This is a genomic window from Nonomuraea sp. C10 (assembly GCF_008017515.1).
Classification (GTDB): domain Bacteria; phylum Actinomycetota; class Actinomycetes; order Streptosporangiales; family Streptosporangiaceae; genus Nonomuraea; species Nonomuraea ferruginea.
The window spans coordinates 2418212-2473502 of sequence record NZ_VPFF01000003.1 but is presented as its reverse complement, the minus strand read 5'-3'; the positions used below and the strand labels follow the sequence as shown (position 1 = coordinate 2473502).

Below are 55291 nucleotides of genomic sequence, written 5' to 3'. Positions count from 1 at the left end.
CATCGATTACCTCAACCAGTACCACGGAGACAAGCTGCCTGGTCGGCCGTTGGGCGCCGACTCCACGTTGCGCGACATCGCCGCGTATGCCCCGCTCGTGCTGGAAAAGATCACCTCGAACTTGCTCGGGTACATCGAGCGTGTGCGCGAAGAGGTTCAAACCTGATGGCCTCCGGGTTCGCCTCGGTCAACCTGCGGGAGCCGAGCCTGCAACAAGGATGGAACGGCTCAATGCTCGACGCGCAGCTCGAAGTCCGGCGCGAACAGGGCAGGGTCGAAAAGCTCGCCGGCAGGAACCCCTGCCTTGTAGGCGTCTTCAAGGATCCGGCGGATGCGCCCTCCTGCCTGCGCCATGTCCGGTGTGGCGTTCTCGGCCCGAGTGAACCCCGCAGCCTGGCGACTGTCGGTCCACACATGCCCGAGCAGTTGACCGCGCTGATCGTGGACCGCAGCCTCCCGCACCGGGCCGGTGGCCTTGAAATCGTAGGAGTCGTTCACGGAGGCGAACATGGGAATGACATCGTGAAATCGGGGATTCTGATTGTCAGTCATCGACAGGTCCCTTCCACCCGGCGTCAGCGTCCACGGACGGCTTCATCTCCAAGCCTTGTTGTCCGGCCCACGCGGCTACCTGTCGGATCTTGTCGGCCGGGATCGGCGACAACCAGGCCCCACGCAGCAGCTCCCACAACTCGTCGCCGATGGAGCCCAACGAGGTCTCGGACGCGTACATGGCCGCCTTCAGCGCCCGGACGTCCTCGGGGACCATTCCTTCGAGACCGCCCACGGCTCAGCCAGGACTGTCGGCAGGGGTACGGGCGAGCAGCACTCGAAGTTCGTTCACCGTCTCCGTGCAGGCGCTGAGCAGGACCTGGCGCTGACCGGTGAGCTCCTGGCCGAAGCGCTGCGCGGCCGGCCCGGTCCAGATGTTCTGCGCCATCAGGGCCAACGCCCGATCGAGACTGGTCCTGGCCTCGTCGGTGAGTTGCTCCGCTCGGCGTAACGCCTGTTCCACTTGCTCCCGGGTCATGCGCGACTCCCTCGGGCGCGACGATGGGCACGAGATCGAGGTGTGACGCCATTGGACTGCGGTGCACAAGTCAGAGCAACCGAATCGCTGGATCTGGTTCGTACCCTCATAGATCTGCGTGATTTCCGACGTCCCGCCCGTCCACCTCAGGAAACGCGACCCGAAGCCCTCACCTGACGGGACCGAACCTTTCGACGCGTCACCGGCGTCCCTAACGGTCGAGAGGAGTCATTTTGGATCGCAATGACAGCTTCCGCGAGTTCGTCGCCGCCCATCAGCAGGCGCTGATGCGCACCGCGTACCTGCTCACGGGAGACGCCCACCAGGCCGAGGACCTGCTGCAGAGCGCCCTGTTGAAGGTGTTCGGCCGCTGGTTCAGGCTGTCGCGCGTCGAGTATCCCGAGGCGTACGCGCGCAAGGTGCTGCTGAATCAGTACATCTCGTGGCGACGGCGCCGGGTCAGAGCCGAGCTTCCGACCGCCGACCCGCCCGACCGGCTGTACTCGAGCGAGGACTCCACCATCGTGCGGCTCGTCATGCGCCGGGCTCTCATGCGGCTGCCGCCCCGGCAGCGGGCGGTGATCGTGCTGCGTTACTACGAGGACCGGACGGAACGCGAGACGGCCGAGCTGCTGAACTGCTCGGTCGGCACGGTGAAGAGCCAGGCCCACTACGCGCTGGCCCGTTTACGCGAGCTGGCGCCCGAACTGGCGCCGAAACTCTCAGACCTGGAAGCAGAGGAGGCCCGCCGATGACCTGGCTACGGGACGTGCTCGTCGATCTGGCCGACGACTCTCCGCAGGTGGACCTGGCCGAACGTACGATCGCGGCACATCACCGCAGACGGCGTACGGTGGTCTCGCTTCTCGCGGCGGGCATGGTCGTGGTCGTCGCTCTTGGTGCGACGGCCGCCGTCCGGCTGTTGCCCGACAGGCGGCAGGAGGCCGCTTCCACAGGTGACCTGCCGGCGCGCGGGGTGGGGCCGCTGAGCCACGCGTACAAGACCTTCTGCGAGCCGGCCCGCGGGGAGGCGCCGAAGGGCTGCAAAGACGGAGGCTGGCGGGTGGTCACCCGGAGCGGCGAGACCTACCACGTGCCGGACGCGCTGCGCAGCCTCGCTCCCGGCCGCACCGGCCTGCGCGACAGCCCGCTGGCGATCAGCCGCGACGGCCGCAAGATCGCCTACTACAGCGCCGATGAAGGCACCTTCCAGGTCCGCGACCTGGCCTCGGGCCGGAAGACGACGGCCGCGCAGAAGGTGCCCAAGAGCCTGCTGGGCAGCGTCTCGCGACTGATGCTGTCGGACGACGGGCGGTTCGTCGCCTTCAGCAAGGTTCCGGACTTCAAGGATCCCGCGCTGCTCATCGACATGCGTGGCGGGGCCGTCCGCGAGTTGCCCAACCGCTGGGTCCCCATCGGTCTGTCCCCGGACGGCGCGACCATCACCCTCGCGGAGTACTCGCCGCGATCACGGCTGCGGACGATCTCCAACCTGTGGCCCAGTTCTTCCAAGGGCGACACCACGTCGGTCATCCTGCCGGTGGACTACCACTTCAGCCCTCTCGCCCCCGATGGCAGAACCGTCGCGGTGATCGAGAACCTCAGCACCGCCGAGCGGCCGTGCCGCCGCGGCGACCTGGCCCTCATGGACACGCTCACCGGCGAGAAGCGGAAGCCGACCGTCATCAGCGGCCTGCCCGCCGATGTCTCCCAGATCTCGCTGCGCACCTGGCTCAGCGCCGAGGAGGTCACCGCTCTCACCATGTCCGTGCGGTGCAGGCCGGCGTCCGACGTGCCGGACGACGAGCCCGCGGTGATCGACCAGCCGTACCGGACCATGACCGCGTACGCGGTGAACGTCAGGACCGGCAAGGCCAGGAAGCTCGCCACGTACAGAGCGCAGGGCTTCTTCGAGATCGTCCTGCCCGGCCCCCCCGGGGCGCTATGACCTCAGGTGTCAGTGATCAGCTGAACCGGGATCCCGGGACGACGAACCCCGCCCGCCCAGCGAGGCAGGCGGGGTTCGTGCACGTCAACGACTACTTGAGGAGCTGCCGCGCCATCACCATGCGCTGGATCTGGTTCGTACCCTCATAGATCTGCGTGATCTTGGCATCGCGCATCATGCGCTCCACCGGGAAGTCCTTCGTGTACCCGTACCCGCCCAGCATCTGCACCGCGTCCACGGTGATCTCCATGGCCGCGTCCGAAGCGGCGCACTTGGCCGCGCTCGACAGGAACGTGAGGTCCTTCTGCGGCTCACCCTTCATGGCCCGCTCCGACTTGGCCGCCGCGTGATAGGTGAGCTGCCGCGCCGCCTCCAGCTTCATCGCCATGTCCGCGAGCATGAACTGCACGCCCTGGAAGTCGGCGACGGCCTTGCCGAACTGCTTGCGCTCCTTGACGTACCCGACCGCGTAGTCCAGCGCCCCCTGCGCGATGCCGAGGGCCTGCGCGGCGATGGTCACCCGGGTGTGGTCCAGGGTGGCCAGGGCGGTCTTGAACCCGGTCCCGGGCGCGCCGATCATCCGCGACTCGGGGATGCGGACGTCCTCCAGGATCACCTGACGCGTCGGGGACGCCTTGATGCCGAGCTTGCGCTCCTTGGGCCCGAACGAGACGCCCTCGTCCGACTTCTCCACCACGAAGGCGGAGATGCCGCGCGCCCCGGCCGACGGGTCCGTGACGGCCATGACCGTGTAGTACTCGGACACGCCCGCGTTGGTGATCCACATCTTGGTGCCGTTGAGCACGTAGTGGTCGCCGTCGAGGACGGCGCGGGTCTTCATGGCGGCGGCGTCGGAGCCCGCCTCCGGCTCGGAGAGCGCGTACGAGAACATGGCGTCGCCGCGGGCCACGGCGGGCAGGTACTGCTGCTTGAGCTCCTCGGAGGCCGACAGCATGATCGGCACGGTGCCGAGCTTGTTCACGGCGGGGATCAGCGAGGAGGAGGCGCAGGCGCGGGCGACCTCCTCGATGACGATGACGGCGGCCAGCGCGTCGCCGCCGGCTCCCCCGTACTCCTCCGGGACGTGGATGGCGTGCAGGTCGGATGCGACCAGGGCCTTGTAGACGTCCCAGGGGAACTCCTCGGCCTCGTCCGCCTCCGCGGCGCGGGGGGCGATCTTCTCGTCGGCGAGGGCCCTGACCGTCTCCCGGAGCATGTCGTGCTCTTCGGCGGGCGCGTACAGAGGAAAGCTCATGCACAGATAGTAGGACGTCCGAGCATCTTGCTACCAACCGGTACGGTTTGTGCTTGAGAAGAGGTGGCACGAAGAAGGGTGGGCGCGGGCCTGTAGCATTCCTCCGCAATGGAAAGGAGCTCACTCGTGCCATATCGCCTGACGGTGATCGGGACCGGCTACCTGGGCATCACGCATGCGGCCTGCATGGCGGATCTCGGCTATGAGGTGCTCGGCCTTGACATCGACGCCGACAAGGTCCGCTGCCTCAACAACGGCGAGCTCCCCATCCACGAGCCTGGGCTCGAACCCGTGCTCCGCCGCGGCCTCGAGTCCGGCCGCCTGCGCTTCACCACCTCCTACGAGGAGGCCGGCGCGTTCGGCGACGTCCACTTCGTCTGCGTGGGCACACCGCAGAAGAAGGGCGAGTACGCCGCCGACGTGTCCTACATCGACGCCGCGATCGACTCGCTGGCCCCCTTTCTCGACCGCGCGTCCCTGGTCGTCGGCAAGTCGACGGTCCCGGTCGGCACCGCGTCCCGGCTGGCCGACCGGCTGGCCGCGCTGGCTCCGGCGGGCGAGCAGGCCGAGCTGGCGTGGAACCCCGAGTTCCTGCGCGAGGGCTTCGCCGTGCAGGACACGCTCCACCCCGACCGCATCGTGCTGGGCGTGCGCTCCGAGCGGGCCGAGAAGGTGCTGCGTGAGGTCTACGAGCCGCTCGGCGACGTGCCGATGGTGGTGACCGACTTCCCGACGGCCGAGCTGGTCAAGACCGCCGCCAACTCCTTCCTGGCCACCAAGATCTCCTTCATCAACGCGATGGCCGAGGTGTGCGAGGCCGCTCACGCCGACGTGCAGCAGCTCTCGCTCGCGCTCTCGTACGACGACCGGATCGGCGGGCGTTACCTGAACCCGGGGCTCGGGTTCGGCGGCGGCTGCCTGCCGAAGGACATCAGGGCGTTCATGGCGCGGGCCGGCGAGCTCGGCGCCGACCAGGCGCTGACGTTCCTGCGCGAGGTGGACGCGATCAACATGCGCCGCCGCGCCCGCATGGTCGACCTGGCCCGCGAGCTGGCCGGGGGTTCCTTCCACGGCTGCACGGTGGGCGTGCTCGGCGCCGCCTTCAAGCCCAACTCCGACGACATACGCGACTCCCCCGCCCTAGACGTGGCGGTGACGATCGGGCGGCAGGGCGGGCGGGTCACGATCTACGACCCGATCGCGCTCGACAACGTCCGCAAGGCACACCCCCAGCTCGCCTACGGCGAGTCTGCCCTCGACGCGGTACGGGGCGCGCACGTCGTGCTGCTGCTGACGGAGTGGCAGGAGTTCCTGGACCTGGACCCGGAGGCGCTGGGCGAGGTCGTGGCCACCCGCAAGATCGTCGACGGGCGCAACGCGCTCAACGCCGAGGCGTGGCGCTCCGCCGGGTGGCACTACCGGGCGCTGGGCCGCCCCTGACGCACCCACTGGGTGTGCACCGGCCGGTAGCCCTGGCGCGCCCAGAACGGGCCTGACAGCGGGTTCGCCACCGCGTGGTGCAGCAGCGTCGTGGCCACGCCCCACGCGTCCAGCCGGGCGTGCGCGGCGGCGGCCAGCGCCGCGCCGACACCCCGGCCCCGTACGGCGGGGTCGGCGTACATGACGCCCAGGTAGGCGGCCGGCATCCGGGTCACCATGGAGGCGATCCACCGCGACCGGGGCGGCGGGTCGACGATGACGACGCCGGTCACCGCGCCGTCGTGCTCGGCCACCCAGGCCCACGAGCGGGGCAGCGTGCCGGTGAGATGCTCCCTGATCCTGGCGGGCGTCGACGGCCGCGGCGTGACCCAGCCGAACTGCGCGTCGTACGCCACCAGCGCCTCGTACAAACGCGCGATCCCGTCCAGGTCGTCAGCGGTGGCGGGCCGTACGCGCGGGTCCGTGGCCTGCCCGGCCGGGAGCCTGCGGGGGCGGGCGGCGACGGTGACCGTCGGGGCGAAGCCGCGGACGGCCAGGGCGCGGACGGCGGCGGTGTCGCGGCTGGGCCACAGCACCGCGAGCGGGCCGGGCTCCCGCCGGGGCGCGGCCGTCCACGCGTCCAGCAGCGCGCCGAGCGCCGCCTCCGGGTCGGGGCCGCCGACGCGGGCGTGCAGCCGGTGGACGACGAGCGGGCCCCAGGTGGCGTTGAGTGTGTCAAGGCCGGAACGGTCCATCGAGGCCAGGCCGACGGCGCCGGGCACCTCGACGAGTTGCTCCCCGAGGCCGGGCTTGGGCAGCCGGTCCTGACCGCCGGCCAGCGGGTCGGCGGCGCGTACCCGGGCGGCGTGGCCCGCGAGCACGTCCAGCACGGCCCTCTCCCGGGGCGGGCGGATCAAACGGCCGGCTTCAGCGCCGCCGCCTCGGCGCGCAGCCGTTCGCCCTTGGCGTGCGCCTGCTCCTTGAGCCGCTCCTGGAACTCGACCATGCGGGCGCGCAGGGTGGCGTCCGTGGCGGCGAGGATGCGTACGGCGAGCAGGCCGGCGTTGCGGGCGCCGCCGACCGCGACGGTCGCGACGGGCACCCCGGCCGGCATCTGGACGATCGACAGCAGGGAGTCCATGCCGTCGAGGTACTTCAGCGGCACCGGCACCCCGATCACCGGCAGCGGCGTGACGGAGGCGAGCATGCCGGGCAGGTGGGCGGCGCCGCCCGCGCCCGCGATGATGACCTCGACGCCGCGGCCGGCCGCCTGCCTGCCGTACTCGATCATCTCGGCGGGCATCCGGTGGGCGGAGACGACGTCGGCCTCGAACGGGATCCCGAACTCGGCGACCGCCTCGGCGGCGGCCTTCATCACCGGCCAGTCGGAGTCGCTGCCCATGACGATGCCGATGCTCACGTGTACTCCCCGGTCATCAGGTAGACGGCGGCGTGGCGGGCGCGGGCCCTGACCTCGTCGAGGTCGTCACCGACGGCGGTGACATGGCCGATCTTACGGCCGGGGCGCACCTGCTTGCCGTAGAAGTGCACCTTGACGGCCGGATCGTGGGCCATGACGTGCTCGTACCGCTTGAACAGGTCGGGGTCGTCGCCGCCGAGCAGGTTGGCCATGACGACCACCGGAGCGGTCATGGCGGGCGTGCCGAGCGGCAGGTCGAGCACGGCCCGCAGGTGCTGCTCGAACTGGGAGGTGCGGGAGCCCTCGATGGTCCAGTGGCCGCTGTTGTGCGGGCGCATGGCCAGCTCGTTGACGAGCAGCCCCTGCCGGGTCTGGAACATCTCGACGGCCAGCAGGCCGGTGACGCCCAGCTCGTCGGCGATCCGCAGGGCGACGCGCTGCGCCTCGGCGGCCTCCTCGGGGTCGAGCCCGGGGGCGGGGGCGAGCACCTCTACGCAGATGCCGTCGCGCTGCACGGTCTCCACGACCGGGTAGCTGACGCCCTGGCCGTGCGGGGAACGGGCGACGAGCACGGCGAGCTCGCGCTCGAACGGCACGAACGCCTCCGCGAGCAGCGGGCCGCCGGCGGCGGCGAACGCCTCGGCCGCGGCCTCCTCCGAGTCGCACACCCACACGCCGCGGCCGTCGTAGCCGCCGGTGACCGCCTTGAGCACCACCGGCCAGCCGTGCCCGGCGGCGAACGCGGCCGCCTCGCCGGGGCCGGAGACGCGGGCCCAGGCCGGGCACGGGGCGCCGATCGCGGTCAGCCGCTCACGCATGACGGCCTTGTCCTGGGCGTGGACGAGGGCGTCGGCGCCGGGGTGGACGGCGTGGCCGTCGTCGATGAGCGCCCGGATGTGCTCGCCGGGGACGTGCTCGTGGTCGAACGTGATCGCGTGACAGCCTTCGGCGAACGCGCGCAGGTCGTCGAGGGAGCGGTAGTCGCCGACGCGGGTGTCGACGATGACCCGGGCGGCGCTCTCGTCAGAGGACCCGGCCAGCACGCGCAGTTCGACGCCGAGAGCGATGGCGGGGGGCTGCGACATCCGGGCGAGCTGTCCGGCGCCGACGATGCCGACGACGGGGCCGATGGGACTGTATGCGTTCACGTGAGGTGAGCATACCGGCCGCATTCGGAGCGCTCACAGGTAGAGCGCCCTCGGTACGAACCGCGTTATAACGGGCAGTCTTCAGGAAAGAAGATGCTGACACGCCACGGTAAGGTACCCCGGTACGCTGAAGTGGTCATGGCGTGACGAGGCGGAAGGGCCGAGCAGACACGTGCGGTTCGTCAAGAGCTTGTACCAGCGGTTCGCCGCCCTTCTGCATGAGCTGACGAAGTTCGGCATCGTCGGAGGGCTCGCCTTCCTGATCGACCTGGGCGCGCTCAACTTCTTCCACCTGGTCGTCGGCATCGGGCCGATGACCTCGAAGGTCTTCGCCACGACGATCTCGACCACCTTCGCGTACGCGGGCAACCGCTTCTGGACGTTCCGCCACCGCGAGCAGAGCGGGCTGGGGCGCGAATACTTCCTGTTCTTCCTGATGAACGGCATCGCGCTGCTGTTCGGCGTGCTGGTGATCGGGTTCACCACCTACACGCTCAAGTTCGACGACCCGGTCAGCCTCAACATCGCCAACATCGTCGGCGTCGGCCTCGGCACCCTCTTCCGCTACTGGTCCTACAAGAAGTGGGTGTTCCTGGAGGCGACCACGCCGATCCCGGCCGAGCTGCCCGCGATCGAGCTCAGGCAGGACCGCTGACCACGCGGTTCCTGCCCGGGGCGTCGGCCGGGCGCAGGAAGACGGCGAACGTCGCCGGCCTCCTCCGTACGAGCTCCAGCCGTCCGCCGTCGGCGGCGGCCAGCGCGCGGGCGAGCGTCAGCCCGAGACCGGTGCCGCCGCCCCCGCTCACGTTCCTGTCGAAGATCTTGGGTGCGATCTCGTCGTCGATGCCCGGCCCCTCGTCGGTCACCTCGGTCACCACGTAGTTGTCGCCGCTCGTCGTGGTGACGGTGACGGTGCCGCCGCCGTGGCGCAGGGAGTTCTCCAGCAGCGTGGCGATGACCTGGCCGAAGCCGCCGGTGGTGGCCAGCGCCTTGAGGTCGCGGGTGCCTTCGAGCACGAGCCTGCGTCCCACGCCGCGGAAGACGGGGTCCCACTCCGTCACCTGCTGGACCAGCACCTGGTCGATGGAGGTCGGCTCGGCCTGGGAGTGACGCTGGCGGCGGGCCGCGGCGAGCAGCTCGTCGATCACCGCCGTGAGCCGCTCGGCCTGCACGATGGCCGCCTCGCCCTCCTCGCGCACGACCTCCGGGTGGTTGGAGGCGGCGACGATCTCCTCCAGGCGCATGGTGAGGCCGGTCAGCGGGGTGCGCAACTGGTGTGAGGCGTCGGTGGCGAACTCGCGCTCACGGGTGAGCAGGTCGGAGATGCGGGTGGCGCTGCGGTCGAGTACCTGGGCCACCCTGTCGAGTTCGGGGATGCCGTAGCGGTGCTTGCTCGGCCGGGCGTCCCCGGAGCCGAGCCGCTCGGCGATCATGGCGAGGTCGCGCAGGGGCAGCGTGAGCCGGCGTGTCTGCACGATGGCCAGGCCGACGGCGACGGCGAGAGCCGCGACGGCCAGGGCGACGATCAGCAGCAGGCGCGCGTACACGTCCTGCTCGACCTGTGCCCTGTCGCGGCTCACCCGGACGAAGATGCCGCTGTCGGACTCCGCGTCCTCGGTCATCTGCTGACCGGACGGCGGTGGCGTGCCGACGACGGTGGCCTTTGGGGGGTTCCCGCGTTCGAATATCTGGATGTAGCGATCCGGATATTTCTGCTCCAGTTGCTGCGGGTCGAGCGGCGTCTCCTGGATCCGGGCGTACTCGACCTCGCCCACCAGGCGTGTCGCCTCCGCTCTGAGCTGCTGGGCGGCATCATCGACGATCAGCCGGCTGACGACGACGCCCAGGGGCACTCCGAGCAGAAGGACGGCGATGCCCGCGACGAGGAGGGTTGAAGTGAGCAGGCGTCGGCGCATGCCTACTCGCGTTCGAAGCGGAAGCCGACTCCCCGGACGGTGGTGATGTAACGAGGCTTCGCCGCGTCGTCTCCCAGCTTGCGGCGCAGCCAGGAGATGTGCATGTCGAGCGTCTTGGTCGAGCCCCACCAGTTGGTGTCCCACACCTCGCGCATGATCTGTTCGCGGGTGACGACCTTGCCCGCGTCGCGCACCAGCACGCGCAGCAGGTCGAACTCCTTGGTGGTGAGGTGGAGCTCCTTGTCGCCCATCCAGGCGCGGCGTGAGTCGGCGTCGATGCGGACGCCCTGGACCACCGGGGTCTCGGACGTGCCGCGCCGCAGCAGTGCCCGCACCCGGGCGAGCAGTTCGGCGAGCCGGAACGGTTTGGTGACGTAGTCGTCGGCGCCGGCGTCGAGGCCGACCACCGTGTCCACTTCGTCAACGCGTGCGGTGAGGATCAGCACCGGAGTGCCGTGCCCCTCCGCACGTATGCGGCGCGCCACCTCCAGGCCGTCCATCTCCGGAAGGCCCAGGTCCAGGACGATGAGGTCGATGCCACCCGACAGTGCCCTCTCCAGGGCCTGCGGGCCGTCGGGGCTCACCTCAACCTGGTAGCCCTCGCGGCGCAGGGCGCGCGCGAGCGGCTCGGAAATCGAGGTGTCATCCTCGGCGAGAAGTACGCAGGTCATGAGGCGATCGTAGGTCCTTAGGCGATCGTTTCCCGGGCACAGCGCGCGGTTTGACTCGTAGTTGACCTATCTATTGACCTGGGCAAACGCGACTAAATGTCGGTTAGTCGTGATTAAATTACCGCGATACTCGGGGCTAAACCCTTACGTCCCCCAGAAACGCGCGCACCCGCCGGGAAAACCGGCGGGCGGGGGTCGCATGACGGAAGTTCGGGCGCGGGCGGCGGGCTCAGTCGTCGCTGGACGGCGGCTCGGCGTAGCGGGCGAGGTAGAGCTGCTCACCGAGCGTCTGGATGAGTTCGAGCTCGGTCTCCAGGTAGTCGATGTGCTCCTCCTCGTCCTCGAGGATCTCCTCGAAGATGCGGGCGGAGGTGATGTCGCCCTTCTCGCGCATCAGCGCGATGGCGGGCCGCAGCCGTTCCACGACGCCCAGCTCGACGTCCAGGTCGGCCCGGAGCTGCTCGGGCACCGTCTGCCCGATGTGGAGCGTGCCCAGCCGCTGGTAGTTGGGCAGTCCCTCCAGGAACAGGATGCGATCGGTGAGCCGCTCGGCGTGTCGCATCTCGTCGAACGACTCCGCGCGGGTGTGCTCGGCGAGTTTCGTGTAGCCCCAGTTCTCCTGCATCTTGGCGTGCAGGAAGTACTGGTTGATCGCCGTGAGCTCCGCGGTCAACTGCTCGTTGAGCAGCTCGATGATCTGCCTGTCACCCTGCATGAAACAAGCCCCTTGTGCTATGCGGTCGTGAGTTCCTCCGACCTTTTCAGCATCGCACAGATCTTTCGTACACACCGGGCGCAGTCGCCCCCGGCGCCCGTGGTGTCGCGTACCTGCTTCGCGCTCTTGGCGCCCGCGGCGATGCAGTCGTGAACCTCGTTCTCGGTCACGGCACGACAGACACACACGTACATCCGGGGCAGCCTCTCAGGGGAACAACTCAGGTAAGGCACACCTAAGGTAGCCCACTGAGGTAAGGCTTGCCTATGTGAGGTCCGCCATAAGGCGGATTCAGTGACCTCGGGTGATCCACTCCTCCAGGTGCGGCGCCTCCGCGCCGATCGAGGTCGAGTCGCCGTGACCGGTGTGCACGACGGTCTCGGGAGGCAGCGTGAGCAGCCGCTCGCGGATCGACTCGATGATCGTGTCGAAGGACGAGTAGGACCGCCCGGTCGCCCCCGGCCCGCCCTTGAACAACGTGTCGCCGCTGAACAGCGCGCCCACCTCGGGCGCGTACAGGCAGACCGCGCCGGGCGCGTGGCCGGGGGTGTGCAGGACCTGCAGCTCGATCCCGCCGGCCTCGAACTTGTCGCCGTCGGCGAGCGGTTCGTACGCGACCTCGTCCCCGTAGACCTGCTCCCAGAGCACCTGGTCGGCGGGGTGCAGCCGGATCGGCGCGCCGGTGCGGCGGGCCAGGTCGGCGGCGGCGTTGATGTGGTCGTTGTGCGCGTGGGTGCAGACGATGGCCCGCACGCTGCGCCCGCCGACCCGCTGGGCGATGGCCTCGGCGTCGTGGGCGGCGTCGATGACGACGACCTCACGGGCGTCGCCGACCAGCCAGACGTTGTTGTCGACGTCCCAGGTGCCGCCGTCGAGCGAGAAGGTGCCGGAGGTGATGACCTTGTCGAGCATTTAGAGGATCACCACCGACCGCAGCACGTCGCCGCGCTCCATCTTGTGGAAGGCCTCTTCGACCTGGTCGAGCGCGATCGTCTCGGTGACGAACTTGTCGAGCGGCAGCCGGTGCTGCAGGAACAGGTCGATGAGCATCGGGAAGTCGCGGGTCGGCAGGCAGTCGCCGTACCACGACGACTTCAGCGCGCCGCCCCTGCCGAACACGTCCAGCAGCGGCAGGTCGATGCGCATCTCGGGGGTGGGCACGCCGACCAGCACCACGGTGCCGGCCAGGTCGCGGGCGTAGAAGGCCTGCTCGTACGTCTCGGGCCTGCCGACCGCCTCGACCACCACGTCGGCGCCGAAGCCGCCGGTGAGGTCGCGGATCGCCTCGACCGGGTCGCTCTCGCGGGAGTTGACAGTGTCGGTGGCGCCGAAGCCGCGCGCCCACTCCAGCTTGCGCTCGTCGACGTCCACCGCGATGATCTTGGATGCGCCGGCCAGGGAGGCGCCGAGGATGGCCGCGTCGCCGACGCCGCCGCAGCCGATGACCGCGACCGTGTCGCCGCGGGTGACGCCGCCGGTGTTGATGGCGGCGCCGAGGCCGGCCATCACGCCGCAGCCCAGCAGCCCGGCCACGGACGCGGGCGCCTCGGCCGAGACCTTCGTGCACTGCCCGGCGGCGACCAGCGTCTTGCCGAGGAAGGCGCCGATGCCGAGCGCGGGCGACAGCTCGGTGCCGTCGGTCAGGGTCATCTTCTGGGTGGCGTTGTGGGTGTTGAAGCAGTACCACGGCCGGCCGCGCAGGCACGCCCGGCACTGGCCGCAGACGGCCCGCCAGTTGAGGATGACGAAGTCGCCGGGCTCCAGGCCGGTGACGCCCTCGCCGACCGCCTCCACGACGCCGGCCGCCTCGTGCCCGAGCAGGAACGGGTAGTCGTCGCTGATGCCGCCCTCGCGATAGTGGAGGTCGGTGTGGCAGACCCCGCACGCCTGCACGGTCACCACCGCCTCGCCCGGGCCCGGGTCGGGGACGAGCACCGTTTCAAGTGAGACTTCCTGGCCCTTACCTCGGGCGATGACACCCTGAACTTCGTACGGCATGCCAGCCATCTTGTGTCCAGGAGGGTGATCTCCGCAAGGCATGGGGCCGCACCACGCCGAGACCTCTCGCCGGCCGCTGCCCGAGCCGCTGCACAGGCTACCGGCCGTCGATCTCGCCGTCGGAGGCGTCCTCCAGGAGCCGGAACAGCTCGGTGCGGACCTCCTGGATCCGCGGGATGTCGCGCAGCACGATCTCACCCCGCTCGCCGGCGGACTCGACGGTGAGGGTGCCGCAGCCAAGCAGCCGCTCGAAGAGCGTCTGGTCGGAGCTGACGGTGTTGACCTTCGCCATCGGGATCTCGTCGGTCGACTTGTTGAGCACGCCGGTGCTGATCGAGAACCGGTGGGTGGTGAGGACGTAACCGGTGTTCTTCCACTGCAGGTACGGGACGAACGACCAGATCGTCATGAGGATCAGCCCGATGACGACGACCGCGATGCGGGCGTAGGAGGCGTACTCCCAGGTGTCCGGGACGAAGTAGATCGCCGCGCCGGAGGCCGCGGCGATCAGGAGGAGCGCGATGAAGGGGACGACCAGCCGCTTCCAGTGCGGGTTGAAGGACCGGACGCGGCGCTCACCTTGTGTCAGGTGGTGGTCGGGAATGGTCATGGGCAAATGGTGCCACCTCGGCCGATCGGCGGCTACGTCGTGGCCCGAACATGCACGACGTCGCCCGCGCTCAGCGCGTAGGCCCGGTCCTCGGCGCTCACCTGAAGGTGGCCCGACCGGTCGACGCCGGTGGCGCGGCCGGTGAGCACGCTGCCGCCGGGCAGCTCCACCCGCACGTCGCGGCCGACGGTGGCGGAGCGGGCCAGGTAGGCGGCGCGCAGCCCGCAGGCGTCGGCGTCGCCGCCCGCCTCGTCCCACTCGCGGTAGTGGGTCTCGACCTCCCGCAGCACGGCCCGCAGCAGCGGGTCGCGGTCGACGCAGGCGGCCTTCTCCACGGCCAGCGAGGTCGCGGTGGCGACGGGCAGCTCGTCCTCGCTCAGCAGCACGTTCAGCCCGATGCCGATCACCACCCCGCCCTCGACCCGCTCGGCGAGCACCCCGGCCAGCTTCCGCTCGCCGATCAGCAGGTCGTTGGGCCACTTCAGGCGCACGTCCACCTCGGCCAGGCGGCGCACCGCGGACGCGGCGGCCACGCCGAACAGCAGCGGCAGCCATCCGTACGCGGTGACCGGCGCCTCGGGCCTGAGCAGGACCGAGAACGTCAGCCCCGCGTACGCCGGAGCGGTCCAGGGGCGGCCCAGCCTGCCGCGGCCCGCCACCTGCTCCTCGGCGGCCAGCACCGCGCCCTCGGGCGCGCCGTCCCTGGCGGCCTTGGCGAGGTCGGCGTTGGTGGAGCCGGTGCTGTCGACGACCCTGACGCCCGTCCACAGCGAGCCGGGGCGGACCAGGGCGCGGTTGAGCGCCGCCTCGGACAGGGGTGGCCGGTCGAGGTCGTGGTAGCGAGACATCCTCCCATCCTGTCGCATCCGCCTGCCGGACTCCGGAAGGGCCGGGCGGAACCACGGATCGGCCAGGAGCAAGATGGACGCATGAGCAAGCGACTGGATCCGCGCAACTGGGCCTCGTGGCGGCCGTTCGGCCTCGGGCTGCGCAAGCCGAACAACTACCTGGAGCTGATCAAGGCCTTCCGGTCGGTCAAGGGCAACAGGCGCTACGCGTGGCGGATCCTCACCCGGGGGACGTGCGACGGGTGCGCGCTCGGCACCAAGGGCATGCGCGACTGGACCATGCGGGAGGTCCACCTGTGCAACATCAGGCTGCGGCTGCTGCCGCTCAACACGATGCCCGCGCTCGACGTGTCGGCGCTGGCGGACGCCGACCGGCTCGCCGGGAGGAGGAGCGCCGAGCTGCGGGAGCTGGGGCGGCTGCCGTACCCGATGCTGCGGCGCGCCGGCGAGCCCGGCTTCACCCGCGTGTCGTGGGACGAGGCGCTGCGGGTGGCGTCCGGCGGGCTGCGCGACGCGCGCTTCGGCGCCTACCTGACCAGCCGCGGCATGCCGAACGAGAACTACTACGCGGCCCAGAAGGCGGTGCGGGCGCTCGGCACCAACAACGTCGACAACGCCGCCCGCATCTGCCACTCGCCGTCGACGGTGGCGCTCAAGGACACCATCGGGGCGGCGGCCACGACCTGCTCGTATCAGGACTGGATCGGCTCCGACCTGATCGTGTTCATCGGGTCGAACCCGTCGAACAACCAGCCGGTGGCGATGAAGTATCTCTACCACGCCAAGAAGGCCGGCACCCGGATCGCGATGGTCAACGCCTACCGCGAGCCCGGCATGGAACGCTACTGGGTGCCGTCCAACGCCGAGTCGGCCCTGTTCGGCACGAAGATCACCGATGAGTTCTTCGGGGTTCACCAGGGCGGCGACATCGGCTTCCTCAACGGGGTGCTCAAGCATCTGATCGAGAACGACTGGATCGACGAGAAGTTCGTCGCCGGGCACACCACCGGCTTCGAGGAGGCCCGCCGGGCCGTGTCGGAGCAGTCGTGGGAGGTGCTGGAGGCGCTGTCGGGGTCGACCAGGGACGAGATGCTGCGGCTGGCCAGGATGCTGGGCGAGGCCCGCTCGGCCGTGCTGGTGTGGTCGATGGGCATCACCCAGCACACCCACGGCGAGGACAACGTACGCGCGATCGTCAACCTGGCGCTGGCCAGAGGCTTCGTGGGGCGCGACGGGTGCGGGCTGATGCCGATCCGCGGCCACAGCGGCGTGCAGGGCGGGGCGGAGATGGGGGCGTACGCGACCGGGCTGCCGGGCGGGCTGCCCGTCACGCCGGAGAACGCGGCGAAGTTCTCCGGGATGTGGGGGTTCGAGGTGCCTTCTTCGCCGGGGCTGACGGCGACCGACATGATCGACGCGGCGCACGCGCGGGAGCTGGACGCGCTGGTCTCCTCCGGCGGCAACTTCCTGGAGGTGCTGCCCGACCCCGGCTACTGCCGGGAGGCGCTGTCCCGGCTCAAGCTGCGGGTGCACATCGACATCGTGCTGTCGTCGCAGATGCTCGTGCCTGCCGAGGGCGACGTGCTGCTGCTGCCCGCGCAGACGCGCTACGAGATGGCGGGCGGGGTGACCGAGACGTCGACCGAGCGGCGGGTGATCTTCTCGCCGGAGGTGGAGGGGCCGCGGATCGGCGAGGCGTGGCCGGAGTGGAAGATCTTCACGGAGCTGGCCGCCACCACACGTCCCGAAATTTCGAGACTCGTGAGGTTCACCGGCACGCCCGCGATCCGCGAGGAGATCGAGCGCGCGGTGCCCTTCTACGAAGGCATCGCCGGGCTGCGGCGGTTCGGCGACAGCGTCCAGTACGGCGGCCGCCACCTCTGCCCCGGCGGCCGCTTCCCCACCCCCGACGGGCGGGGCGGGTTCTCGGCGGTCGATCCACCGGCGCTGGAGCGGCCCGACGGCGCGTTCTCCGTCGCCACCCGGCGCGGCAAGCAGTTCAACAGCATGGTTCACGAGCGCATGGACGGCTTCAACGGCGCGATGCGCGAGGCCGTGCTGATGAGCCCGTACGACGCCGACCGGCTCGGCCTGCCCGACGGCGCCCCGGTCGAGCTGCGCGCGGGCGAGCGCTCGTACCGGGGCAAGGTGCTGCGCGCCCCGCTCGTGCCCGGCAACCTGCAGGTCCACTGGCCGGAGGGCAACGTGCTGCTGGACGAGACGCGCCGGTCACCGCAGGCGCGGATCCCCGACTACAACGCCGTCGTCACCGTGCGGGCGCTTTGACATCCTCCCTCGCCTGAAAAGCGGGGGATTCCAACGCCAACTACCCCACGAGGAGGAGGTCGCGTTGAGGTTCGCGGTTTACAGGCCCGCCCAACGGCGGGCCTCCCTGCGCAGCAACCGCATGCCCTGCGGCCGTATCCCTGATGTTCCTGGCCGCGTTCACGTCGGCGTGCGCCTGATGCCCGCAGGCCACGCAGCGGAATCGAGATTGGCTCTGTCTCGATCCGGCGGCGCGGTGCCCGCAGGCGTTGCAGGTCTGCGACGTGTAACGCGGGTTGATCTTCTGGACGCGGCCGGGAGCCTTGTGCTCCAGGCGTTCCACGAGCAGGCCCCACCCGCTGGCGAGGATGCCCCGGTTCAGGCCCGCCTTCTGGCGGACGTTGCGGCCCGGCGCGTCGAGCGTCCCTTTAGCCGTCCGGGTCATGCCGGAGATCTTGAGGTCTTCGACGGCGATCATGTCGAAGCGGCGGGCCAGACCGGTCGAGGTCTTCTCGATCCAGTCCTTGCGCCGGTCGCTCTCGCGCGCCTTCAGCTTCGCGATCGCCGCCTTGACCCTGCCGCGCCGGTTCGACCCGCGCTTGGCCCGCGCCAACTTCCGCAGCAGACGCGCCAACCGCGTCTTCTCGATGTCACGCAAGGCAGGCGCGTTCAGCGTCTCGCCGGTGGACAGCGCCGCCGAGACGGCAACTCCCCGGTCCACGCCGACGACGACGCCCGTACCGGGCGCGGGGATCGGCTCCGGGATCGCGGCGAACGCCACATGCCAGCGGCCCGCCGCATCGCGGGTCACCCGGAACGACTTGACGCCTCCGGGGATAGGGCGGGACCAGCGGAACCGCACCCAGCCCACCTTGGGGATCTTGACCTCGCCCACCTGCCGGGACAGGCGGCGGACGTCACCGGCCTTGGCGGCGACGATCCGGAAGCCTTCGCCCCGCCCTCGCTTGCGCCAGGTCGGACGCCGGTGGGTCTTGCCGAAATAGTGGGCCATGGCCTGGGCAAAGTCCTTGAGCGCTTGCTGCTGGACGATGATCGACCCCGTCCGCAGCCACGCGAACTCCGCGCGGGCCTCGGTCAGCTGACGGCACTGCTCGGCGAATCCGGGCGCGCTCTTGCGTCCTGGCTTCCAGTGAGCGTGCTGCTCAACGGCACATGTATCGGGCATGCCCGCAGTGCTCCAGCAAGACCTGCTCTTGGGCGGGCGAGGGCTGGAGCCGGTAGCGGGACACGCCGATCAGACTACCGACCGCCACCGACAGAATCCGGGAGACAGAAGTGTCCGGCCGTACCGCGTTTCCTCCCCGCCCTGAAGGACGGGGCATCCACGCTGCAGGTGCTTGGTGAGCAGGCCCGGCCCCACCACCCGGGCCCGGATCCGCGAGCTGAACGGGCGCACGGCCCGCGAGCGCCGCGACAACCTGGCCACCGAGGAGCCGCTGGAGATCCGGCTCGTCGGGCTCGGCGGGGCGCGCAAGACGGTGGCGATCACCATGCGCACGCCGGGGCACGACTTCGAGCTGGCCGCCGGGTTCCTGCACGGCGAGGGCCTGGCCGGGCCCGGGGAGATCGCGTCCATCGCGTACTGCACCGACGAGGACCTGCCGCCGGAGGAGCGCTACAACACCGTCACCGTGCGGCTGCGCGGGCCGATCCCCGACCTGCCCGCGCTGGAGCGTCACTTCGTGACCTCCAGCGCGTGCGGCGTGTGCGGCTCGGCGAGCCTGGACCGGCTGCACGAGCGGTGCGCCCCGCTCCCGCCGGGCGGGCCGCCCATCGACCCCGAGGTCCTGTACGGGCTGCCGGACGCGTTGCGCGCGGGCCAGGGCGTGTTCGGCAAGACCGGCGGGCTGCACGCGGCCGGCCTGTTCACCGCCGACGGCGCCCTTCTGGCGGTACGGGAGGACGTCGGCCGGCACAACGCCGTCGACAAGCTCGTCGGCTGGTCGGCCATGAACGACCGGCTGCCGCTGGCCGGGCACGTGCTCATGGTGAGCGGCCGGGCCGGCTACGAGATCATGCAGAAGGCGCTGGCGGCCGGGGTGCCGGTGGTGTGCGCGGTGTCGGCGCCCTCGTCGCTGGCGGTCGACCTGGCCACGGAGTTCGGGCTGACGCTGGTGGGCTTCCTGCGGGGGGAGCGGTGCAACGTCTATGCCGGCCATGAGCGGATTTTTATGGAATGAAGCATTCCGTTCTGCTATAGTTGGGGAACAGAACAAGCCGTTCCGTTCTCTTCCGAGGAGCCTCCCGTGATCCGTCCCTTCCGCATCGAGATCCCCCAGGCCGACCTCGACGACCTGCGGGCCCGCCTGGCCCTGACCCGCTTCGCCGACGAGATCCCCGGCGCCGACCAGGGCGTCCCGGTCTCGCGGGTCCAGCGGCTGGTCTCGTACTGGCGCGACGGTTTCGACTGGCGGGCCGTCGAGGCCCGCCTCAACGCCCACCCGCAGTTCGTCACCGAGATCGACGGGCAGGACATCCACTTCGTCCACGTCCGCTCCGACAACCCGGACGCGCTGCCGCTGATCCTCACCCACGGCTGGCCGGGCAGCTTCGCCGAGTATCTCGACGCCGTCGAGCCCCTGTCTCGCCACTTCCACCTGGTCGTCCCGTCGCTGCCCGGCTACGGCTTCTCCGGCCCGACCAGGCAGCTGGGCTGGAACAACGTGCGCATCGCCCGCGCCTGGGCCGAGCTGATGTCCCGCCTCGGCTACACCCGCTACGGCGCGGTGGGCAACGACGCCGGCTCGATGATCTCCCCCGAGATCGGCCGGGTGGACCCCGGCCACTGTGTCGGCGTCCACGTGACCCAGCTCTTCTCCTTCCCGTCGGGCGACCCGGCCGAGTTCGCCGGCCTCTCGGAGGAGGACCAGCAGGGCCTGGCCGTCCTCGACTGGTTCTGGAAGGAGAAGGGCGCCTTCAACGTCCTGCACTCGCAGCAGCCGCAGACCCTGGCCCACGCCCTCATGGACTCCCCCTCCGGTCTGGTCGGCTGGCTGGCCCAGCTCTTCGACGAGGACCTGGACGACGACTTCGTGCTGACCCACGCCGCCATCCACTGGTTCACCGGCACCGCCGCGTCGGCGCTCCGGCTCTACTGGGAGAACGCCCGCGCCGAGCAGCCCAAGGAGCCCACGACGGTGCCGATCGCGCTGGCGATGGGCGAGGGCGACTTCAAGTCGATCCGGCCGTTCGCGGACCGCGACCACGCCCGCATCGTCTCCTGGAAGACGCTGCCGGCCCCGGCCCGCGGCCACTACACGGCCCACACCGCCACGGACGCCCTCACCTCGGACGTCCGCGACTTCTTCCTCAGCCTGACCTGACCCCCGGCATCAGCCCGTGTTCTGCAGACCTGCCGCCACCCCGTTGACGGACAGCAGGAGGAGCGTGGACAGGCGGTCGCGTTCGTGGTCGGACGGGTCGCCGGTGCGCAGCACCGTCAGGGCACGCAGTTGCAGGTGTGACAGGGCGTCGACGTACGGGTCGCGGAGCTGGACGGCGCGCGAGAGGACCTTGCGGTTCTCCAGGAGGCGCTTGTGGCCGGTGACCTTCAGCACCAGCCTGCGGGTGCGGTCGTACTCCTCCAGGACCTGCTCGGCGAAGTCGTCCCTGCCGCCGAGCGCCAGGTAGCGGGCCGCGATGGAGCGGTCGGTCTTGGCCAGCGACATCTCGGCGTTGTCGAGCAGCGAGTTGAACAGCGGCCACTCGGCGTAGGCGGCCTGCAACTCCTCCAGGGAGTCGGCGGCCGCCAGGCCGGTGCCGATGCCGTACCAGCCCGGCAGGTTGACGCGGGTCTGGGCCCAGGCGAACACCCACGGGATGGCCCGCAGGTCGTCGAGCGAGCGCGGGGCGCCCAGGCCCCGGCGGGCCGGGCGGGAGCCGAGGCGCAGGGAGCCGATCTCCTCCAGCGGGCTGACCAGGGCGAACCATTCAGGGAAGCCGGGGGCCTCGGTGAGCGCGCGGTACGCCTCCTCGGACGCCCGGGCGACCCGCTCGGCGAGCGGGCGGAAGCGCTCGGCGGCGGCGGCGGTGCGGGCGCCGACCGCCGGGGAGGAGGCCAGCAGGACGGCGTTGGCGACCTGCTCCAGGTGGCGGCGGGCGATCGCCATGTGGGCGTAGCGGGCGAAGATGACCTCGCCCTGCTCGGTGACCTTGAAACGGCCGGCGACCGAGCCGGGCGCCTGGGCGAGCACGGCGCGGTTGGCCGGGCCGCCTCCCCGGCCGAGCGCGCCGCCGCGGCCGTGGAACATCCGCAGCTTGACGTCGTGCGCGGCGGCCCATGCCGTGAGCTGTTCCTGCGCCTCGTACAGGCGGAGGGTGGCGGCGGCCGGGCCGAGCTCCTTGGCCGAGTCGGAGTAGCCCAGCATGATCTCCATGCGCCGCCCGGTGTCGGCCAGCCGCTGCTGGACCTGCGGGATGTCGAGCATGCCCGTGAGCACGCGGGGCGAGTTGACCAGGTCCTCGCCCGACTCGAACAGCGGCACCACGTCCAGCGCCAGCGGGCGCGCGCCGAGGGCGTGCGACACCAGCTCGTGCACGGCGGCGACGTCGTCGGCGGAGCGGGTGAACGAGACCACGTAGCGGGAGCAGGCCTCGACGCCGAACCGGTCCTGGATCCAGGCGATGACCCGGATCGTGGCCAGCACCTCCTCGGTGCGCTCCGACAGCTCGCCGCCCGCGCGGATCTCCTCCAGGGCCGCCGCGTGCACCTGGGAGTGCTGGCGGACCTCCAGCTCGGCCAGGTGGAAGCCGAACGTCTCCACCTGCCAGATCAGGTGCTGCAGCTCCCCGTACGCCTGGCGTACCGCGGTCTTGGCGAGCGAGTCCTGCGCGAGGCGCAGGTCGGCGAGCAGCTCGGCGGGGCCGCGGTAGGCGAGGTCGAGGTCGCGGCTGCGGGTGGCGGCGACGCGGGCGGCGACGAACAGCAGCCACTGCCGGTGCGGCTCCCGGGGCGACCGGGTGGCCAGCTCGGAGACCAGGTCGGGGTGGTGGTCGACGGCGGCGGCCAGCGCGGCGCGCAGCTCGGGCGAGGCGGGGGCGAACTGGGCCGAGGCGGTGAGCGTGCGGCCGATCCGCAGGCAGGCGTTCTCCAGGGCCGTGAGCACGTGCTCGGCCTGGATCTGGATGGCCTCACGGGTGACCTTCGCGGTGACGTTGGGGTTGCCGTCGCGGTCGCCGCCGATCCAGCTGCCGAAGCGGATGAACGGCCGGGCGAGCGGCTCGCCGACGCTGTCGTGCAGCGCCGCGTCCAGCGACCGGTAGACCTGCGGCACCACCCTGAACAGGGTCTCGTCGAAGGCCGCCATGGCGGTGCGGACCTCGTCGAGCGGGTCCAGCCGGGTGTTGCGGAGCTGCGCCGTACGCCAGAGCAGGTCGATCTCCTCCAGCAGGCGGCGCCTGGACTCGGCCCGCTCGGAGGCGCCCCGCTCGGGCGCGTCGTACTCGGTGAGCTGGTGGCTGACGCGCTGGATGGCGGTGGCGACGGCGCGCCTGCGCGCCTCGGTCGGATGGGCGGTCAGCACGGGGTGCAGCTCCAGGTCGCGGACGAGCTCGGCGACACGCTCCGCACCCAGCTCCTGCACGGCGTGCGCCAGCGACTCGCGCTGCACCCCGTCCTCGGTGTCGCGGCGGCGCAGGGAGCGGATGCGGTAGTGCTCCTCGGCCAGGTTGGCCAGGTGGAAGTAACACGTGAACGCGCGGGCGATCTCCACCGCCCGGTCGATCTCCCACCCGGACACCATCTCGACGATCTCGTCGCCGGACACCTCGCCTCTGCGGGCGGCGATGACGGCCTTGCGCAGGCGTTCGACGTCGGCCAGCAGATCTTCGCCGCCCTGCTCGGCGATCACCTCCCCGAGCAGGCTGCCGAGCAACCGCACGTCTCTGCGCAGCTCGTCGGGCATCTCGGTCACTGCGGCACTGCGATGCTCCAGCCCCTGGTCAATCATGCTTCGAAGCGTATACACCGCTTCCTGGACGCCGCAGAGGGGTCTCACTTATTGGACTAGACCACTGGTCAGGCGGGCTTCGACACGGCGGCCAGCAGCTCGGGCATCCTGGCGAAGCCGATCCGCGCGCCGAGCCTGCGGCCGAGCACCTCCGCGGCCAGGCCGTAGAAGGGCGCGAGCGCGCACACCCAGAGCAGGCCGAAGAGCATCGGCACGATGAACGGCAGCGTCAGCAGGGAGATGCCGACCATCGCGCCCATGGACGAGGCGAACGCCTGCCCGCCCTGGCCGGGCGCGGCGCCGGTGAAGGCGTTGAGCCGCTCGGGGATCGTGTACGGGATGACGACGCTGGTCACGGCGCCGACGCCGAACCCGATGCCGAGGGCGCCCAGGCCCGCGAAGACCGCCCAGACGATCGCGCCCGGGCTGCCGGTCAGCACCCCGGTGACGACCGCGATCGCCACCAGCATCGGCGCCGCGACCAGCGCGTTGGCCAGGTGGCGGCCCGCCAGGTCGACGCTGAGACCGCGCTCGGAGCCGATGGCCACGGCGTTCATCCACAGGGAGCGGCCGTCGATGCCGAACGCGTTGCACAGCTGCAGCGACACCATCAGCCCGCCGGCCGCGGTGAGCATGATCGGCACACCGGGCCCGCTGGGGCCGTCACCCCGGCCGAACGAGATCGCCAGCACGGCGGTCACCACCACCGCGGTGAACCAGACGACGCGGTAGCGGGGCTCGCGCCGGATGTACTTGAGCTCCTTGGTCACCACGGCCGCCAGCGGCCCGTCGGGCACGATCCGGTCGACGAGACCGCTGTCGCGGCGTACGGTGGCGGCCTCGTTCGACACGTCGGGCGTGACCAGGGCGCGGCTCAGCGCCTTGATCCACAGCCAGGCGGCGGCGACCACCACGAGCGCCACGACGGCCAGCTCGGCCACGCCCACCAGGCCGCCGTCGGCGATCGCGTGCGCGGCCATGCCGGAGGGCGTCCAGCGCAGCACGGCGGCGGTGCCGTGCAGCAGCGACAGCGGGTCGCCCAGGTCGCTGTTGATCAGCAGGTTGGGCAGCTGGAAGAGCAGCACCGCGCCGATCGCGGCCACCGCGAGCACGTCGCGCCCGCGCCGGGTGCGCAGCGCGCTGGACAGCGAGGTGGTCACCAGCCGGGAGGCGACCAGGCAGAGCGCGAACTGCAGCAGCACGGCCGGCACGCCGATCAGGATCCCGCCGGCGCCGGAGGCCAGCCCGGCCAGCGCGCCGGCGGTGACGATCAGCGTCGCCGCCGGCCACACGCCGGTGGCCGAGGCGGTGAACATGCCCACGGCCAGCCGCGCGGTCGGCAGCGGGAACAGCGCAAGCCGCGCCGGGTCGAGCGTGTCGTCCAGGCCGAACGCCAGCAGCGGCACGATCATCCAGCTCACCAGGAACAGGGTGAACACCACGATGACGATGTCGGCGGCGATCTCCGGCTGCGCCAGCCGGACCAGGCTCATCAGGAAGAAGCCGAGCGCGGCCAGGAACGCGGCCATGACGAGGGTGAAGACGAAGCCGAGCTTGCGCGCGAGGTCTCCGCGCAGGTTGCCGGCCAGCAGGCGGAGCTTGAGCTCGGCGAAGAGGCGGACGGTGGTCACGGCGTGTCCCGCTGCCCGAGCCAGGTCAGCCCGGTGCCGCCGCCGGTCTGCGGGCCGCCGACGAGCTCCAGGAACGCCTGGTTGAGGCTGCGCCCGTCGCGCACCCGCTCCAGCGGGCCCTGGGCGACGATGTGGCCGCCGTTCATCACCGACACCCAGTCGCACAGCCGCTCGACCAGGTCCATGACGTGGCTGGAGAAGATCACGGTGGAGCCGGAGGCGGTGAAGGCGCGCAGCACCTCGGTGAGGGTGTTGGCGCTGACCGGGTCGACGCCCTCGAACGGCTCGTCGAGGAAGAGCACGGACGGGTTGTGGAGCAGCGCCGCCGCCAGGCCGATCTTCTTGCGCATGCCGGTGGAGTAGTCGACGACGAGCTTGTCGGCCGCGCCGGCCAGGTCCATCAGCTGCAGCAGGTCGGTGGCGCGCCGCTCGACCTCCGCCTTGGGGATGCCGCGCAGCCTGCCGTTGTAGAGGAGCAGCTCACGGCCGGACAGCCGCTCGAACAGCCGCAGCCCTTCGGGCAGCACGCCGATGCGTGCCTTGACCGCGACGGGGTCGCGCCAGACGTGGAAGCCGTCGATCTCGGCGTGGCCGCCGTCGGGCCGGAGCAGGCCGGTGATCATGCTGAGAGTGGTGGTCTTGCCGGCCCCGTTGGGCCCGACCAGACCGGCGAAACTGCCCGCCGGCACGACCAGGTCGACGCCCGCGACTGCGATCTGCGGCCCGTATCTTTTGAACAGGCCGCTGGTCCGAACGGCATCCTTCATGAAGCCACTCTATGAGCAGGGTTTACTCTTGCGCGCATGAGCGCTGCTGAACCTGTGCCGGCCATGCCGGACATCCACACCACGGCTGGGAAGATCGCTGACCTGGAACGGCGGCGGGACGAGGCGCTGCACGCCGGGTCCGCCGCCGCTGTCGAGAAACAGCACGCCAAGGGCAAGATGACCGCGCGCGAGCGGGTGCTCGCGCTGCTGGACGAGGGCTCGTTCGTGGAGTTCGACGAGTTCGCCAGGCACCGGTCGAGCATGTTCGGCCTGGAGAAGAAGCGTCCTTACGGCGACGGGGTGATCACCGGTTACGGCACCGTCGACGGCCGGCAGGTGTGCGTCTTCTCACAGGACGTCGCCGTGTTCGGCGGCTCGCTCGGCGAGGTCTACGGCGAGAAGATCGTCAAGGTGCTCGACATGGCGCTGAAGACCGGCTGCCCGATCATCGGCATCAACGAGGGCGGCGGCGCCCGCATCCAGGAGGGCGTGGTCGCGCTCGGCCTGTACGCCGAGATCTTCAAGCGCAACGTGCACGCCTCGGGCGTGATCCCGCAGATCTCCCTCATCATGGGCGCCGCCGCCGGCGGCCACGTCTACTCCCCCGCGCTGACCGACTTCGTGGTCATGGTCGACCAGACCTCCCACATGTTCATCACCGGCCCCGACGTCATCAAGACGGTCACCGGCGAGGAGGTCACGTTCGAGGAGCTGGGCGGGGCGCACGCGCACAACTCCAGGTCGGGCGTGGCCCACTACCAGGCGTCCGACGAGACCGACGCGCTGGAGTACGTCAAGGCGCTGCTGTCCTACCTGCCGACCAACAACCTGGACGAGGCTCCCGCGTACGAGGCCGCCGAGGACCTGGAGCCCGACCAGGAGCTGGACGAGCTGATCCCGGACTCGGCCAACCAGCCGTACGACATGCGCCGGGCGATCGAGCACGTGCTCGACGACGGGGAGTTCCTGGAGGTGCAGGAGCTCTTCGCGCAGAACATCGTCGTGGGGTTCGGCCGGGTGGACGGGCGGCCGGTCGGCGTCGTCGCCAACCAGCCCATGCATTTCGCCGGATGTCTGGATATCAACGCATCCGAGAAGGCCGCCCGCTTTATTCGAACATGTGATGCCTTCAATATTCCGATCCTGACTTTTGTTGATGTCCCGGGTTTCCTCCCCGGCACTGATCAGGAATGGAACGGAATCATCCGCCGTGGCGCCAAGCTGCTGTACGCCTACGCCGAGGCGACCGTCCCGCTGGTCACCGTCATCACCCGCAAGGCGTACGGCGGCGCCTACGACGTCATGGGCTCCAAGCACCTCGGCGCCGACGTGAACCTCGCCTGGCCCACCGCGCAGATCGCGGTCATGGGCGCGCAGGGCGCGGTCAACATCCTCTACCGCCGCGAGCTGGCCGCCGCCGACGAGCCCGACAGCGAGCGCGCCAGGCGCGTCACCGAGTACGAGGACACGCTGGCCAACCCCTACATCGCCGCCGAACGCGGCTACGTGGACGCGGTGATCCGCCCCTCCGAGACCCGCGCCCAGGTCGTCAAGGCGCTGCGCGCGCTGCGCAACAAGCGCGCCTCCCTCCCGCCCAAGAAGCATGGGAACATCCCGCTATGACCGAGCAGTCACGTCCCCACCTGCGCATCGTGCGCGGCGACGCCACGCCCGAGGAACTCGCGGCACTGGTCGCCGTGCTCGCCGCCCGCCCCGCCGCGCCGGAACCTCCGGCGCGGCCCCGGACGCAATCTTGGCGAAACCCTGCGCGAAGCATGCGTAACCCACTCACACCGGGGAAGACGGCTTGGCGGATGAGTGCCCTGCCCTAGATCGATCCCGAGAATCGGGTGTCAAGTTCTCCGGTAGTTGGGACTATCTAGAGAAAGTAGGCGTATATAGTCGGCCGATCAACTAATGCTCCGGCCTGGAGGACATCATGGCCATCCCAGACCTGGTGCCGCACCCTGTGGCAGCGAAGTACGCCGTCCTGGTGGACGTCGGTTATCTCTACGCTGCCGCGGGTGAAGTGCTCCTTGGCGCCAAGGAACGCAAGGAATATCGTGTGGCCGCCGATGAGCTCATCCAGAGCCTTCAGAAACATGCAGAGGAACGTATTTCTGGTGAGCTGTTGCGGATCTATTGGTATGACGCCGCCCGTGACCGCGTGCCCACCGTCGACCAGCGGGTCATCGCCCAGCTGCCCTGGGTGAAGGTGCGGCTGGGCAACCTGAACGCGCGCGGCCAGCAGAAAGGCGTCGACGCGCAGATCAGGAGCGACCTGGAGGCGCTGGCCAGGCACCACGCGGTGACCGACACCATCCTGCTGGCCGGCGACGAGGACATGGTCCCCGCCGTGGAGGCCGCGCAGGCGTACGGGGTGCGCATCCACCTCTGGGGGGTGGAGCCGCCCTACGGCACCAACCAGGCCGAGCGCCTGGTGTGGGAGTCCGACACCGTGGAAGTGATCAGCGCTGATTTCCTGAGGCCCTTTTTCAGCCGTGCTCCGCAGCCCGTGGCGGTCGCCCCGCCGGCGGCGGCGCCGTCGCCCGCCCAGGTGTTCGCGGGCCGCTCGCCGGTCAAGCCGCACGTCAAGCCCGGCCAGGTGGCCAAGCTCGGGCCGAGCCGGCCCCGGGTGGAGGACGTCGGCGAGCACGTCGCGCAGAAGTGGATCCTGACGCGGGGCCGCGACAACATCCGCGACCTGCTGCCCGGCCCCATCCTGCCCACGGTGATCGACACCGAGCTGCTGATCGAGGCGGAGAAGGAGCTGGGCCACTCGCTGCGGCCCTACCCTGAGGCCCGGGTGTGGCTGCGCGACGGGTTCTGGGCGCGCGTCTACCGCGAGTTCGATCTCGGGGTGGGCGTCTCGTCCAAGTAGCTGACCTGGGCCTTCGCGGTCAGGTCCGATTCCCGCCAGTCGGTGCCGGTGAGCAGGCATAGTCTCGAAGCATGTCGCCCTTGGAGCTCGACTTCGACGCCTGCTACCGAGCCGTCTCGGCGCGCGACGCCCGGTTCGACGGGCGGTTCTACACGGCGGTGAGGACGACGCGGATCTACTGCCGTCCGATCTGCCCGGCGCGCACGCCGGCCGCCCGTAACGTGCGCTTCTACCGGCATGCCGCCTCGGCGGAGGCCGCCGGGTACCGGCCGTGCAAGCGCTGCCGGCCCGAGCTCTCGCCCGGCGACCCCGGCTGGGACACCCGCGGCGACCTCATCGGCAGGGCGCTGCGGCTGATCGACGACGGGGCCGCGGACGAGGACGGCGTCGCCGGCCTCGCCAGGCGGCTGCACATCACCGAACGCCACCTGCACCGGCTGTTCGTCGCCGAGCTCGGCGCCGGGCCGCTCGCGGTGGCCAGGACCCGGCGGCTGCTGCTGGCCAAGCAGCTGCTGACGGAGACGGCGCTGCCGGTCACCGACGTGGCGTTCGCCGCCGGGTTCGGCAGCGTCCGGCAGTTCAACGCGACGATGCGGGAGACGTACGGGTTCACGCCGAGCGAGCTGCGCGCGACGGCCGGCGGCTGGGCCAGGGTGTCCGCGCCCGTACCCACCGCCGATCCCGTCCCCGGGGCCGCGTCGTTGCGGTTGCGGCTGCACCGGCGGGAGCCGTACGAGGTGGCAGGGGTCTTCGGCTTCCTCGCCGCGCGTGCCGTGCCGGGGCTGGAGGCGGCGGACGCCACCGCCTACAGCCGCAACATGCCCGGCGGGACGATCACGCTCACCGCGCACCCCGGCCATCTGGCGCTGGACGTGACGGTGGACGACACCCGGCAGCTCGTCCGCATCGTGGCACGCTGCCGGCGGCTGCTGGACCTGGACGCCGACCCGGCGGCCATCCGCGACGCGCTCGGCCGGACCTCGCTGGCCCCGCTCGTCGAGGCCAGGCCGGGGCTCCGGGTGCCGGGCACGTTCGACGGGTTCGAGCTGGCCGTGCGCGCCGTCGTCGGCCAGCAGATCTCCGTGGCGGGCGCCCGCACCCTGCTGGGCCGCGTCGTGGCGCGGGCGGGCTCGGACGGGCGGCTGTTCCCCACCGCGGCCGAGCTGCTCGACGCTGACCTGACCGGCCTCGGGCTGACCGGCAGGCGCGTCACCACCCTGAAAGAGCTGGCCGCCCGCGTGGCCGGCGGACTGATCGACCTCGACGGCGCGCAGGAGCCCGCCGAGGCGGTCAAGGAACTGCTCGCGGTCCCCGGCATCGGCCCGTGGACCGCCGGCTACATCGCCCTGCGCGCGCTGCGCGACCCCGACGCCTGGCCGACCGGAGACCTGGTGCTGGACCGGCGCATGGCCGAGCTGGGCATCCCGAAGGATCACCTTGAGCGGTGGCGGCCCTGGCGGGCCTACGCCGCCCTGCACCTCTGGAGTCATCGATGATCGACGCTCAGGTCCTGCCCACCCCGGCGGGCGAACTGTCCGTGCTGGTTCGCGACGGCGTGCTCGTCGCGGGCGGCTTCACCGGCGAGCCCAAGGAGATGTTCGTCAGGCTCGCCCCCGCCCTCCAGGCCGAGGGCATGACCGTGGTCGACGACCTCGGTCCGGTGTCGCGGGCGGTGCGCGACTACTTCGCCGGCGACCTCGACGCCCTGGACGCGGTCCCGGCCGAGCAGCCGGGCTCGCTCCGGCGCAAGGCGCTCCACCAGGCCCTGCGTGAGGTCAAGGCGGGCACCACGGTCACCTACGCGGAGCTGGCCGAGCGGGCGGGGATGCCCAGGTCGGCGGCCAGGGCGGCGGGCGGAGCCTGCGCCCAGAACCTGATCGCCCCGTTCGTGCCCTGCCACCGCGTCCTGCCCAGCACGGGCGGCTTCGGCGGCTACTACTACGGCGTCGCCGTCAAGGAGTGGCTGCTCGCCCACGAGTCCGGACGTCACTGACCGCGTAACTGACCGCGTGACTGATTACCGGGCAGCCGGCCCGGCGGCGCCGATTCCCGGCGGCGCCGCCGGACCGCGTCCTAGGGCCGGACGTTGCTCTGCACCTCGCCGACCGGAACGTCCCTGGTCGCCTCCACCTGGACCGGGTCGAACTGGATGTCGGCCCCGCCCGTCACCGTCACCGGCCACACGCTGGTCACCGTCAGCTCGTACACCTCGCGCGGCCGGTCGATCGAGGCCCGCAGGTAGCGCACGCCGCAGGTGAACTCCGCTCCCCGCGCGTACGGCCGGCCGGCCGCGCCGCAACCGTCCTCACGCACCTCGGCCCGGTCGGAGCCGGTGCCTGCGTCGATCCTGATGTCGCTCAGGGTCGCGGTCACCGTGGCGCTCATGACGCCGGGCAGGGTCGCGGTCACCGACCGGGTGGTGTCGCCCACGCCCTCCAGCCAGACGAACGTCGGCAGGTTGACGTAACTCTTGGCGTCCGGGTTCAGCTCGACCTTGCCCTCCGGCACCGTCAGCGCGGCCCTGGCGATCTCGGCCAGCTCCTGGAACGTGATGCCGCTCGGCGGCGTCTCCCCCGGCGGCACGAACACGAACTGCTCCAGCCCCGCCCAGCAAGCGGCGCCCCTCCGGTCGCCGCTGTTGTACGCGGGAGACCACCACAGCCCTGGTTGCCCCAGCTTGTCCTTGAACTGCTGGATGAAGGCGCGGAAGCCCTCCTCGTCGGTCTGCGCCCTGCCGCGGTTGGCCACCGGGTCGGACATCTGCTCGAACATCTTCTCCGCGTCCAGGCCCGGCTCGTACCAGCAAGGACTTCTCATCTGATAGCCGTCGTTGCGGCCGTTCCTGACGTCACCGGTGATGGTGATCTTGGAGTGTTCCAGGACGACCTCGGACGTGCGGTCCTTCTGCGAGCCTCCGACCCTGACATCCTCGTTCGGCGGGTCGAGAGCGCCGAACAGCAGCGACCCTGCCGCCACCACCGCGATCAGCGGTTTCATCGCCTGCATCCCTCCGTGCCGTAACCGATCTGCTTGATGCGCCACACCCCGTCGTCGTCCTTACGGGCGAGCATCCTCTGCAAGTAGGGCGCGCGGATGGAGGTGGGCTGCGGCTTGACCGGCTCGCCGGTGTCCGCGGTGACGACCCGCATCTCCGTCTCGTCCACGCAGACGTCGACCTCGGCGCCCCTGCCGACGACCGCGTTCACCTTCAGCCTGAACAGCCGTGACCGCCCCGCCACCGCGCGCCCGTCGTCGGTGAAGTCGCGCACCCACCGGATCGCGTTGATGCGGTAACCGAGATCGACGTGCTTGAGGTAGCCGTCATCCCCGGAGATGACCGCTCGATACTTGGCGAGGTAGAACTCGGGGAACAGCCGCAGCAGCGCGGTGTCCTTTGCAGGCCAGTCGATCCGCACCTTCAGGTCGCCGACCTCGGCGGTCGCCGGCCGCGCCCCGGTGGGCGCCGACTGCGACGGGGTGGGTTCCGGCCGCGTCGCGCCGGGCTCCGCCCGCGCCGCACCGGTGGTGGGCGCGGGTTCTTCGCGCGGCTGGTAGGGCCGCTCGGCGGGCTGCCCGCATCCTGCCAGCAGCAGGAGTACGAGCGCGGCCGTGATCCTTTTCATGCCGTGGACTCCCTGACGAGGTGGACGCGCCACGACGGCAGCAGCTCGTCGATGAGCGCCTCGGTTTCCGGGGCGAAGCTGCCGGCGGCGCGCCTGGTCAGCCCTTCGATGACGGCCCGCAGCCGGACCAGGTCGCCGGTGGCGTGGGCGGCGCGCAGCAGGTCGCGCCAGAGGCTCTGGTCGTCGGGGGCGAGCAGCAGCGCGGCCCGCACGGCGGCGATCGCGGCCTCCGGCTCCCCTTCGGCGAGCCGGAGCTCACACAGCCGGCGGGCCGCGTCGGCGACTTCCGCGGCCACGTCGTACTCCAGCTCGTCCGCCGCCAGCCACGCGTACCGGCCCCGCGGGCGGTCCCTCAGCAGCGGGCCCCTGACCAGGCCGAGCGCCTTCTCCAGCAGGACGGTCCTGGCCATCTGGTCGCCGTGCGAGCGGCGTACCAGCTCGCGGAAGAGCGCCCAGTCGGTGCGCACGCCGGGCCCGAGCGAGAGCCGGCCGGACTCGTCGGCGCGCAGGTGCTCGGGGCCGAGCCAGGCGGCGACGCGGGCGATCGTGGCGTCCCTGACGGAAGGTTGCACGCCGCGCGGCCACAGCACGCCGCCGAGCACGACGGGGTGCACGCCGCCCGGGTGGGTGGCCAGGTAGACGAGCAGCTCGGCGGCGAGCGCCATCCGTCCTTCTTCGAGCGGCTGCGGGCCGATGACCTGGACGGGGCCGAGGATCCTGATCTCGACCGCGGGCGGGCGGAGGTCGGCCAGCGGCTCGGGGCCGGGGATGGGCTCGCCGTCGACCCGGTCGGCGGTGCGGAACAGGTCGACCAGCGCCCGGTAGTGGCGGCGCGGCAGCAGCTGGGCCTTCACCTCGAAGCCCAGCTCCGGCAGCCTGGCCGTGCCGTCCTCGGTGATCTCCCAGGTCCAGGTGGCGTGCGGCACGTCGCCCGCGACCACGTATCCGGCCAGGTCGTTCCTGGCGAGCAGGGCCAGGCGGCGGGCCTCGTCGTGGGTGGGCGCCACCGCCGACAGCAGGTAGTGGGCGACGCCGGGGCGTCCCGTGACGCGGCCGGTGAGCACCGCCTCGCGGGGGGCGGCGGTCGCCTCCAGCTCCGGCAGCACCTCGGCCAGGCCGCCGACGGCTCTGATCCGGTCGGGGGCGATCACGGTCAGCTCCTCGCCGAACCCGACGAGCGTGACCCGCATGCGGTCGGACCACCGGTTGGTGGCCAGCTCCACGGCGAGCGCGGCGAGCGCGGCCGTGGTCTGCGGGCCGCGGATGTTGATCAGCCCCTGGGCCGCCTCCAGGTCGACCAGCACCCGGCCGCTCCGGTCGGTGCCGATCGACACCAGTCCGGGGTACGGTGCGCCGCCAAGGTGTGTGTGCCTGTTCGCGGGATCGTCTCCGGCCGGGCTCCCGTGGTCGGGCAGCAGGCGGCCCTCCCGTGCGGGCAGCCGCCAGACCTGGCCGCCGTCGTCGGCCGTCCACGGGGCGGGCGGGTGGTCGTCCTTGGGGTGGATCCACAGGTCGAGTGAACGGGCCGACAGGTGGGCGGCGTAGACGGTGGGCGGGGTGCGGCCCTGGGCGCCCAGCTCGGCGCCGAGCAGCCGGAGCCCGAGGTCGAGGATGCGGGCGCCGGGCATGTCCGCGCCCATCCTGAGCGCCACCTCGGCGTCGGCGGCGTCGCCCTGCGGTCGGGCCACCCGGCGGCCTGTCAAGCGGCGCCAGAGCTGTTCGCGCCGCCGCACGGCGAGCAGGGCCAGCAGGCCGGCGGCGGCCAGCGACGCCCCGGACAGCACGTCGAGCAGCGCCGACCCGCCCGCCTGCGCGTCGGCCGCGCCCTGCTCGCCGGAGCGCTGGTCACCCGAGCGCTCATTACCCGCGCCTTGGTCGCCCGAGCGCTGGTCGCCCGAGCCCCGCTCACCCGAGCGCTGGTCGCCCGAGCCCCGTTCGCCGGCTGAGCCGCGCTCGCCTTTCCGTTCGTCCGTGACCCCTCCCTTGCCCGCCCGCTCGTCGCCGGAGCCCCGCTGGTCGCCCTCGGTGGCGGACTTCTTGGGCGGGCCGGGGTGCTCCTTGAGGGTCTGCGCCCTGGCCTGGCCGGCGGGGACGATGTGGGTGTTGCGCGCATCGTCGGGCATGTCGAGCACCCATCCGGGCCTGATCAGGTCGGCCATCCGCAGGCGCGCCCCGTCGGGCTGCTCCTTGTGCTGGTTGAGCCGGAAGATCTCGGGATAGCGCCGGCCGTCGCCGAGGCACTTCTCGGCGATCTCCCACAGGCTCTCGTGGTGACGGCCGTGCGGGGGCTGCACCACGTACACCTTCTTCGTCCGCTGGTTGTCGACCACCTGCTGCTCGACGACCGGGGCCGTGAACGCGACCGCCGTCACCGGCGGCATGGTGGGCGGCGGGGTGGCCAGCCTGGCGATCGGCGCCATCGCGGCGCCCGTGGTGAACAGCACGAGCGCGGCCGTGACCAGCTTGTTCACCAGCGCCTGCGTGCCGCCCGACAGCGGCACCCTGGCCGGCATCCCGACCCGGCGCACGCCCGCGTACACCTCGACCACCACGCAGGCGAACAGCTGCAGCCAGGCCAGCCAGACGAGCAGGATCAGCACCGCCGTGATCGTGCTGGGCCCGATGCGGGTGGTGAGCAGGTCCAGGTCGAGCAGCTCGGGGCCGATCGGCGGGCCGACGAAGAGCAGCAGCGCGTACGGGACGCCGCCGACGAGCGCCAGCAGTGACGCGAGCGCGCCGAGCCCGGCCAGCACATCGCCCAGGCGGCGCCTGCGGGGTATGCGCGCGGGCGTCCGCCTGCGCGCATGCTGGGCCGGACCTGACATCGTCACTCCCCTTTCACGTCCAGCGTCCCGACTCGCCGGTTTCTTCTCCACCGACCGGCCCGAATCGGTCTGGCTCACCGCGCCTCAGGAGCCGCGGCGGCCTCGGCCTCCATCTCGGAGCCCGGAAAGCCGATGGCGCCCAGGAAGAAAGCCGTCCAGGGCACCCGGACGGCGACCACGGCCTGGTCTCCGTCGACGGTGCAGCTCGCCAGCGCGATGCCGTCGTCGCCATGCGCGTCGAGCACCTCGCCGGCCCTGGCGCACACCTCGGCCTCGCCGAGCAGTTGGACCTGGCCGCCCTCCCGCAACTGGTCGACGTCCACCTGGTCGGCGGCGGCCCTGGCCGCCTGCTCGGCGATGTCGGCTGCGCGCAGCCGGGCGTTGATCGCCGCCCCGCCGTCCACGAGCAGCCCGGCCAGCAGGAACACCACCACGGAGAAGAGCACGGTGAACACCGACATCGACCCGCGCTCACGCCGCCTCAATCGACCCTCCTGAACTGCTCCAGCGGCACCACCGCGGTGCCGGTCATGGTCTTGGCCGCGCCGAACCCGAGGAAGCCCAGGTCCAGCTCGCAGGTGACCTCGGCGCGCACCTCGCCGCCCTCCTCCCAGCGGGAGCCGTCGAGCGAGACGGCGGGGCCCGCGCACTGCCCTTCGAGCGCGGCGGTGGCGATCTCCTCGGCCGCCGAGCGGGCCTCGTCGAGCGTCCGCTGGACGGAGGCGGCCCTGGCGGCGTCCCTGGCCGCGCCGTTCACCTCGCCCTGGGCCTCGACCAGCCGCCCGGCCCCGGCCAGGAACAGCAGGAACAGCACGAAGATCGGGGCCAGCAGCACGGTCTCGACCGCCATCGAGCCGTGGTCCCCGCCGCTCAACCGCAGTCCTCTCCACCGTCGTCGGGCCGGAAGCACTCGACAGGGCCGCCGGCGGTGGCGGTGATCGTGAAGGCCAGCTCCGGCAGCAGCGGGATGACCTGGACGGCGCTGCCGGTCACGGTGACGTGGCGCTCGTCGGGCTCGCGTTCGGCGGTGGTGATCTCGGCGCCGGACAGCAACCGCGGGCCGATGGCCGCGACCACGTCCCTGGCCTGGGCCCTCGCCTGCTCCTCCCAGCCGTCCGAGTCGGTGGGGGCGGCGCGCGCCACACGGGCGCCCTCCCGCGCGGCCGCCTCGGCGACCTGGCGGCCGTGGAACCAGAGCGCCACCTGCACGATCAGCAGCACCACGGCGAGCACGACGGGCATCAGCAGGGCGAGCTCGATCACGCTCGCGCCGCCGTCGCGCCGCCGGCTCACTCGTCGCCACCGCCACCGCCACCGCCGCCCCCGCCGAAGGAGCCCTCGATCTCGGCCTGCTTGCTCTCGACGAGTGACCTGATCAGCGTGGCGAGGCCGAGCGCGACCCCGGCGACGATGGCCGTGATGATGACCCACTCCACGGCGGAGGCGCCGCGGCTCGGGGCGGTGCGGGCGCGGTGGATCCGCACGTGCAGCAGCGCGACGGTGTAGACGATCCACGGATGGTTCATTTATGACCCCAACATCTTCATAGCGGCCGGGAAACTGAGAAAGATCACGAAGCCGGCGCAGAGCAGGAGCTGGGCGACCAGCATCGACTGGGAGCGCTCGCCGGCCCGGCCCTCGATCTCCGCCAGCTCGCGGCGGCGCAGCGTGGCCGCCCGCGCCGTCAGGGAGGAGCGCACCTTGGCGCCGTCGTCGGCGACCAGGCCGAGCGCCGCCGACAGGTCGCGCAGCTCGTCGATGTTGATCTCCTCGCCGAGCTGGCCGAGCGCCTGCCAGGGGGTGATGCCGACGATCCTGGCGCCGCTGAGTGCGTCGCGGATGCGGGCCATGGCCCAGTTGGGCTGGTCGCCGCTGACGGAGACCGCCATCATGAGCGCCTCGGGCACGCCGCGGCCGCCGGCGAGGTTCATCGACACCAGGTCGAGGAACGCGCCGACGACGTGGCGGAAGTCGCGCCGCCGCGCCGCGGCCTCCTTGCGGACCTGCAGGTCGGGCAGGAAGAAGAAGACGGCCGCCGCCAGCACCGCCACCCAGAACGGGACGGCGGGCGACGCGCCCCACCCCATGAGCAGCAGCCAGCCGAACAGCAGCGGGAACGCCAGCAGCCCGCTGGCCGCCAGCAGCGCCTTGGTCGCCAGGAAGCCCTCGAAGGAGCGGCCCACCAGCGCCAGGTCCGCCCTGACCGACCGGGCCTCCCAGCCGCGCGCGGCGTACAGCGCCGCCAGCCGCGCGCCGAGCCCGCGGCGGAACGCGCCGACCGACTCCTCGGGGAGCAGCAGGCTGATGCGCGGGGCGTCGGTGCTCTCGCGGACCGCGTCCAGCGCCAGCAGCCGCGCCACCAGCCCAGGCCGGGCCGGGAAGATCGCCCGTACGAGCAGGAAGAGGCCGAGGCCCGCCAGGCCGCCGGCCAGCACGCCCTCAACCATGGTCGCCTCCCATCAGCAGCCGGCTGGGTTTGTCGAACCTGGCCAGCCGCCGCATCCAGGCGAACCCGGCGCCGAACAGGCCGGCGACCACCACGAGCACGGCCTGGCCGAGGGCGTTGTCGTACTCGTTCACGTACGAGGGGTTGAAGACGACGAGCAGGGCCGCGAAGGCGAGCGCGGTGCCCACCACGATCTGCACGCTGCGGCGGGTGGCGCGGCGCTCGGCCTCGACCCGGCGGCGCATGTCGAGCTCCTCGCGGGCCGACACGGCGAGCGCGCCGAGCACGTCGCGCAGGCCGGGGCCGCGCAGCTTGGAGTTGAGCACGAGCGCGGCGACGACCAGGTCGGCGGACGGGTCGTCGAGGTCGTCGGCGAACCGGCTGAGCGCTTCGGGCAGCGCCATCCTGGTGTGCAGGCGGTCGATCAGCGCGCGCAGGTGAGGGCGGAGCGAGGGCGCGGCGGCCCTGATGGAGGCCGGGATGGCCTGCTCCAGCCCGGCCGCGCCGGCGATGGTGTCGCGCAGCGACTCGGTCCAGGCGGCCAGCGCCTCCAGGCGGCGCATGGCGGCCCGCTCCTCGGCGGCGCCGCCGGACAGGCCGCGCCAGGCGAACACCAGCAGGACCGTGCCGACGGCCACCACGGGCCACCCGGTGACCACCAGGACCACGAGGGCGGCGATCGCGGCCACGGCCGTGCGGGTGGTCAGCTTCTGTACGAGGTGGCGCTTGGGCTGCGCGGGCCGGGGGCGCATCCCGTACAGGGAGACGATGAGCAGGAACAGGCCGCCCCCGGCGGCGGCGCCGGTCAGCAGGGCGAGCGGGTCGAGCCCCGGCATGGTCACCAGCCTCCCGGGTGGTAGCCGTGCGCCATGAGCTCCTCCAGGCAGGAGACCGGCGCGTGCGGCAGCCCGGCGCCGTCGGGGCCGGGGACGAAGATCTCGCTGGACAGCACGCGGCCGTCGCAGCCGTTGACCTCGCGGATGCTGGACACGTAGCGGCGCAGGGTGCCGCCGCGGTGGTAGTCGTTGCGCTTCTCGATGAAGACCACGAAGTCGATCGCGCCGGCGATGAGCATGTGGGTGGCGTCGATCGGCAGCCGCTCGCTCGCCTGGAGGGCGTAGGTGGCGATGCGGTTGAAGACCTCCATGCTGGAGTTCGCGTGGATGGTCGACAGGCTGCCGTCGTTGCCCTGGGTCATCGCGTTGAGCATGGTGACGATCTCGTCGCCGAGGACCTCGCCGACGATGACGCGGCTCGGGTTCATCCGCAGGGACCTGCGGACGAGCTCGGCCATGGTGATCTCGCCCTGGCCCTCGGAGTTGGGCAGGCGCTGCTCGAAGGCGACCACGTTCGGGTGGAGCTCGGCGAACTGGTCGAGGCCGAGCTCCAGGGCGCGTTCGACGGTGATGAGGCGCTCGCCCGCCGGGATCTCGTTGGCCAGCGCGCGCAGCAGGGTGGTCTTTCCGGCATTGGTGGAGCCGGCGATCATGATGTTTTTCCTGGCGGCGACGGCGGCCGTCAAGAAACGCCCGATCTCCGGGCTTATTGTGTTATTTCCGACTAAGTCAGAAAGAAAGACTTTGCCGAGCCGGGCACGCCTGATCGACACCGCGGGCCGTACCGTCACGTCCATCACCGCGCTCAACCGGGACCCGTCGGGCAGGCGCAGGTCGAGTTGCGGGTTGGCGGTGTCGAACGGCCGGCTCGACAGCCCCGAATAGGCCGCGAGGATCTGGATGAGCTCGGTCAGCTCCTCGTCGGACTCGGCCACCGGGTCGTGCATCAGCTCCTGGCCGTCGGCGTAGCTGACGAACACGCGGTCGCAGCCGTTGATGTCGATGTTCTCCACCTCGGGGTCGTCGAGCAGCGGCTGCAGGCGGCCCACGCCGAACAGCGCGGCGTGGATGCCGGCCGCGAGCGCCTCCTCCTCCTCGACGGTGGGCGGGGTGCGGCCGAGGCCGATCTCACCGCGCGCGTGCTCCTCCAGCACCTGGGAGATCAGCGCGCGGGCGAACTGGCGCTCGTCCTCCCCGGTCATCGGCGGCATGCCGTTGGCCTGGTCGAGCCTGCGCTGGTGGGCCAGCCGGTCGCCGACCTCCTGGCGGAACCTCTTGACGAGGGCGTGGTCGATCATCGGGTCACCAGCCGTCCGGCGAGGTCGCGTGCGGTGCGGATGAGCAGCGAGCGGTCGAGCCTGCCGCCCCACTGGCCGCGCAGCAGCTCGGCGCCCTTCGGGTCGTGGGCCAGGCCGTGCACGAAGCCGACGTACGGGCCGACGATGCGGCGCACCTCCTCGATCGAGGCGCGGTAGCTGCGCGGGTCGGCGATCACCACGACGCCGTGGGCCTTGCTGATCGACAGGCGCTCGCGCAGGTGGGCGACGTGGTCGAGGGTGGCGCGGGCGAGCAGCACCACCTGGTCGGCCTCGGCCATCAGGTCGCCGAGCTGCGGGTGGGCGCCCAGCCGGCCGCAGTCGGCGATCACGTCGGCCTCGGGGATGCCGGCCAGCGCCCGGCCCAGCGGGCCCCACAGCCAGGTGAGCCCGGCCGCCTGCTCGCCGTGGGTGAGACCGACCAGCACGTCCAGCCCTCCGATCACCTTCTGCGTGTGTGCGGGGATCTGCGCGGGGTCCAGGCCGCGCCGGGCCGTCGCGCCCAGCGTGAGCAGGCCCTTGCCCGGGTTGAGCACGCCGCCGTCGACGGCCGGCAGCCGGTAGGCCAGGTCGCCGCCCGCCGGGTCGCACTCGGCCAGCAGCACCGGGCGCGGCCACACCGCGGCCAGCGCCGTGGCGGCGGTCGTCACACCGGGGGCGCCCTTGTCGGCGGCCAGCACGATCAGGGCCACCTCAGCGTTCTCCCGGCAGCTCGGCCACGGCGACCTCGCCGCTGGAGGCGAAGCGGAGCACCACCGGCGACACCTGGGTGTCGACGATCACGGTGATCTGCCCGGCGCCGGTGCGGCCGCGGTCGCCGACGCTGTGGACCAGGGCGTTCTGTACGAGGACGCGGCTCTCGTCGGCCGAGCCGCGGGCGGGCACGTACACCACCTGGACACGGTCGCCCTCGCGCAGGCCCGTGGGCATCTGGCCGGGCTTGAGCGCCAGGCCCACCACGGCCTTGCCGGGGCCGAGCTCGGAGCTCTCCTTGACGCCCATCGCGTTCGTCAGGAGCGTGCCGGGCAGGATCGTGACGGCCGCGAAGCTGTCGAGCACCTGCTCGCGCTGCGACCAGCTGACGAAGTCGACGCCGGTCTCGGCGACCTGGACCTCTTCCAGCGCGTCGGCGGTGAACTGCTGGCCGGCGCCGATCTGCTGGGTGACGCGGATCGCGGAGACGCGGTCGCCGCTGCGCAGCACGAGGAGAGTGGTGGCCAGCGCGCCGCCCAGGATGAGGAGCACGGCGAGGGCGGCCAGGGCGGGCTTGCGCTCGCGCGGCGGCACGGGAAGCTTGCGCGAGGCCGGGCCTGACAAACCGGCCGTGGTGGCGGCGGGCTTTTCACTGGTCCTCAATCGGGCTCCCACGGGTGAATTGTCGAATGTCCGCCATTATGTGCATTGGGTTGCGGAAGTGGGGGGTGAATGCGAGGAACCATGCTGGTTTCGCAGGAGTAGGTGTGTCAACCAGTCATAATCAATGCCTATTGTTTCTACCGGGTTGACGGCTGTGATTGATCTGGCTATGGGACGCGAAGATATTGATCAGTGCTTTATTGCGGGACTTTTTGTGTTTTATCCCTACAACGTGCTCTGGCGTCGGCGGCGGTTGTCCACAGGGGCGGGAATCCATGCCATTGCCGTCAACCCGGGGGCCTAGCCTCGCTCCGGGCGTTACCTTGGCGCCCGAATCCGACCGAGGAGACGGCCCATGCGGATCATGCTCACCGTGCTCGGCGAGCAGGGCGACCGTGACGTCGTGATCGACGGCGACGACGACGCCACCGTGGCCACGGTGAGCGAAGCCCTCGGCGACCGGGGGCCGCTCGCCCCCGTCGTCCGCCTGCCCCGAGCCCGCGCCCCCTACGGCATGTCGCCCGCCGACGATCCACTGGGCCAGGTCCCCGGGCAGCGACGTCCCGCCCACGACGACCACCACCGCCCGCCCACCCCCGACTGGCCCCCAGGCGCCCCGGGCCACTTCCCCGGAAACCCCTTCCCCGGAGATTCCGGCACTGGGACCCCGTTCCCGGGCGATCCCGGCAGGTCTTCTGCGGACCCACCCGGCAGGTCTCCTGGGGACCCGTACGGGAGAGCTCCCGGAGCGGCCTCCGGCAGTCCCGGCCGTCCTCCCGGGCACCGTCGCCCCGGCACCTCCCCTCCCTACTCCGGCTCCCGCAACGGTTCAGGCGGCGCACCCCCACCGAACCCCCAACGGCCGGACAGTGCGTCCCCGCCGGGCTTCCCCCGACGGCCGGACGATGCCACGCCCCCGCCGGGCTTCCCGTACGGACCGGACAGGGGCTCGCGTTCGCCGGAGCGTCCCCACGCGCCGGACGGGGCCGCGTCCTCGACGGGCGTGCCCTACTGGCCGGACAAGGGCTCGCGTTCGCCGGATGGTGCCGCGTTTCCGCCGGACTTTCCCTACGGACCGGGCGAGAGGTCGCGGCCGGCGGATGTTTCCGGTGCGGGGGCTGTCCCGTCGGGGCCCTTGGTGTTGTGGCGCAATGGGCGGCCTCTTGATCCGCGGGCTCCGGCGCGGGCCGTGCTGCGGGACGGCGACAAGGTCACGCTCGATGCGCGGCTGGCCCGTACGACGATCGTCGAGGAGCCCGCGGGGGTCGCCGAGGTGCGCGTGGTCGGCGGGCCGGCCGCCGGGGCGGTGCACCGGCTCGGCCTGGGCGCCCACGTCATCGGCGCCGACCCGTTGTGCGCCATCGCCGTGGCCGATCCCGAGCTCGCCCCCGAGGCGGTGACCGTCCGGGTGACGCCCGACGCCATCACGGTGGAGCGGGCCCTGCGCGCGGCTCCCGAACAGGCGCGGCTCAAGCTCAAGGGCCGCTGGGCCGACGAGGTCGCCGAGCTGTCGGCCCGGGTGGCGGAGCGTGAGGCCGCCGAGTTCGCCGCCGAGGCCGGCCGTCCGGCGCCCGAGCTGGGCTCCCTGCCGCTCGGCGAGGCCGTCGAGTGGCCGGAGGACACGCTGCTGGCCTGCGGCTCGTCGCTGTTCACGCTGACCGCCATCGAGCCGCGCGACGCCCACCTGACGCCCCGGCTGGAGGGCGGCGTCGCCTACAACCGCCCGCCCAGGCTGCGCCGTCCCGAGGGCCGCCGCACGTTCAAGAAGCCCAAGGAGCCCACCCGCGCGGAGGGCATGCGGCTGCAGCTGCTCGCCGCGTTCCTGCCCGCCGTGATCGGGGTCACGCTCGCGTACGTGCTCGACCAGTGGTACTTCCTGCTGTTCGCGCTGATGACGCCGGTCATCATGGTCGGCCAGTGGTGGAGCGACCGCCGCCACGGCAAGAAGCAGCACCGGAAGGCCATGAAGGAGTACCGCGCGCTGCTGGCCGCCCATGACGAGGAGGTGGAGGCGGCCAGGGCGGACGACGAGCGGCGGCGCCGGTCCGACTCGCCCGACCCGGCACAGGTGCTGCTGACCGCCATCGGCCCGCGCAGGCGGCTGTGGGAGCGCAGGATCCACGACGAGGATGCGCTCAGGCTGCGGATCGGGCTCGCCGACCTGCCCGCGAACCTGGAGCTGAGCGAGGAGCAGGGCGGTCCGATCGACCCGCCGGTCTGCCGCGCGGTGCCGGTCTGCCTGCCGATGCGCAGGCTCGGGGTCGCGGGCGTCACCGGCCCGCGCGACGCCGCCACCGGCCTGGCCGGATGGCTGGTCGGCCAGGCCGCGACCCTGCACAGCCCGCGCGACCTGGCCATCGTGATCCTCTCCGCGCACCCCGACGGCGAGCGCCGCTGGAGCTGGGCGCGCTGGCTGCCCCACTGCGCCCCGCGCGGCGGCGAGGAGTGCGTCGCGCTGATCGGCGCCGATCCGGAGTCGGCGGCCAAGCGGGTGGGCGAGCTGGCCGCCCTCATCGACGAACGCCAGAACACCTCGATCCCCGAGCTCGGCAAGGTCCCGACGGGGTGGGACGACCTGGGCGGGCCGGAGCCTCCGGCGTTCGCCGCGTTCGACACCCGCCCGTACGACGTGCTGGTCGTGGTCGACGGCGCCCAGGCGCTGCGTGGCCTGCCGGGCATGCCCCAGGTGCTGCGGCAGGGGCCCCGGGCGGGCGTCTACACGGTGGCCGTCGACGAGGACCAGCGGCTGCTGCCCGAGGAGTGCGCCACGGTCGCTGCCTGCGGTTCCGACGGCCGGGTGGTGCTGCGCGGCGGCGGTCTCGACGTCATCGGGCCCGTGCTGACCGATCTGGTGTCGGCGTCCTGGTGCGACCGCCTGGCCAGGTCGCTCGCCCCGATCCGCGACGTGAGCAGGCAGGACACCGAGGGCAACCTCCCCGACGCGGTGCGCCTGCTCGACCTGCTGGGCCTGCGCTCCGCCACGGGCCGGGAGCTGGCCGCCCGATGGCGCGGCCGGGGCTCCACCGAGGTGGTGATCGGCATGGACTCCGAGGGCCCGTTCGCGGTCGACCTGCGGCTGGACGGGCCGCACGCGCTGATCGCCGGCACCACCGGCGCGGGCAAGTCGGAGCTGCTGCAGACGCTCATCTGCGCGCTGGCCGCCGCCAACCGGCCCGACCAGCTCACGTTCGTGCTGATCGACTACAAGGGCGGCGCCGCCTTCAAGGAGTGCACCCGCCTGCCGCACACGGTCGGCATGGTGAGCGACCTCGACGGCCATCTGACGCAGCGCGCCCTCGACTCGCTGGCCGCCGAGCTCCGTCGGCGCGAGCGTCTCCTGTTCACCTCCGGCGCCAAGGACATCGAGGACTACGCGGGCTCCGAGCCGCTGCCCCGCCTGGTGCTCATCATCGACGAGTTCGCCGCGCTGGTGGCCGAGCTGCCGGACTTCGTCACCGGCCTGGTCGACATCGCCCGTCGTGGCCGGTCGCTGGGCATCCACCTGATACTCGCCACCCAGCGGCCGGCGGGTGTGGTCACGGCCGACATCCAGGCCAACACCTCGCTCCGGATCGCGCTGCGGGTGACCGAGCCGGCCGAGTCCTCCGACGTGATCGACCTGCCGGACGCGGCGCACATCTCGAAGACCACGCCGGGCCGCTGCTACGTGCGTTCGGGGATGGGGGCGGCGAGCGCCGTGCAGACGGCCCGGGTCGGCGGCCGTGCCCCCGCGTCGGTCACGGGCCCCCACGACAGGCAGTCCGCCGCCGTCCGGGTGATCGACGTCGGCTGGCGCATGGTGGGGCGGCCGCTGCCCCGGCCTCCGGAGCCCGAGGAGGAAGCGACCGTCACCGACCTCACGCTGCTGGCCGACGCCCTGATCGAGGCGGCCCGCCTGGCGGGCGTCCCACCCCAGCCGAGCCCGTGGCTCGAACCTCTCCCCAGCCGGTTCGTCCTTCCCCTGCCGACAGACACCGCTCGTGACCTCGGTACGGGTGACGGCACTGCGGCCCTCGGCCCGAGGAGCGGAGCGGACACCGCTCGCGGCCCTGGAGCGTCCGGAAGTGCGGGACCGGTCTCCCTCACGGAAGGAGGGGGTGCCCAGAGTCCGGGTGGCCGCCAGACGGCGGCCTCCCACCTCGCGGGGAGCGGGGACGCTCGCGGTCCCGGTGCGGGCGACAGGGACGCCGCTCGGGGTCGCGGTGCCGGTGACCGGGAGGTGGCGGCTTCCTCGGGCGGTGGGCGGGGGGTTCCGTTGCAGGCTTCGGGGGTTCCGTTCCGGGAGTTCAGTCCTGGCCGGGTGAAGGGGGACGGGGTGGTGGCCGAGGTGGCGCCGGTGGCGTTCGGGATCACCGATCGGCCGTGGGCTCAGGATCGGCGGCCGCTGGCGCTGGACCTGGCGCACGGCGGGCATCTGCTGATCGCGGGTGCCGCGCGGAGCGGCAGGTCGACGGCGTTGCGGACGATCGCCGGGTCCATCGCGGCGCACGTGTCCCCCGCCGACGCGCACGTGCACGCGATCGACTGCGGGTCGGGGGCGCTGCTGCCGCTGGTCGCGATGCCGCACTGCGGGGCGGTGGTGACCCGTGACCAGCTCGACCGGGTCGAGCGCCTGCTCGCCAGGCTCAGGGCCGAGATCGGCCGCCGCCAGCAGCTCCTCGCCGAGGCCGGGCACGCCTCCCTGGCCGAGTACCGGCAGGCGGGCCACCGGCTCCCCTGGATGGTGTTCATGCTCGACCGCTGGGAGGGCTTCGTGGCCGCGTTCGAGGGCTACGACTACGGCCGCCTGATCGAGGCGCTGCTCCAGCTCCTGCGTGAGGGACCGGCCGTGGGGTTCCGGGCGGTGATCACCAGTGACCGGTCGGGGCTGCTGGGCCAGGTGTCGACGGTGTTCGACGACCGGCTGCTCCTGCGTCTGTCCGATCCCTCCGACTACGGGCTGGCCGGTTTCCCGATCAAGGGCCTGCCCGCGTCGATACCGCCGGGCCGGGCGTTGTCCCTCGGCGACCACGGCATCGTCGAGCACCACATCGCCCTGCTCTCCCCCGATCCGGCCGGTCCGGCGCAGGTGGCGGCATTGCAGGCGCTCGCCCGTACCGTCAGTGACCGGATGCCGGTGGGCGGCGCGCCAGGGGCGGGACTGTCCCGTGCCGCAGGGCAGGGGCCGCTGCGTGTGGACGCGCTGCCGATGCGCATCACCGCGGCGGAGGCCCTGGAGCTCGACCCGTCGTTCAGCCCGCCGTCGCCGCTGTGGGCGCTGGTCGGGGCGGGCGGCGACGCGCTCGCGCCGCTGGGGCTCGACCTGCTGGCGCACGGTCCGGGCGCGGTGATCGCGGGCCCGGCCCGTTCCGGCCGTTCGTCGGCGCTCATGACGGCGGCGCGGTCCCTGATCGCGCGCGGCACCTCTGTCGTCGCCGTGGCACCGCGGCGCAGCCCGCTGCGGGAGCTGGACGGGGCGCTGGCGGTGCTCGACGGGAACGCGGACAACCTCGCCGAGGTGGTCGCCGACCGGCGTCACTACGTCGTGCTGGTGGACGACGCCGAGCTGGTCAACCCCGACTCCCCGCTGGGCGCCGCCCTGGAGGAGGTGCTCCGGTCCGGGAGGGACGGTGACCACGGCCTGCTCATCGCCGGCACGACCGGGGATCTGGCGGTCGCCTACCGCGGGTTCGCGGCCGAGACCCGGAAGTCCCGTACGGGGCTGCTGCTGGCGGTGCAGGGCCAGGCCGACGGCGACCTCTTCACCATCCGGCTGCCACGCGGCACGGTGGGCGGGCCGCCCGGTCGGGGGTTCCTCGTGACGACGGGCACCATCACGCCTGTCCAGGCCGCTCTGCCGGGCGACGCCTGAGGGGTCAGCCGATCCTGCTGTTCACCGAGCCGGTGTCGTCGCCCCACACGTCGTCGTCCTCGTGCAGCCACGTGGTGGACTCCCGGTCCCGGGAGTCGCCGCCGCCGCCCCCTCCGCCCATGCCGCCCATCGGGAGGAAGGGCATCCCGGCGCCGGTGCCGGAGCGGGTGCCGAGGCTGGTGCCCTGGCCGGGGTTGAGGGCTCCTCCGGTGCCGATGCCGGTGCCGCCGTAGGTGACGGGCGTGGCCGACGTGGTGGGCGTGGTGTATCCGGGGGTGGTCGCCGTCGTGGGCGTGGTGCCCGTCGGGGAGTAGCCGGACGTGGTCGGGTTGTAGTCCGCCAGGCTGGTGGTGCCGTCGGTGCCGGGCGGGTTCCGGTTCAGGCCGGCCGTGTCGACCGACGGCTGCGTGCCGTTGTCGGGGCCGGTGGTGGAGCCGACGGGGACGGTGCCTCCCGGGACGCTGGTTCCGGGGGGATAGTTGCCGTTCGGGTCATAGCCGTTGGGGTTCGTGCCGTTCGGGTTCACGCCGTTCGGGTTCGGGAGGCCGGTGCTCGGGTCGTAATCGGCGAAGGAGGGGCCGCCGGGGTTGCCCGTGCCGTCGGTGCCGCCGTTCAGGCCCAGGCCGGTGTTGGAGTACGGCGAGGGGTTGCCGGTGGGCAGGCCCGTGGGGTAGTCGACCTGCGTGGGATCGTCCTGCGGCATGCCGGGAGGCTTGATGTCGCGCAGGCTCTTGTCCACGGTGTCCGGGATGGCCTGGTGGACGACCACGAGGTCGTTGGTGAACGTCTGCAGGTGGAGTCCGGCCAGTTCGTCCGGGGAGCCGAAGTCGGTCTTGGCCTCGTTCAGGACCTTGCCGTCGCCGCCGTAGTAGCCCGCGTAGGCGCTGTAGATGTCGGGGATGCTGTCGTCCCAGGTGGCGCCGGTTCCTCCGCCGTTCGTCCAGGTCGGCAGGATGCCCTTCCACGAGTCCTCGACGAACGCCTGGTGCTCGCGGACCACGCTGGCGAGGTTGTCGACGGGCGTGTGCATCGCACCGAGCTTGGTGGCCAGCTCGCCCATCGTCACGTAGAGGATGCCGAGGGCCGTCTGCGCCTCGACCGACGCCTCGCCCTCCCACACCTCGGCGAGCTTGATGGCCTGGGTCTTGATGGCCTCCCTGGCCGTCTCGACCGCCGTCTTGGCGTCCTCGTACGAACTCGCCGCCTGCGTGATGCTCGTGAGGTTGAAGCCCTTGATGAAGGTCACGACCTGCTCGACGCTGCGGCCTCCGGTCTCGACGGCCCAGCTGCCGCAGGAGGGCTTGATCAGGTGGATCTCGTGCTTGGTCCCACCCATGCCCCTCACACCCCCTGGTTGACGATGTCCGTCACTCTGTAGGTGCCGGCTCCGGCTTCCACCAGCGCGATCGCGGTGGAGAAGTTCTCCAGGACGTCCTCGTAGACGTCGAGGAACTCCCGGTGTGCCGTCTCCAGCGTCGTGGCGAACGACTCGGTGCCCTGGTTGCGGTCGATGCTGCGCAACTGGGTGCGCACGTCGGAGAGCGAGCCGTTGATGCTGAGGTCCTGGATCGAGCCCTGGTGCTCGCCGTAGCCGCCACCGTTGATCGGCTTCATGATCTCTCGCAACGCCTCGGCGACGTTCGTGATCTTCGTGGCGTCGTACCCGACGCCGTCCCGTTCGGCGACCAGGCCCGGCCAGTCCTCGGGCGGTTTTGCTGCTCCCACGAGACCTCCCCCCTTAGGGCACTCGATCATGCACCTTACTCGAACAGTTCCTTTTCCGTACAGAAGACACAGAGTCAACTTGCGTAACATATGGCGCTATGCAGACCCAGAAGGATCTCTATCAAGCGCATCGCCTCATGACACTGCGCCTGGGTCTGGCGCTGATGCAGGGGGAGCCCGATCTGCCCGAGTCGCCGATGCGCCGGCAGACCGTGGCGACGTTCGGAGGGATCCTGATCGCGATCCTGGTCGTGGCCGCGTTCGGGATCTGGGGGCTGCTCAGCCCGGGGAACGCCACCAAGCTGACCGACGCAGGGCAGCTGCTGATCGAGGAGGAGACCGGCGCCTCCTACGTCTACAACCAGCAGAGCCGCAAGCTGCAGCCGGTGGCCAACTACGTGTCCGCGCGGCTGCTGCTCGGCAACGACGAGATCAAGGTCAGGACGGTCTCGGCCGAGTCCCTGGCCGGTTTCGCCCGCGGGCAGAAGGTCGGCATCCAGGGGGCGCCGGACTCGCTGCCGGACAAGGAGCGGCTGGTCAAGGCCCCGTGGTCCGCGTGCGTCGCGGAGGGGACCGACGCGGCCGGGACGCGCAAGCCGTTCGTGACGCTCGTGGCCGGCACCGACCTCGGCGGGACGCCGGTGGGCGACGAGGCGCTGGTCGTCAGCGACGGGCAGCAGAACTGGGTGCTCTGGGCCAACCACCGCATGCGGGTGGCGAACGTGGCCCGGCTCACCGACCAGACGCCGCGCCGCGTGCCGGCCTCGTGGATCAACGCCATCCCGGCGGGGGTGGACTTCGCCGCGCCGAAGATCGCCCAGCGCGGCGACAAGGTCCGCGGGCCTGACGGCAGGGTGTCCAGGGTGGGACGGGTGTACAAGGTGGAGTCGGTGGCCGGCGCGGCCGAGCGGTGGTACGTGCTGCTCGCCGACGGCCTCGCGCCGATCGACCACACGCAGGCCATGCTCCTGCTCCTGGACCCGGCCAGCAAGCCCGCCTACGGCAGGCTCCCGGTCCGCGAGACGGTGATCGACGCGGCGACCGCCAACGCGGCCAGGGCGTCCGCGCGCCGCCTGCTGGACAGCGGGCTCCCGGCCACCATGCCGAGCTTCCGCTCGCCCGGCATGTCGGCCCCGCTCTGCGCGGTGTACGAGGACACCGTGAAGGGCTCGACCAAGGCGGTGCTGACCACGGGCAGCCGGATGGGCCTCCCGACCCCGGGGACGAGCGCCGGCGCGGACAAGGTCGACCAGGTGCTGCTGCCGCCGGGCAGCGCCGTGCTGGCGGGGACCCTGCCGGGCGAGGGGCAGCTGTCGTCGGTGCAGCAGTACTGGCTCGTCACCGACCAGGGCAAGCGGTTCCAGCTCACCTCGGCGGACACGGTGGGCAAGCTCGGGTACGAGGCCGCGGACGTCGCGCCGGTGCCCGCCCACCTGCTGCGGCTGATCCCGGACGGCCCCGCCCTGGACGAGGCGGCGGCCCGCACGCCGGTGCAGGACGTGCAGCCCATCCAGCAGGCCAGCCAGTGACGGCTAGACCTGCAGGTTGGTGTCCGGGCGGAGCTGACCGGTGTCCTCGTCGTAGACCAGGCCGTCGTTGGTGAACGGCTGCCGCATGCTCGTCGGGTCCCCGGTGTTGAGGACGGACATCTCCGACGGGATGGGGTCCACGGTGGGGAACATCTGGCCGGTCATCTGGGTGTACTGGACCGCCAGGAACATGATCCCGGCCAGGACCGCCGTCTTCTTCCAGTTGCTCGCCACGATCTTCTTGGTCGCGGCGAGGATGGCCTTCCCCAGAGCGGCGCTCATCCCGTACACGGTCACGGCGGAGACCGGATGCCATCGGGTCGCGAAGCAGAAGATGCCCCAGGCGAGCATGACGCCGGCGATGGCGAGCACGATGTAGGAGACGATCTTCATGAAGTCGGCGGTCGAGGAGACGGCGTTACCGGTCTCGTCGCGGATGTTCTTGAGCTGCCCGATCGACTCGACGAAGCTGCCGTGGACGCCCGAGAACGACTGGAAGGCGCCCCCCTCCCACTTGCCGTCCTCCTTCAGCTGCGTCTTCAGCTCCTCCAGCTCTTCCACCAGCTTGTTGAGCTCGGTCGTCACCCCGTTCTGGTCCGTGGAGCGCCAGTTCGTGGCGGAGTCGTCCATGCCTTCGGGGTTGGAGACCAGCGTGCCGAAGGCGGCCGCGACGTAGAAGGCCCACGGTTGGGCGATCATGACCGCCGCCGTCAGGGACATCATGGCGGCGGCGCTGAAGGCGTCCTTGCCGTTCACAGCTCCTCCTGGCCGATCACCTGAGGCGCGATGTCCTCGTCGCCGCCCCAGACGCCCTCGTCCTCGGACAGCCCGACGGTCTTGTCGCGGTCGCGTTCCTCGCCGCTGCCCGCGCCCCCGCCGCCCATCGGCATCATGGGCATCATCGGCATGCCCGGGGCGCCCGCTCCGCCGCGCAGCCCGGCCGCGGCGCCCGGGGCGAGCCCGCCCCCGCCGGAGCCCGCGCCCATGCCGGTGCCGGGCACGCCGCCGAGCTGGTTCCCCGTACGGGTGCCCAGGCCGGTCGCGTTGGGGTCGAGGGACGGCACGTTCGGCGTCGTGGGCTGGTAGGACGACAGGTCGGTCTTGTTGGGGTTGTTCAGGGCCGAGTCGAGGTCGGGGACCCGCGTGTCCACCTGGTCGGTGTTGGGCAGGCCGGTGTTCGGCAGGCCGGTTCCCGGCAGATCCGTGCCCGGCAGGCCGGCCGACGGGTCCTGGGTTCCCGGCAGGTCGGTCCCCGGGAGATCAGTGCCGGGGAGATCGGTGCCCGGCAGGTCCGTCCCCGGCAGGTCCGTACCGGGGAGATCGGTGCCGGGGAGGTCGGCGCCGGGAACGTCGAGGCCGGGCACGTCGGCGCCCGGGATCTCGGGCTGAGGGCCGTCGAGTCCGGGGATCTTGGGGGTGGAGATCGGGCCGGGGCCGCCGGGGCCGCCGGGGAGGTCGGGACCGCCGCTGTTGTCGTCGGCTTCCTTGTAGTTGTCGTCGGCGGCCCTGAGCGCGGGCTCCCAGCTCGCCAGCGCCTCCCTGGCCCGCTGCAGCGCCTCGCGCTGGGACTCGATGGCCGATTCGTGCGCGCCGTGCACGCCCATGCCGAGCACGCCGAAGTGGGGCCAGGGCACGCTCAGGTCGCCGGTCCTGCCCCCGAGGGTCTCGAGATAGGTGACATGGCCGCCGATCTGCCCCCCGGCGCGGTCGAGCTCCCCCTTGGTGAAGGAGACCCCGGACGACGGCGGGCCGTCGGAGCCGGGCGTGGGGAAGGTAGGCCAGGTGTTGCCCATCAGCTCATCCGATCACGGGTTCCGTCGTGTCATGGCCGGTCGTCCAGGAGTTGGGATCCTCGGAGAGGTACGTGGTGCGCTCGACGTCGCCGTAGTCACCACCGCCGCCGCCCGCGCCCCCCGCGCCGCCCATGAACGGCATGAGCGGCATGCCGCCCATCGGCCCGCCGAGTCCGCGCCCGGCGGCGCCCAGCGCGGACTGGCCGCCGAGCATGCCCGGGGAGCCGATCACCGAAGGGACGCCCGGGGTCGAGCCCACGGGAGTGAGGACCGAGGGCGGGGCCACCGTGGTGGTCACGGGCGCGAGCGTGGTGGGCGTGAAGGTCAGGGTCTGCGGCGTGACGGTCGCGAGGTCGGTCTGGCGCGGGTCCGTGCGGGTCCCGCCGTCGGTGGTCGTACGGTCCTCGTTGCCGATGACCGACGGCGCGGTTCCGTCGCCGGTGCCAGTGCCGGGGTTCCGGCTCGGGTCCTGGTTCCCCGGGGCGCCGGGGTCAGGAGAGCCGGGGTCCGGGTTGTTCGGGTTGCCGGGGTCGTTCGGGTCCGTCCCGCCGGGGGTGGAGCCGTCCGGATTGGTGCCTCCGGGGTCGGAGCCGCCGGGGTTCGTCCCGCCGGGGGTGGTGCCGCCCGGGTTGGTGCCGCCCGGGTTCGTCCCGCCCGGGGCTCCGGCCCAGCCGCCGGAGCTGTCGTACGCCGTCGAGCCGAAGGTGGGCCCCCGCGTGCCGGAGCCGGTCGGGTAGCCGGGGTTCTCGTACCCGCCGCCCGTGCCGGGGAGGCTGACCGTCGGGAGCTCGTACATGATGTAGTCGGGGACCTCGCTGTCGAAGATCGTGACGATCTCCGTGTTCAGCTTGTGGATCGCGTCCTGCGCGATCATGTTCTTGGCGGCCTGCTCGATGTCGGGCTTCTCGGCGCCGGTCCCCTGCAGATGGTTGCCGTCGATCTCCGCGTCCGTCGGCGCGCGCTTGGCCTCCTCCCTGGCGGTCTCCAGATGGCCCGCGTACGACTGCAGCGCGGTGCCCATCTGCTGCATCTTGGTCGACAGCTCCTGGCCGGAGGCGTGCAGGAGCTGCAGCGCCTGGCGGGCCTTGGAGGCGTCCGGGCCCTTCCAGATCTGGGCGATCCGGCCGGCGTGCTCCTCCAGGGAGCTGATCGCCTGCTCGACCTTGCTCGACGCGAAGGTGTACGTCTGACCGGCGCCCCGGACGTAGGCCGGATCGGTGCTGTTCAGCCAGGAGTTGATCTCCTGGCTGGTGGAGCAGGGCCGATCGCCGAAAGGCGCGCTGGCGTAGGACGTGATGGTGACGATTTCCTGCTTGCTCACCAGGCGATCATCCCTCGTTGGCCTGGCGCGCGCCGTCGTGGTTCGCGGCGCTGGCCTCCACCGCTTCGACCACGTCCCGGTACGCGTCGATGAACTTCTGGTAGACCTCGGCGAACTTCTGGCCCGCGTTCTGCGAGCCCACGGTCGCGGCGAGGGCCGAGGCGTCGTTCCACTGACCGATCTGGGAGGTGGTCAGCGGGATCTCCTCGTCCGCCGGACGGTCGCCGGTCGCGATCTGGTTGACGTTGCCGTTCGGCCGCTCGCCGTTGCCCAGCATGGCTTCGAGGCTGGCCCGCAGCTCCTGGGCGATGACCCGCATGCTGGCCGGCGAGTTCTCCCTCGCGTCGAACAGGTTGGGGTCGACCGGCAGCTCGGCACCGCGTTCGTCCGGCAGGGCCATACCCGTCATTCCTTTCCGCTAGCAGCAGTCCTCCCGGCCACCGCTCCGCGACGATGACCGAGAGGGGGTACGAGCCGGGCTAGTCCATCCAGATGCTGATGTTGCGCTGCTCGGCGGACTGGTAGTTGCCCTTGGCGACGTTGACGGCCTCGGCGGCCTTGAACAGCTGCTCGCCCATGGCCTTCTCGTGCTGGTTCCACTGCTGGCGCTTGGTCTCGAAGTAGGTTTCGGCGTCACCCTGCCAGCTCGCCCCGAGCTCCCGCTGGATGTCGGCGTAGAGGTCGTCGGTGGCCCTGTCGAGCTCGGTGATGACCTTCTTGAGCTCCTCGTAGGCCTGCTCCATGGAGCCGAACCGGACAAAGGTGTAGTCGTCAGGCATGGTCATGGCGTTGTCCGTCCTGCTCAGCGGTTGGCGTTGATGAGGGAGTCGATGCGACCGGCGCCGCCGTCGCCGACGAAGCCGCCCGCGATGTCCATGTTCTGGTCGGCCGCGTTGCGGTAGACGCCGGCGCCGATGTTGAGCCGGTCGTAGATGTCCTCAAGGATCTTGATGACGCCCTTGAACTCCCCGTCCCACTGGTCCAGCGCCGCGCCGAACCGCTGCGCGGCGCCACCCTGCCAGCCCTGGCTGGTCAGGTCGGCCTTGATCTGCTGCACGCGCTGGCGCATGCCCTCGATGTACTGCGCGGTGTCCTGGCAGTAACCCGCCGCGTTGGTCAGCTGAGTCGGACTTGCCCCGTACAGAGCCACTGGACCTCCAAGTCGACATGGCGTTGTCCGTCACGTGGGCACAGCATGCAACTGACCCCCATGAACAACATCAAATGCCATGTTAGTCAACATCAACCCCAGGATTCCCAGAAATATCAGATTACGGATTGGTCGCGCTGTAGCGACGTTCGAGTCAACGCCCTGGTGGCGGAACCGCGGCTTTCTGACCTGGAGGACGTGCGGCTGTGGTGATCGGGGTCAGATCTCCAGCCGGCGGCGGATACGGTCGAGCTCGCCCATGACGTCCGTGAAGGCCCGGTCGTAGGCCGCCTCCGCATTCTTGATGTCGTTCAGCGCCGAGCTCGGGTCGGTGGCGAGCTTCATGGGGTTGCCCCGCTCGCCGAACGCCTCGCCCGCCATCTCGGTGAACTTCACCTGGAAGTCGGCCACGGCCTCGGCCAGCACGACCTTGATCAGGTCGGCCAGCTCGCCCGACGCCAGCCGCATGGCCTTGGGGTGCAGGTTCAGCTCGCGCAGGCCGGTCTGGTCGTACTCCACCGTGACCAGGCCGTCCTCGTCCTCGGCCCGGCCCACGCAGTCGCCGGCGCCGCGCTGGAACTTCTCCAGGCGGGCGATCTGGTCGTCCATGCCCTTGAGCAGCTTCTCGATGTCGATGTTGGCGAAGTCGCCGAACTCCTGCATGCCTTCAACCTCCCGTACGAGATCAGCCGGACAGCCCGCGCACCCACGTGTAGACCTCCAGGACCCCCAGCGCGAGCGGGAAGAGCTGGACGATCAGCGCCACGTCGAGGATGTCGGCCGCGCGCCCCCAGAACGGCGACGGCCTGCCCGTCGCCAGCCACAACCCGATGCCCACCGTCATCAACGCCAGCCACAGGATCCCGGTGGCCACGGCCACCGAGCCGACGATCTCGCCCTGGCCGACCATCGACATCGCCAGCATGGCCAGGCCCGCCAGGCCCGTGCTGATCAGCCAGACGCGCTGGCCGAGCCCGCGGAACACCCGGGCCCGCATGATGAGCGTGAGCGACAGCGACACCGTCATGA

At 71.6% G+C, this 55291-nt stretch carries 56 protein-coding genes (2 of these 56 cut by a window edge); 15 read left to right on the top strand and 41 right to left on the bottom strand.

Annotated features, from left to right (window positions below; genetic code table 11):
* Window positions 1–166: the 3' portion of a hypothetical protein gene (locus FR742_RS43750; protein ID WP_148037033.1), read on the top strand. The gene continues 392 nt to the left of window position 1, outside the view; the window shows 166 of its 558 coding nt (coding positions 393–558); its start codon lies off the left edge, out of view; it ends in the stop codon at window positions 164–166.
* A gap of 62 nt (window positions 167–228) precedes the next feature.
* Here the strand turns inward: FR742_RS43750 and FR742_RS43745 are convergent, their stop codons facing one another.
* From FR742_RS43745 to FR742_RS43740, 3 genes are read right to left on the bottom strand one after another with little or no spacing between them, the layout of a single operon-like run.
* Window positions 229–552 (bottom strand): hypothetical protein, encoded by a 324-nt coding sequence (locus FR742_RS43745; RefSeq protein ID WP_148037032.1) that lies wholly within the window; start codon window positions 550–552, stop codon window positions 229–231.
* Window positions 545–787 carry a hypothetical protein gene (locus tag FR742_RS45510; protein ID WP_222709301.1) on the bottom strand — a complete coding sequence of 81 codons (243 nt, stop codon included), beginning with the start codon at window positions 785–787 and terminating at the stop codon, window positions 545–547. The genes FR742_RS43745 and FR742_RS45510 overlap by 8 nt, the downstream gene beginning before the upstream one ends.
* A 3-nt stretch (window positions 788–790) precedes the next feature.
* On the bottom strand, window positions 791–1030 hold the full coding sequence (locus FR742_RS43740) for a hypothetical protein (RefSeq protein ID WP_148037031.1): 240 nt from the start codon (window positions 1028–1030) through the stop codon (window positions 791–793).
* 233 nt (window positions 1031–1263) lie between these two features.
* Between FR742_RS43740 and FR742_RS43735 the strand changes: the two genes are divergently transcribed.
* Together FR742_RS43735 and FR742_RS43730 are read left to right on the top strand one after the other, a co-directional pair.
* Window positions 1264–1785 (top strand): SigE family RNA polymerase sigma factor, encoded by a 522-nt coding sequence (locus FR742_RS43735; RefSeq protein WP_148037030.1) that lies wholly within the window; start codon window positions 1264–1266, stop codon window positions 1783–1785.
* Window positions 1782–2978, top strand: coding sequence for a hypothetical protein (locus FR742_RS43730; protein ID WP_148037029.1), 1197 nt, complete (start codon window positions 1782–1784; stop codon window positions 2976–2978). Before FR742_RS43735 ends, FR742_RS43730 begins: the two co-directional genes overlap by 4 nt.
* 91 nt (window positions 2979–3069) lie before the next feature.
* Here the strand turns inward: FR742_RS43730 and FR742_RS43725 are convergent, their stop codons facing one another.
* Complete coding sequence (locus tag FR742_RS43725; protein ID WP_148037028.1) at window positions 3070–4233, bottom strand: acyl-CoA dehydrogenase family protein; 1164 nt, start codon at window positions 4231–4233, stop codon at window positions 3070–3072.
* A 126-nt stretch (window positions 4234–4359) separates the two neighbouring features.
* Between FR742_RS43725 and FR742_RS43720 the strand changes: the two genes are divergently transcribed.
* Window positions 4360–5673 carry a UDP-glucose/GDP-mannose dehydrogenase family protein gene (locus FR742_RS43720; protein ID WP_148037027.1) on the top strand — a complete coding sequence of 438 codons (1314 nt, stop codon included), beginning with the start codon at window positions 4360–4362 and terminating at the stop codon, window positions 5671–5673.
* Here the strand turns inward: FR742_RS43720 and FR742_RS43715 are convergent.
* Genes FR742_RS43715 through FR742_RS43705 form a run of 3 tightly spaced genes read right to left on the bottom strand, consistent with a single transcriptional unit; the run spans window position 5649 to window position 8244 of the window.
* Window positions 5649–6542, bottom strand: coding sequence for a GNAT family N-acetyltransferase (locus FR742_RS43715; protein ID WP_148037026.1), 894 nt, complete (start codon window positions 6540–6542; stop codon window positions 5649–5651). The genes FR742_RS43720 and FR742_RS43715 overlap by 25 nt on opposite strands.
* Before the next feature lie 23 nt (window positions 6543–6565).
* Window positions 6566–7054 (bottom strand): 5-(carboxyamino)imidazole ribonucleotide mutase, encoded by a 489-nt coding sequence (purE, locus tag FR742_RS43710; protein ID WP_148037314.1) that lies wholly within the window; start codon window positions 7052–7054, stop codon window positions 6566–6568.
* A 14-nt stretch (window positions 7055–7068) separates the two neighbouring features.
* Window positions 7069–8244, bottom strand: coding sequence for a 5-(carboxyamino)imidazole ribonucleotide synthase (locus FR742_RS43705; protein WP_148037025.1), 1176 nt, complete (start codon window positions 8242–8244; stop codon window positions 7069–7071).
* 148 nt (window positions 8245–8392) lie between these two features.
* Here FR742_RS43705 and FR742_RS43700 point away from each other — a divergent pair, with 148 nt between their 5' ends.
* Window positions 8393–8875 (top strand): GtrA family protein, encoded by a 483-nt coding sequence (locus FR742_RS43700; protein WP_148037024.1) that lies wholly within the window; start codon window positions 8393–8395, stop codon window positions 8873–8875.
* Here the strand turns inward: FR742_RS43700 and FR742_RS43695 are convergent.
* The 8 genes from FR742_RS43695 to FR742_RS43660 form a co-directional block, all read right to left on the bottom strand.
* On the bottom strand, window positions 8859–10136 hold the full coding sequence (locus FR742_RS43695) for an ATP-binding protein (protein WP_148037023.1): 1278 nt from the start codon (window positions 10134–10136) through the stop codon (window positions 8859–8861). The genes FR742_RS43700 and FR742_RS43695 overlap by 17 nt on opposite strands.
* A gap of 2 nt (window positions 10137–10138) precedes the next feature.
* The gene (locus FR742_RS43690) at window positions 10139–10807 is read right to left on the bottom strand and encodes a response regulator transcription factor (protein WP_012888073.1); all 669 of its coding nucleotides are present in this window, start codon (window positions 10805–10807) and stop codon (window positions 10139–10141) included.
* Window positions 10808–11036: 229 nt separating this feature from the next.
* Complete coding sequence (gene bfr / locus FR742_RS43685; RefSeq protein WP_148037022.1) at window positions 11037–11522, bottom strand: bacterioferritin; 486 nt, start codon at window positions 11520–11522, stop codon at window positions 11037–11039.
* A 17-nt stretch (window positions 11523–11539) separates the two neighbouring features.
* Entirely contained in the window at window positions 11540–11716 is a 177-nt protein-coding gene (locus FR742_RS43680) for a bacterioferritin-associated ferredoxin (protein WP_148037021.1), read from the bottom strand.
* 97 nt (window positions 11717–11813) lie between these two features.
* Window positions 11814–12434 (bottom strand): MBL fold metallo-hydrolase, encoded by a 621-nt coding sequence (locus FR742_RS43675; protein WP_148037020.1) that lies wholly within the window; start codon window positions 12432–12434, stop codon window positions 11814–11816.
* Window positions 12435–13520: an S-(hydroxymethyl)mycothiol dehydrogenase gene (locus FR742_RS43670; RefSeq protein ID WP_148037019.1), complete on the bottom strand. Its 1086-nt coding sequence runs from the start codon at window positions 13518–13520 to the stop codon at window positions 12435–12437.
* A gap of 97 nt (window positions 13521–13617) precedes the next feature.
* Window positions 13618–14130, bottom strand: a complete 513-nt coding sequence (locus tag FR742_RS43665; protein ID WP_148037018.1) for a PH domain-containing protein — start codon at window positions 14128–14130, stop codon at window positions 13618–13620.
* 32 nt (window positions 14131–14162) lie between these two features.
* Window positions 14163–14978, bottom strand: a complete 816-nt coding sequence (locus tag FR742_RS43660) for a biotin--[acetyl-CoA-carboxylase] ligase (protein WP_148037017.1) — start codon at window positions 14976–14978, stop codon at window positions 14163–14165.
* Between the two features lie 81 nt (window positions 14979–15059).
* Here FR742_RS43660 and FR742_RS43655 point away from each other — a divergent pair, with 81 nt between their 5' ends.
* Window positions 15060–17264, top strand: coding sequence for an FdhF/YdeP family oxidoreductase (locus FR742_RS43655; protein WP_148037016.1), 2205 nt, complete (start codon window positions 15060–15062; stop codon window positions 17262–17264).
* A 40-nt stretch (window positions 17265–17304) separates the two neighbouring features.
* Here FR742_RS43655 and FR742_RS43650 read toward each other — a convergent pair whose 3' ends face one another.
* Entirely contained in the window at window positions 17305–18429 is a 1125-nt protein-coding gene (locus FR742_RS43650; protein WP_222709299.1) for an RNA-guided endonuclease TnpB family protein, read from the bottom strand.
* A 172-nt stretch (window positions 18430–18601) separates the two neighbouring features.
* Here FR742_RS43650 and fdhD point away from each other — a divergent pair, with 172 nt between their 5' ends.
* Window positions 18602–19444: a formate dehydrogenase accessory sulfurtransferase FdhD gene (gene fdhD / locus FR742_RS43645; protein ID WP_148037015.1), complete on the top strand. Its 843-nt coding sequence runs from the start codon at window positions 18602–18604 to the stop codon at window positions 19442–19444.
* Window positions 19445–19510: 66 nt separating this feature from the next.
* The gene (locus tag FR742_RS43640) at window positions 19511–20587 is read left to right on the top strand and encodes an epoxide hydrolase family protein (RefSeq protein ID WP_148037014.1); all 1077 of its coding nucleotides are present in this window, start codon (window positions 19511–19513) and stop codon (window positions 20585–20587) included.
* 9 nt (window positions 20588–20596) lie between these two features.
* On the opposite strand, the gene FR742_RS43635 is transcribed toward FR742_RS43640, so the two are convergent.
* The 3 genes from FR742_RS43635 to FR742_RS43625 all read right to left on the bottom strand — a co-directional run bounded on the left by FR742_RS43635 (window position 20597) and on the right by FR742_RS43625 (window position 25610).
* Window positions 20597–23212 carry a phosphoenolpyruvate carboxylase gene (locus FR742_RS43635; RefSeq protein WP_148037013.1) on the bottom strand — a complete coding sequence of 872 codons (2616 nt, stop codon included), beginning with the start codon at window positions 23210–23212 and terminating at the stop codon, window positions 20597–20599.
* Window positions 23213–23280: 68 nt separating this feature from the next.
* Window positions 23281–24843, bottom strand: a complete 1563-nt coding sequence (locus FR742_RS43630) for a hypothetical protein (RefSeq protein WP_148037012.1) — start codon at window positions 24841–24843, stop codon at window positions 23281–23283.
* Window positions 24840–25610, bottom strand: coding sequence for an ABC transporter ATP-binding protein (locus tag FR742_RS43625; protein WP_148037011.1), 771 nt, complete (start codon window positions 25608–25610; stop codon window positions 24840–24842). The genes FR742_RS43630 and FR742_RS43625 overlap by 4 nt, the downstream gene beginning before the upstream one ends.
* A gap of 36 nt (window positions 25611–25646) precedes the next feature.
* Between FR742_RS43625 and FR742_RS43620 the strand changes: the two genes are divergently transcribed.
* The 5 genes from FR742_RS43620 (at window position 25647) to FR742_RS43600 (ending at window position 30484) form a co-directional block, all read left to right on the top strand.
* Window positions 25647–27233: an acyl-CoA carboxylase subunit beta gene (locus tag FR742_RS43620; protein ID WP_148037010.1), complete on the top strand. Its 1587-nt coding sequence runs from the start codon at window positions 25647–25649 to the stop codon at window positions 27231–27233.
* The gene (locus FR742_RS43615) at window positions 27230–27442 is read left to right on the top strand and encodes an acyl-CoA carboxylase subunit epsilon (protein WP_148037009.1); all 213 of its coding nucleotides are present in this window, start codon (window positions 27230–27232) and stop codon (window positions 27440–27442) included. Before FR742_RS43620 ends, FR742_RS43615 begins: the two co-directional genes overlap by 4 nt.
* 107 nt (window positions 27443–27549) lie before the next feature.
* Complete coding sequence (locus FR742_RS43610; RefSeq protein WP_148037008.1) at window positions 27550–28491, top strand: NYN domain-containing protein; 942 nt, start codon at window positions 27550–27552, stop codon at window positions 28489–28491.
* Window positions 28492–28562: 71 nt separating this feature from the next.
* Complete coding sequence (locus FR742_RS43605) at window positions 28563–29987, top strand: AlkA N-terminal domain-containing protein (RefSeq protein WP_148037007.1); 1425 nt, start codon at window positions 28563–28565, stop codon at window positions 29985–29987.
* Window positions 29984–30484, top strand: a complete 501-nt coding sequence (locus FR742_RS43600; RefSeq protein WP_148037006.1) for a methylated-DNA--[protein]-cysteine S-methyltransferase — start codon at window positions 29984–29986, stop codon at window positions 30482–30484. The genes FR742_RS43605 and FR742_RS43600 overlap by 4 nt, the downstream gene beginning before the upstream one ends.
* Window positions 30485–30564: 80 nt before the next feature.
* Here the strand turns inward: FR742_RS43600 and FR742_RS43595 are convergent, their stop codons facing one another.
* The 12 genes from FR742_RS43595 to FR742_RS43540 all read right to left on the bottom strand — a co-directional run bounded on the left by FR742_RS43595 (window position 30565) and on the right by FR742_RS43540 (window position 40893).
* Window positions 30565–31488, bottom strand: coding sequence for a hypothetical protein (locus FR742_RS43595; RefSeq protein WP_261809085.1), 924 nt, complete (start codon window positions 31486–31488; stop codon window positions 30565–30567).
* Window positions 31485–32114: a hypothetical protein gene (locus FR742_RS43590; protein ID WP_148037004.1), complete on the bottom strand. Its 630-nt coding sequence runs from the start codon at window positions 32112–32114 to the stop codon at window positions 31485–31487. The genes FR742_RS43595 and FR742_RS43590 overlap by 4 nt, the downstream gene beginning before the upstream one ends.
* The gene (locus tag FR742_RS43585) at window positions 32111–34939 is read right to left on the bottom strand and encodes a BTAD domain-containing putative transcriptional regulator (RefSeq protein WP_261809084.1); all 2829 of its coding nucleotides are present in this window, start codon (window positions 34937–34939) and stop codon (window positions 32111–32113) included. The genes FR742_RS43590 and FR742_RS43585 overlap by 4 nt, the downstream gene beginning before the upstream one ends.
* Before the next feature lie 74 nt (window positions 34940–35013).
* Complete coding sequence (locus FR742_RS43580) at window positions 35014–35424, bottom strand: pilus assembly protein TadG-related protein (RefSeq protein WP_261809083.1); 411 nt, start codon at window positions 35422–35424, stop codon at window positions 35014–35016.
* A complete protein-coding gene (locus FR742_RS43575) occupies window positions 35421–35813 on the bottom strand; it encodes a TadE family protein (RefSeq protein ID WP_246639349.1) in 393 nt (130 codons plus the stop codon). The genes FR742_RS43580 and FR742_RS43575 overlap by 4 nt, the downstream gene beginning before the upstream one ends.
* Window positions 35810–36232 carry a TadE/TadG family type IV pilus assembly protein gene (locus FR742_RS43570; protein ID WP_148037003.1) on the bottom strand — a complete coding sequence of 141 codons (423 nt, stop codon included), beginning with the start codon at window positions 36230–36232 and terminating at the stop codon, window positions 35810–35812. Before FR742_RS43570 ends, FR742_RS43575 begins: the two co-directional genes overlap by 4 nt.
* A complete protein-coding gene (locus tag FR742_RS43565; RefSeq protein WP_148037002.1) occupies window positions 36229–36465 on the bottom strand; it encodes a hypothetical protein in 237 nt (78 codons plus the stop codon). The genes FR742_RS43570 and FR742_RS43565 overlap by 4 nt, the downstream gene beginning before the upstream one ends.
* On the bottom strand, window positions 36466–37386 hold the full coding sequence (locus FR742_RS43560) for a type II secretion system F family protein (protein WP_148037001.1): 921 nt from the start codon (window positions 37384–37386) through the stop codon (window positions 36466–36468).
* A complete protein-coding gene (locus tag FR742_RS43555) occupies window positions 37379–38221 on the bottom strand; it encodes a type II secretion system F family protein (protein WP_148037000.1) in 843 nt (280 codons plus the stop codon). Before FR742_RS43555 ends, FR742_RS43560 begins: the two co-directional genes overlap by 8 nt.
* A gap of 2 nt (window positions 38222–38223) precedes the next feature.
* Window positions 38224–39519 (bottom strand): CpaF family protein, encoded by a 1296-nt coding sequence (locus FR742_RS43550; protein ID WP_148036999.1) that lies wholly within the window; start codon window positions 39517–39519, stop codon window positions 38224–38226.
* Window positions 39516–40229: a hypothetical protein gene (locus tag FR742_RS43545; protein ID WP_148036998.1), complete on the bottom strand. Its 714-nt coding sequence runs from the start codon at window positions 40227–40229 to the stop codon at window positions 39516–39518. The genes FR742_RS43550 and FR742_RS43545 overlap by 4 nt, the downstream gene beginning before the upstream one ends.
* 1 nt (window position 40230) lies before the next feature.
* Complete coding sequence (locus tag FR742_RS43540) at window positions 40231–40893, bottom strand: hypothetical protein (protein WP_148036997.1); 663 nt, start codon at window positions 40891–40893, stop codon at window positions 40231–40233.
* A 1189-nt stretch (window positions 40894–42082) separates the two neighbouring features.
* Here FR742_RS43540 and FR742_RS43535 point away from each other — a divergent pair.
* Window positions 42083–46744: an FtsK/SpoIIIE domain-containing protein gene (locus FR742_RS43535; protein WP_315970667.1), complete on the top strand. Its 4662-nt coding sequence runs from the start codon at window positions 42083–42085 to the stop codon at window positions 46742–46744.
* A gap of 4 nt (window positions 46745–46748) precedes the next feature.
* Here FR742_RS43535 and FR742_RS45005 read toward each other — a convergent pair whose 3' ends face one another.
* Complete coding sequence (locus tag FR742_RS45005) at window positions 46749–48080, bottom strand: WXG100 family type VII secretion target (protein ID WP_187281635.1); 1332 nt, start codon at window positions 48078–48080, stop codon at window positions 46749–46751.
* 5 nt (window positions 48081–48085) lie between these two features.
* Window positions 48086–48469, bottom strand: coding sequence for a hypothetical protein (locus FR742_RS43525; protein ID WP_148036996.1), 384 nt, complete (start codon window positions 48467–48469; stop codon window positions 48086–48088).
* A gap of 98 nt (window positions 48470–48567) precedes the next feature.
* Between FR742_RS43525 and eccB the strand changes: the two genes are divergently transcribed.
* Entirely contained in the window at window positions 48568–49998 is a 1431-nt protein-coding gene (gene eccB / locus FR742_RS43520) for a type VII secretion protein EccB (RefSeq protein ID WP_148036995.1), read from the top strand.
* Window positions 49999–50001: 3 nt separating this feature from the next.
* On the opposite strand, the gene FR742_RS43515 is transcribed toward eccB, so the two are convergent.
* From FR742_RS43515 to eccD, 8 genes are all read right to left on the bottom strand, one after another.
* Window positions 50002–50754, bottom strand: a complete 753-nt coding sequence (locus FR742_RS43515; protein ID WP_148036994.1) for a hypothetical protein — start codon at window positions 50752–50754, stop codon at window positions 50002–50004.
* Window positions 50751–51791, bottom strand: a complete 1041-nt coding sequence (locus FR742_RS43510; RefSeq protein ID WP_148036993.1) for a pentapeptide repeat-containing protein — start codon at window positions 51789–51791, stop codon at window positions 50751–50753. The genes FR742_RS43515 and FR742_RS43510 overlap by 4 nt, the downstream gene beginning before the upstream one ends.
* A gap of 4 nt (window positions 51792–51795) precedes the next feature.
* Window positions 51796–53112, bottom strand: coding sequence for a WXG100 family type VII secretion target (locus tag FR742_RS43505; protein ID WP_148036992.1), 1317 nt, complete (start codon window positions 53110–53112; stop codon window positions 51796–51798).
* Window positions 53113–53119: 7 nt separating this feature from the next.
* A complete protein-coding gene (locus FR742_RS43500) occupies window positions 53120–53512 on the bottom strand; it encodes a hypothetical protein (RefSeq protein ID WP_148036991.1) in 393 nt (130 codons plus the stop codon).
* A 79-nt stretch (window positions 53513–53591) separates the two neighbouring features.
* On the bottom strand, window positions 53592–53897 hold the full coding sequence (locus tag FR742_RS43495) for a WXG100 family type VII secretion target (RefSeq protein WP_148036990.1): 306 nt from the start codon (window positions 53895–53897) through the stop codon (window positions 53592–53594).
* Window positions 53898–53914: 17 nt separating this feature from the next.
* Window positions 53915–54262, bottom strand: a complete 348-nt coding sequence (locus tag FR742_RS43490; protein ID WP_148036989.1) for a WXG100 family type VII secretion target — start codon at window positions 54260–54262, stop codon at window positions 53915–53917.
* Window positions 54263–54481: 219 nt separating this feature from the next.
* Window positions 54482–54925, bottom strand: coding sequence for a YbaB/EbfC family DNA-binding protein (locus FR742_RS43485; protein WP_148036988.1), 444 nt, complete (start codon window positions 54923–54925; stop codon window positions 54482–54484).
* 22 nt (window positions 54926–54947) lie between these two features.
* Window positions 54948–55291: the 3' end of a type VII secretion integral membrane protein EccD gene (gene eccD / locus FR742_RS43480; protein ID WP_148036987.1), read on the bottom strand. It continues 1129 nt past the right edge of the window; the window shows 344 of its 1473 coding nt (coding positions 1130–1473); its start codon lies beyond the right edge, outside the window — the gene reads right to left on this strand; it ends in the stop codon at window positions 54948–54950.

What these genes read in the sequence shown, in the direction of transcription:
- FR742_RS43610 (WP_148037008.1), top strand. Translation starts at nt 27,550, where the DNA reads ATGGCCATCCCAGACCTGGTGCCGCACCCTGTGGCAGCGAAGTACGCC.
- FR742_RS43560 (WP_148037001.1), bottom strand. Translation starts at nt 37,386, where the DNA reads ATGGTTGAGGGCGTGCTGGCCGGCGGCCTGGCGGGCCTCGGCCTCTTC.
- FR742_RS43660 (WP_148037017.1), bottom strand. Translation starts at nt 14,978, where the DNA reads ATGTCTCGCTACCACGACCTCGACCGGCCACCCCTGTCCGAGGCGGCG.
- FR742_RS43705 (WP_148037025.1), bottom strand. Translation starts at nt 8,244, where the DNA reads ATGCGGCCGGTATGCTCACCTCACGTGAACGCATACAGTCCCATCGGC.
- FR742_RS43555 (WP_148037000.1), bottom strand. Translation starts at nt 38,221, where the DNA reads ATGCCGGGGCTCGACCCGCTCGCCCTGCTGACCGGCGCCGCCGCCGGG.
- FR742_RS43500 (WP_148036991.1), bottom strand. Translation starts at nt 53,512, where the DNA reads ATGGCCCTGCCGGACGAACGCGGTGCCGAGCTGCCGGTCGACCCCAAC.
- bfr (WP_148037022.1), bottom strand. Translation starts at nt 11,522, where the DNA reads ATGCAGGGTGACAGGCAGATCATCGAGCTGCTCAACGAGCAGTTGACC.
- FR742_RS43690 (WP_012888073.1), bottom strand. Translation starts at nt 10,807, where the DNA reads ATGACCTGCGTACTTCTCGCCGAGGATGACACCTCGATTTCCGAGCCG.
- FR742_RS43650 (WP_222709299.1), bottom strand. Translation starts at nt 18,429, where the DNA reads ATGCCCGATACATGTGCCGTTGAGCAGCACGCTCACTGGAAGCCAGGA.
- FR742_RS43615 (WP_148037009.1), top strand. Translation starts at nt 27,230, where the DNA reads ATGACCGAGCAGTCACGTCCCCACCTGCGCATCGTGCGCGGCGACGCC.
- FR742_RS43675 (WP_148037020.1), bottom strand. Translation starts at nt 12,434, where the DNA reads ATGCTCGACAAGGTCATCACCTCCGGCACCTTCTCGCTCGACGGCGGC.
- FR742_RS43590 (WP_148037004.1), bottom strand. Translation starts at nt 32,114, where the DNA reads ATGAAAAGGATCACGGCCGCGCTCGTACTCCTGCTGCTGGCAGGATGC.
- FR742_RS43625 (WP_148037011.1), bottom strand. Translation starts at nt 25,610, where the DNA reads ATGAAGGATGCCGTTCGGACCAGCGGCCTGTTCAAAAGATACGGGCCG.
- FR742_RS43485 (WP_148036988.1), bottom strand. Translation starts at nt 54,925, where the DNA reads ATGCAGGAGTTCGGCGACTTCGCCAACATCGACATCGAGAAGCTGCTC.
- FR742_RS43550 (WP_148036999.1), bottom strand. Translation starts at nt 39,519, where the DNA reads ATGATCGACCACGCCCTCGTCAAGAGGTTCCGCCAGGAGGTCGGCGAC.
- FR742_RS43695 (WP_148037023.1), bottom strand. Translation starts at nt 10,136, where the DNA reads ATGCGCCGACGCCTGCTCACTTCAACCCTCCTCGTCGCGGGCATCGCC.
- FR742_RS43605 (WP_148037007.1), top strand. Translation starts at nt 28,563, where the DNA reads ATGTCGCCCTTGGAGCTCGACTTCGACGCCTGCTACCGAGCCGTCTCG.
- FR742_RS45005 (WP_187281635.1), bottom strand. Translation starts at nt 48,080, where the DNA reads ATGGGTGGGACCAAGCACGAGATCCACCTGATCAAGCCCTCCTGCGGC.
- FR742_RS43725 (WP_148037028.1), bottom strand. Translation starts at nt 4,233, where the DNA reads ATGAGCTTTCCTCTGTACGCGCCCGCCGAAGAGCACGACATGCTCCGG.
- FR742_RS43655 (WP_148037016.1), top strand. Translation starts at nt 15,060, where the DNA reads ATGAGCAAGCGACTGGATCCGCGCAACTGGGCCTCGTGGCGGCCGTTC.
- FR742_RS43730 (WP_148037029.1), top strand. Translation starts at nt 1,782, where the DNA reads ATGACCTGGCTACGGGACGTGCTCGTCGATCTGGCCGACGACTCTCCG.
- FR742_RS43665 (WP_148037018.1), bottom strand. Translation starts at nt 14,130, where the DNA reads ATGACCATTCCCGACCACCACCTGACACAAGGTGAGCGCCGCGTCCGG.
- eccB (WP_148036995.1), top strand. Translation starts at nt 48,568, where the DNA reads ATGCAGACCCAGAAGGATCTCTATCAAGCGCATCGCCTCATGACACTG.
- FR742_RS43680 (WP_148037021.1), bottom strand. Translation starts at nt 11,716, where the DNA reads ATGTACGTGTGTGTCTGTCGTGCCGTGACCGAGAACGAGGTTCACGAC.
- FR742_RS43585 (WP_261809084.1), bottom strand. Translation starts at nt 34,939, where the DNA reads ATGTCAGGTCCGGCCCAGCATGCGCGCAGGCGGACGCCCGCGCGCATA.
- FR742_RS43740 (WP_148037031.1), bottom strand. Translation starts at nt 1,030, where the DNA reads ATGACCCGGGAGCAAGTGGAACAGGCGTTACGCCGAGCGGAGCAACTC.
- purE (WP_148037314.1), bottom strand. Translation starts at nt 7,054, where the DNA reads ATGGGCAGCGACTCCGACTGGCCGGTGATGAAGGCCGCCGCCGAGGCG.
- FR742_RS43635 (WP_148037013.1), bottom strand. Translation starts at nt 23,212, where the DNA reads ATGATTGACCAGGGGCTGGAGCATCGCAGTGCCGCAGTGACCGAGATG.
- FR742_RS43745 (WP_148037032.1), bottom strand. Translation starts at nt 552, where the DNA reads ATGACTGACAATCAGAATCCCCGATTTCACGATGTCATTCCCATGTTC.
- FR742_RS43620 (WP_148037010.1), top strand. Translation starts at nt 25,647, where the DNA reads ATGAGCGCTGCTGAACCTGTGCCGGCCATGCCGGACATCCACACCACG.
- FR742_RS43595 (WP_261809085.1), bottom strand. Translation starts at nt 31,488, where the DNA reads ATGAAACCGCTGATCGCGGTGGTGGCGGCAGGGTCGCTGCTGTTCGGC.
- FR742_RS43495 (WP_148036990.1), bottom strand. Translation starts at nt 53,897, where the DNA reads ATGACCATGCCTGACGACTACACCTTTGTCCGGTTCGGCTCCATGGAG.
- FR742_RS43565 (WP_148037002.1), bottom strand. Translation starts at nt 36,465, where the DNA reads ATGAACCATCCGTGGATCGTCTACACCGTCGCGCTGCTGCACGTGCGG.
- FR742_RS43510 (WP_148036993.1), bottom strand. Translation starts at nt 51,791, where the DNA reads ATGGGCAACACCTGGCCTACCTTCCCCACGCCCGGCTCCGACGGCCCG.
- FR742_RS43600 (WP_148037006.1), top strand. Translation starts at nt 29,984, where the DNA reads ATGATCGACGCTCAGGTCCTGCCCACCCCGGCGGGCGAACTGTCCGTG.
- FR742_RS43670 (WP_148037019.1), bottom strand. Translation starts at nt 13,520, where the DNA reads ATGCCGTACGAAGTTCAGGGTGTCATCGCCCGAGGTAAGGGCCAGGAA.